Source organism: Streptomyces sp. TLI_053 (genome assembly GCF_900105395.1).
Lineage (GTDB): Bacteria > Actinomycetota > Actinomycetes > Streptomycetales > Streptomycetaceae > Kitasatospora.
In genome coordinates this window covers 2,860,918-2,918,588 of the sequence record NZ_LT629775.1, presented here as the reverse complement: position 1 = coordinate 2,918,588, position 57,671 = coordinate 2,860,918, and the positions used below count along the sequence as shown (strand labels likewise).

Sequence of the window (57,671 nt, the reverse complement as noted above, 5' to 3'; positions counted from 1 at the left end):
CTCGCCGTCGACGCCTTCGCCGGGGTCGGCCTGCGCACCCTGCACCTGGACCCCGGGGCGATGGCCGTCTACGCGCCCGCCGCCAAGTACCTGACCTCCCGGCTGGTGCTGGACGGGTTCGAGGACCTGCGCTCGGTGCTCGGCGCCGCCGGCTACCTGCGCGAGGGCCCGTACGCGATCTTCCAGAAGATGGCCAGGGACATCGCCCCCGCCGCGTTCGCCCACGTCTCGCGGGCCGCCTGCCTGGTGATGATCCTGCCCCAGCTGCCCCGGCTGGCCCGCCGCTCCTGGCTGGTCGACGGCGCCGCCGCCAAGGAGGTCTTCGACCTCGGCGGGCCGCTGCCCGACCTGCCCTTCGACCGGCTCGCGGCCGGACTGCCGCGCGGCGACGGCCTGATCGGCGTGATCACCGAGGCCGCCGCGCAGCCGCAGCCGGGCCCGGTGGGCCGCTTCGCCGCCCGCCTGGAGGCCGAGCTGCGCGACCTGCGCGAGCGCTGCGCCGCCCTCGGCCCGGCCGGGATCACCATCGACGCCCCGCCGCAGGCCTTCGCCCTGGCGGACCGCTACACCGTGCTGCTTGCCGCCGCGTCCGCGCTCGCGGTGTGGGACCAGGGCGGCGAGCAGTACCCGCCGGAGGCCCTGCTGGGCGTCCTGGACCGGCTCACCGGCCGCCTCGGCGGCGAGTCCGTCCTCACGCCGGCCGAACGCGAGGACGTCGAGCAGCGGCTCTTCGACCTGGCCGTCCGGCGCTGCCGGGAGCACCGTCTCCTCGATCTGACCGCCCGCCCGATCGCGGGCCGAGAAGGGAACCACCGATGACCGATGCGGAACTGACGCAGTCCGTGCGCACGCCCGAGGAGATCGGGGCCTGGCTGACCGACCGGGTCTCGCACTTCCTGCAGATCCCGGCCGGCGAGATCGACCCCGACGCCTCCCTCGCCGGGTACGGCCTCGACTCGGTCTACGTCTTCGCCCTCTGCGGCGAGATCACCGACGACCTGGGTCTGCCCATCGAGCCCACGCTGCTCTGGGACATCGACACGCTGTCCGCGCTCACCGCCCACCTCGTGGGCCTCGCTGCCGAATAGGGGATGACGGGAATGGCTGCGCCTCAGGCGGAATCGCACGAGCTGATGTCCGGTCAGCTCGGGATCTGGTACGCCCAGCAACTGGCACCCGAGGACCCGGCGTACAACATCGCCGAGTACCTCGACCTCCGTGGCGACGTGCGGGTGGACCTGCTGGTGGCGGCGACCCGCCGGGCCCTGGAGGAAGCGGAGGCCTACCGGCTGCGCTTCCGCCTGGAGGGGCAGTCGCCGCGGCAGTACGTCGGCGCCGCGGACGAGCACCGGGTGGACGTCGTCGACCTGCGGGGCGAGGACGACCCGTTCACGGCCGCCCGGGCCTGGATGGCGGAGGACCTCTCCCGCCCGGTCGCGCTGACCGGCGGCCCGCTCGCCGCCCACGCGGTGCTCGTCCTCGGCGAGGACCGGTGCCTGTGGTACCAGCGGATCCACCACGCCGTTCTGGACGGCTCCAGCCTGACCTCCTTCGCCGCCCGGGTCGCCGCGCTCTACACCGCCGCCCTGCGCGGCGCGGAGCCCGAGGGCGCCGCGCTCGGCCCGCTGAAGGTCCTGCTGGACGCCGACCGCGCCTACCGCGCCTCGGACGAGCCGGAGGCCGACCGGCGGTTCTGGGCCGAGGCGCTGGCCGGCCTCCCGCCGACCGGCGAGGCGCACGGCCGGCGGCTCTCCGGCCACCCGGTGGTCCACGCCCGGGACGTGGCCCCCGAGGACGCCGCCGCACTGCGCGCGGCTGCCCGCGGCCTGCGGACCGGCTTCGCCACCCTGGCGATCGCCGCCGCCGCCGTGTACCACCACCGGGTCACCGGCCTGCGGGACTTCGCCGTCGGCGTCCCGGTCGCCGGCCGCACCGCCATGGCCGAGCTCGGCGTCCCCGGCATGACCTCCAACGTGCTGCCGGTCCGCTTCACGATCGGCCACCGCACCACCGTCGCCGACCTGCTGGGCGCCACCGCCCAGGCGCTGCGCGCGGGCCTGCGCCACCAGCGCCACCAGCTGCGCGACCTCCTGGCCGAGCGCCGGCTGGTCGGCCACGGCTCGCTCTGGGGCCTGAGCGTCAACGTCATGACGGTCGACCGCCCGCTGCGCTTCGGCGACTGCGAGGCCGTCCGGACCGGCCTGTCCAGCGGCCCCGCCGAGGAACTCAAGATCGACCTGATCGGCACCGCCGACGGCGCCGGCCTGCAGACCCTGGTCCAGCTCAACGCCGAGCGCCACGACCCCGCCGCCGGCCCGGGCATCGGCGACCGCTACCACCGCGTCCTGCGCGCGCTGGCAGCCGCCCGGCCCGCCGACGCCGTCGCCGGTCTCGAGGCGCTGGACGCCGCCGAGCGCGCCCGGGTGGTGCGCGACTGGAACGACACGGCGGTGGCCGTGCCGCAGGCGTCCGTGCCGGAGCTGTTCGCGGCGCAGGCGGCGCGCACGCCCGACGCGCCGGCCGTGGTGTGCGAGGGAACCGCGCTGAGCTACGCCGAACTGGACGCCCGGTCGGACCGTCTGGCGGCCTGGCTGCGCGGCGCCGGCGTCGGTGCCGAATCGGTGGTGGCGCTCTGCCTGCCGCGCGGCACCGAGATGATCACGGCCCTGCTGGGCGTCTGGAAGGCCGGCGCCGGCTACGCCCCGCTCGACGCCGAACACCCGCCGGAGCGGCTGGAGTTCGTGCTGGCCGACAGCGGCGCCCGGCTGCTGCTGGGTCACCGCGAGCTGGTCGCGGGCCTCAGTGCCGAGCGCGTGGTCCACCTGGACGACCCGGCGGTCGCGGCCGAGATCGACGCCGCCGGGAGCCCGGCCCCGGCGGCGGTGCTGCCGGGCCAACTGGCCTATGTGATCCACACCTCCGGCTCCACCGGCCGCCCCAAGGGCGTCGCCGTCACCCACGGGGGCCTGGCCAACTACACGGCCACCGTCCCCGCCCGGGTCGGCCTCGGTGCGCCCGGCGACCGCTACGCGCTGCTCCAGGCGCAGACCACCGACCTCGGCAACACGGTGCTCTTCGCCGCCCTGACCACCGGCGGCACCGTCCACGTCCTGGGCGCCGACGCCGCCACCGACCCCGACCGGCTCACCACCTACCTCGCCGAGCACCGGATCGACCACCTCAAGGCCGTTCCCTCGCACCTGGCCGCCCTCGGCTCGGCCGCCGGCCCGGCCGGCCTCGTCCCCGCCAAGTCCCTGGTGCTCGGCGGCGAGGCCGCCACGCCCGCCTGGGCCGGACAACTGCTGGCCGCTGCCGGCGAGCGCGCCGTCTACAACCACTACGGGCCCACCGAGGCCACCATCGGCGTGGTCACCGGGCGGCTGGACGCCCGCACCGCCGTCGCCGGCGCCGTCCCGCTCGGCACCCCCGTCGGCAACGTGCGGACGTACGTCCTGGACGACGCGCTGCGCCCGGTGCCGGTCGGCACGGTCGGCGAGCTCTACCTCGCCGGCGCGCAGCTGGCCCGCGGCTACGTGGGCCGCCCCGGACTGACGGCGGAACGTTTCGTCGCCAACCCGTTCGACTCCGGCGAGCGCCTCTACCGCACCGGCGACCGGGCCCGCTGGACCGCCGACGGACAGCTGTGCTTCGCCGGCCGCACCGACGACCAGGTCAAGATCCGCGGCTTCCGCGTCGAGCCCGGCGAGGTCCGCGCCGTCCTCGCCGAACACCCGGAGGTCGCCCAGGCGGCCGTCGTCGTCCGCGAGGACGTCCCCGGCGACCCGCGGCTCACCGCCTACCTGGTCCCCGTCGGCGACAACGCCGAACTCGCCGACACCGTAAGCCGGTTCACCGCCGAACGACTGCCCGGCCACCTCGTCCCCGCGGCCTTCGTCCTGCTCGACGCGCTGCCGCTGACCGCCAACGGCAAGCTCGACCGTGCGGCCCTGCCCGCCCCCGGCCCCGCCGCCGGCGGCGGCCGTGCCCCGGCGGACGCCCGCGAGGAACTGATCTGCCGCGCCTTCGCCGACGTCCTCGGCCTGTCCGCGGTCGGCGTCGACGACGACTTCTTCGCCCTCGGCGGCCACTCCCTGCTCGCCGTCACTCTGGTCGCCCGGCTGCGCGAGCAGCAGGTGCCGGTCTCCGTCCCCGCCCTGTTCCAGGCACCGACCCCGGCCGCCCTCGCCGCGGCCTCCGCCCCGGAGCCGATCGCCGTCCCGGCCAACCTCATCCCTGCAGGCGCCACCACGATCACCCCCGCCATGCTGCCGCTGGTCGAGCTCACCAGCACCGAGATCGCCACCATCGCCGCCGCGGTCCCCGGCGGCGCGGCGAACATCGCCGACGTCTACCCGCTCGCCCCGCTCCAGGAAGGCATCTTCTTCCACCACCTGGCCCGCGCCGAGGGCGAGGCCGACCCGTACATGAGCTGGGCGGTGCTCGAATTCGACACCCGGGCCCGGTTGGACGGCTTCCTGGCCGGACTCCAGCGGGTCGTCGACCGCCACGACATCTACCGCACCGCGATCGCCTGGGAAGGCCTGCGCGAGCCCGTCCAGGTCGTCCTGCGCGAGGCCGCCCTGCCCGTCCAGGACCTCACCCTGGACCCGGCCGGCGCCGAACCGGCCGAGCAGCTGCTCACCGCCGCCGGCCGCTGGATGGCCCTCGGCCGCGCCCCGCTGATGGGCGTCCACCACGCTCCCAGGCCGGACGGCGACGGCCACCTCGCCCTGCTGCGCATCCACCACCTGGTGCGCGACCGCACCTCCATGGACGTGCTGCTCGGCGAGGTCCGCGCCTTCCTCGCCGACCGGGTTGACGAACTGCCCGAACCGCTGCCCTTCCGCGACTTCGTCGCCCAGGCCCGCCTCGGCATCTCCCGCGAGGAGCACCAGCGCCACTTCGCCGGCCTGCTCGGCGACGTCACCGAGACCACCGCCCCCTTCGGCCAGCTGGACGTGCGCCGCGTCGGCACCGACCTCGGCCGGGCCCAGGCCGAGGTCGACGACCGGCTGGCCGCCCGGGTCCGCGAACTGGCCCGCACCCTCGGCGTCAGCCCGGCGGCGGTCTTCCACCTCGCCTGGGCCCGCGCCCTGGCCGCGCTCTCGGGCCGCGACGACGTCGTCTTCGGCACCGTGCTGCTCGGCCGGATGAATGCCGGCGCCGGCGCCGACCGCGTCCCCGGCCCCTTCCTCAACACCCTGCCGGTCCGCGTCCGCCTCGACGGCACCACCGTCGACGACGCCCTCACAGCACTGCGCCGGCAGCTCGCCGACCTGCTCGAACACGAGCACGCGCCGCTCGCCGTCGCCCAGGCGGCCAGCGGGGTGCCCGGCGGCCGCCCGCTGTTCACCTCGATCTTCAACTACCGGCACGGGCAGACCGTCCACGAGTCCGGCATCGACCTCGACGGCATCGGCGTCCTGGTCAGCCGCGAGTACACCAACTACCCGCTGAACGTCTCGGTCAGCGACTCCGGCACCGGATTCGTCATCAACGTCAGCGCGCTCGCCCCCGCCGACCCCGACCGCGTCCACGCGCTGCTCACCACCGGCCTCGCCAACCTGGTCGAGGCGCTCACCGACGCGCCGCGCACCCCGCTCGCCGCGATCGAGGTCCTCGACGACACCCAGCGCGCGCTGCTCCTCCAGGAGTGGAGCGGCGCCGGCGCCGTCCCCGCGGCCGCCCCCGCCACCGCCCCGGAGCTGTTCCGCCGGCAGGCGGGCGCCACCCCGGAGGCGACCGCCCTGGTCGACGGTGGCGAGCGCCACAGCTACCGCGCGCTCGACGATTGGTCCGACCGGTTCGCCGGCCACCTCAACCGGCTCGGCGTCGGCCCGGAGAGCGTCGTCGCCCTCCACCTGCCGCGCGGGCTGCGGATGACCGCCGCGATCCTCGGCGTCTGGAAGGCCGGCGCCGCCTACCTGCCGATCGACCCCGGCTACCCCGCCGAGCGGGTCGCCCACATGGTCGCCGACAGCCGCGCCGCCGTCGTCGTCGGCCTCGAGGACGACCTGGACGAACTGCCGCTGCGCCGCGTCCTGACGGTCGCCCTCGACGACCCGGCCACCGAGGCCAAGCTCGCCGCCCAGGCCCCCGCCCCGGCCCGCGAGCACCTCCCCGGCCAGACCGCCTACATCATCTACACCTCCGGCTCCACCGGCCGCCCCAAGGGCGTCGCCGTCACCCACGGCGGCCTGGCCGCCTACCTCGCGGCCGTCCCCGCCCGGGTCGGCCTCGGCGAACCCGGCACCCGGTACGCGCTGCTCCAGGCCCAGGCCACCGACCTCGGCAACACCACGGTCTTCGGCAGCCTGACCACCGGCGGCGAACTGCACATCCTCGACGCCCGGGCCGCCGTCGACCCGGCCGCGGTCGCCCGCTACCTGGCCGAGCACCGCATCGACCACCTCAAGGCGGTGCCCTCCCACCTCGCCGCGCTCGGCGGCGAGAGCGGCGCGGACGTCCTGCCGGCCCGCTCCCTGGTCCTCGGCGGCGAGTCCGCCCCCCTCGACTGGGCCCGCCGACTCGTCGCGCAGGCCGGCGAGCGGACCGTGCACAACCACTACGGCCCCACTGAGACCACCATCGGCGTGGTCACCGCCCGGCTCGACGAGGCCGCGCTCGCCGACGGCACCCTGCCGATCGGCACCCCGGTGCCCGGCACCCGGGTGTACGTCCTCGACGACGCGCTGCGCCCCGCCCCGGTCGGCGTCGCCGGCGAGCTGTACATCGCGGGCGCCCAGCTGGCCCGCGGCTACGTCGGCCGCGCCGCGCTGACGGCCGAACGTTTCGTCGCCGACCCGTTCGGCTCCGGCGGGCGCCTGTACCGCACCGGCGACCGGGTGCGGTGGACCCCCGAGGGGCGGCTGGTCTTCTCCGGCCGCGCCGACGACCAGGTGAAGATCCGCGGCTACCGGGTCGAGCCCGGTGAGGTGGCCTCCGTGCTGGCCGGCTACGGCCGCGTCGAGCGGGCGGTCGTCGTCGCCCGGACCGAGGGCACCGGCGAGCCGAGGCTGGTCGGCTACGTCGTCCCGGTCGACGAGGAGGACGCCGAGGACGCCGGATTCGCCGACCTGGTCCGCAAGTTCGCCGCCGGCCGGCTGCCCGAGCACATGGTCCCCTCCGCCGTCGTCGTCCTCGGCGCCCTGCCGCTGACCGCCAACGGCAAGCTCGACCGCGCGGCCCTGCCCGCCCCCGAGCGCGCCGGCGCGGCGCAGGCCCGCCGGGAGCCGGCCGACGAGCGCGAGCGCGTCCTGTGCGCGGCCTTCGCCGAGGTCCTCGGACTCCCGGCGGTCGGCGTCGAGGACGACTTCTTCACCCTGGGAGGCCACTCCCTGCTGGCGACCCGCCTGGTCAGCCGCGTCCGCGTCCTGCTGGACGAGGAGCTGCCGATCCAGGAGCTGTTCGCCGACCCCACCCCCGCCGGCCTCGCGGCCTGGCTCGCCGACAACGCCCACCACGCACAGAACGCCCGGCCGGCCCTGCGGCCGCGTCCGAGGGAGGAATAAAGCGATGATCCCCATGTCTTTCGCCCAGCGGCGGATGTGGCTCCAGTGGCGCGTGGAGGGAGCGAGCTCCACCTACAACAGCGCCACCGTCGTTCGCCTCACCGGACGGCTCGACCAGCAGGCCCTGGGCGCCGCCCTGCGTGACCTGATCGGCCGCCACGAGGCGCTGCGGACCGTCTTCCCCGAGGTGGACGGTGAGCCCGGCCAGCGGATCCTGGATCCCGCCGACCTGCCGTGGGAACTCGCCGTGGTGCGGGTGCTCGGGGCGGAAGACACGGGGCGGGCGCACCCCGGCCTGCCCGCGCTGCACGACCTCGCCTGGGACCGGGCGGTGCTGGACCTGCCCGCCGTCGAGGTGGCCGAAGCGCCGCCCGGCGCCGAGATCACCGCGGCGGAGCTCACCGGCGCCGTCGCCCGGGCCGCCCGGCACCCGTTCGACCTCGCCACCGAAGTGCCCGTCAGGGCCTGGCTGTTCGAGCTGACCGAGGACGAGCACGTCCTCGTCCTGGTACTGCATCACATCGCCACCGACGGCTGGTCGGGCGGCCCGCTCGCCCGCGACCTGTCCGCCGCCTACGCGGCCAGGTGCGCGGGGCGGGCCCCGCAGTGGGAGCCGCTGCCGATCCAGTACGCCGACTACGCGTACTGGCAGCGCGACCTGCTGGGCGACCCGCGCGACCCGGCCGCGCTGGGGTCGCGCCAGGTCGAGTACTGGCGCGACGCCCTGGCGGACGTCCCGGAGGAACTCGCCCTGCCCGCCGACCGCCCGCGCCCCGCGGAGGTCTCCCACCGGGGCCACGCGGTCGGCGTGAGCCTGTCGGCCGACACCCACCGCGCCCTCGCCGCCGTGGCCCGGGAGCGCCGCGCCACCCTGTTCATGGTGCTCCAGGCGGCCGTCGCCGTGACCCTCTCCCGGCTGGGCGCGGGCACCGACATCCCGATCGGCTCGCCCATCGCCGGGCGCACCGACGAGGCGCTGAACGACCTGATCGGCTGCTTCGTCAACACCCTCGTCGTGCGCACCGACCTGTCCGGCGACCCGACCTTCGCCGAGGTCGTGGACCGGGTGCGCGGCACCACCGTGGGCGCGTACGGCCACCAGGACGTGCCGTTCGAGCGCCTGGTGGAGGAGCTGGCCCCGTCCCGCTCGCTGGCCCGGCACCCGCTGTTCCAGGTCTTCCTCGCCCCGCTGGACATCGGCTCGTCCGTCGATCTGCCCGGTCTGCGCGGCGAGGCCCTGGTGCTCGGCCGCTCCGGCGCCAAGTTCGACCTGGAGGTCACGGTCGGCGAGGTCTTCGACGCCGACGGCGCGCCGGCCGGTATGCGCGGTGTGCTGATGGGCTCGGCCGACCTGTTCGACCACGACACGCTCCGTCGGCTTGCCGGGCGCCTGGTGCGGGTGCTGGAGGCGCTCGCCGCCGACCCCGCGCTGCGCCTGTCGGCGGTGGAGGTGGTGGATGCGGCGGAGCGTGCCTTGGTGGTGGGTGAGTGGAATGCCACGGCTGCTGTGCTGTCGGAGTTGTCGGTGTCGGAGGTGTTCGCGGCGCGGGTGGCGGAGTCGCCGGATGCGGTGGCTGTTGTCGGCGGTGATGTTGCCTGGTCGTACCGTGAGTTGGACGGGCGGGTCGGCCGTTTGGCGTCGGTGTTGGTGGAGTGCGGTGTCGGTGTGGAGTCGCCGGTTGCCGTGGTGATGGAGCGTTCGGCGGAGTTGGTGGTTGTGCTGCTGGCGGTGCTGAGGGCCGGTGGGGCGTTCGTGCCGGTGGATGTGGCGTGGCCGTCGGCGCGGGTGGAGGCCGTGTTGGCGGACGCTGCTCCGGTGTGTGTGGTGACGACGCGGGACCGGGTGTCGGAGCTTCCGGCCGGTGTTCCGGTGGTGCTCGCGGACGCGGTGCCGGACGGTGCGGTCAAGTCCGTTGTGCCGCTTGCCGGTTCGATCGACCGGGCGGCGTATGTGATGTATACGTCCGGTTCGACGGGTGTGCCGAAGGGTGTCGTGACGACGCAGCGGGATCTTGTCGCGCTGGCGTTGGACCGGTGCTGGGGTGCGTCGGCGGACATGCGGGTGCTGTTCCACGCGCCGCACGCCTTCGACGCTTCGTCCTACGAACTGTGGGTGCCGTTGCTGTCCGGTGGGACGGTCGTGGTGGCCGAGCCGGTCGCGCTGGACGCCGCCGCGCTGGCCGCCCTCGTGGCCCGCCGGGGGCTGACGCACGTGCATGTGACGGCGGGTCTGCTGCGGGTGCTGGCGGACCAGGATCCGGGGTGTTTCAAGGGTGTCCGTGAGGTCCTGACCGGTGGTGATGTCGTTCCGGCGGCGTCCGTGCGGCGCCTGCTGGAGCACAACGAAGGTCTTGTCGTCCGGCACCTGTACGGGCCGACCGAGGTGACGTTGTGCGCCACCCAGCACGAGGTCCGCGACGGCGTCGGCGACGTACTGCCGATCGGCCGTCCGCTGGACAACACCCGTACTTACGTGCTGGACGACGCGCTCGTTCCGGTTCCGGTCGGGGTGACGGGGGAGCTGTACGTGGCGGGCGTGGGTCTGGCGCGCGGGTATGCCCACCAGTCGGTTCTGACGGCGGAGCGTTTTGTTGCGGATCCGTTCGGTTCGGGGGAGCGTCTGTACCGCACGGGTGACCGTGTCCGCTGGACCGCCGAGGGGCGGCTCGTTTTCGCGGGGCGTGCGGATGCGCAGGTGAAGATCCGTGGCTTCCGGGTGGAGCCGGGTGAGGTGGAGGCGGTCGTCGCCGGTCACCCGCGGGTCGCCCAGGCGGCCGTGGTGGTCCGTGAGGACAGCCCGGGGGACAAGCGCCTGGTCGCCTATGTCGTCCCCGCCGAAGGCCTGGACCTGGACGCCCTGCGCGCCCACGTCTCCGAGCGCCTGCCCGCCTACATGGTCCCCTCCGCGTTCGTGCTGCTGGAGACGCTGCCGCTGACCGTCAACGGCAAACTGGACCGCAAGGCCCTGCCCGCGCCCAGCTACGAGGCGGGCGCCGGCCGGGCTCCGGCGGACGTGCGTGAGGAGCTGATTTGCCAGGCGTTCGCGGAGGTGCTGGGCCTGCCGCTGGTCGGCGTGGACGACGACTTCTTCGCCCTGGGCGGCCACTCCCTGCTCGCCGTCTCCCTGGTCGAGCGCCTGCGCTCGCGCGGCGTCACCGTCGCCGTGCGCGCCCTGTTCGCCACCCCGACCCCGGCGAGCCTGGCCCACGCCACCGGCGGGGAGCACCTGGCCGTCCCGGCCAACCTGATCCCGGCGGGCGCCACCGCGCTGACCCCGGCGATGCTGCCGCTGGTCGACCTCACCGACGCCGAACTCGCCACCGTCGTCGCCGCCGTCCCGGGCGGCGCGGCGAACATCGCGGACGTCTACCCGCTCGCCCCCCTCCAGGAAGGTATCTTCTTCGATCACCTGATGGCCGACCGGGAGGCCGGTGGCGACGCCTACCTGCTGCCCGTCTCGCTCGCCTTCGACTCCCGCCGGCGGCTGGACGCCTTCACCGAGGTGCTGCGCCGGGTGCTGGCCCGGCACGACGTCTACCGCACGGCGATCCTCTGGGAGGGCCTGCGCGAGCCCGTGCAGGTCGTGCTCCGCGAGGCCGCGCTGCCGGTCACCGAGGTCGCCCTCGACGCCGGGTGTGCGGACCCGGCGGAGGAGTTGCTGGCCGCGGCCGGCGGCTGGCTGGAGCTGGACCGGGCACCGCTGCTGAGCATGCACACCGCGGCGGAGCCGGGCACGGACCGGTGGCTGGCCGTCCTGCGCATCCACCACCTCGTCCAGGACCACACCGCACGTGACGTGCTGCTCGACGAGGTGCGGGCGTTCCTGTCCGGCCGCGCCGACGAGCTTCCGGAGCCGCTGCCGTACCGCGAGTTCGTTGCCCGGGCGCGCCTCGGGATGCCGCGCGAGGAGCACGAGCGTTACTTCGCCGAACTGCTCGGCGACGTCACCGAGACCACCACCCCGTTCGGCCTGACCGACCTGCTCGGCGACAACGCCGAGACGGAGCGCGGCCGGGTGCCGGTGGAGGAGGGGACCGCCCGCCGGACCCGTGAGACGGCCCGGTCGCTGGGCGTCAGCCCGGCCACTCTGTTCCACCTCGCCTGGGCCCGGGTGCTCGGGGCCGTCTCGGGCCGCGACGACGTCGTGTTCGGCACCGTGCTGTTCGGCCGTATGAGCGCCGGCGCCGGGGCGGACCGGGTGCCCGGCCTGTTCATCAACACCCTGCCGGTCCGGGTCCGCCTGGACGGGTTCTCGGTGGCGGAGGCGCTGGACGGGCTGCGCGGCCACCTGGCCGACCTGATGGTGCACGAGCACGCCCCGCTCGCCGTCGCCCAGGCGGCCAGCGGCCTGCCGGCCGGCGGCGGCGCGCTGTTCAGCTCGCTGTTCAACTACCGGCATGCCGGCCCCGCCGTCCAGGGGCCCGACACCCTGCTCGACGGCGTCACCGTCACCCAGACCCGGGAGGGCGCCGGCTTCCCGCTGAGCGCGGCCGTCGACGACGACGGCTCCCGCTTCGCCATCACGGTGCGCGCGCCCGGTCGGGTCGGCCCGCACCGGGTCGCCGCCATGCTGCACACGGCGCTCGACAACCTGCTGCGCGCCCTGACGGAGGCCCCGGACAGCCGGTTCACGACCGTGGACGTGCTGGACGACGCGGCCCGGCGCCAGGTGCTGGAGCAGTGGAACGAGACCGCGGTCGAGGTGCCGGACACGACGCTGCCGGAGCTGCTGGCCGCCCAGGCCGCGCGGACGCCGGACGCGACGGCCCTGCTGGTCGAGCGCGCCGACCCGTCCTCCGCCGCCCCGTCCTACGAGGAGCTGTCCTACGCGGAGCTGTGGACGCGGGTGAACCGCCTGGCCCGGCTGCTGGCCGGCCGCGGCGTCGGCCCGGAGTCGGCCGTCGCCGTCATGCTGGAGCGCTCCGTCGACCTGGTGGTGGCCGTGCTCGCCGTGGCCACCGCCGGCGGCGCCTACGTGGCGGTCGACCCGGAGCACCCGGCGGAGCGGGTGGCCGGCATGCTCGCCGACAGCGCGCCCGTCGCCGTCCTGACGTCCCGGCCGCTCGCCGCCGGCGTGCCGGCGTCCGCCGGGGTCCCGGTGCTGGCGCTGGACCACCCGGCGCTCGTCGAGGAGCTGGCCGCCCTGGACGGCTCGCCGCTGACCGACGCCGACCGGGTGTCTCCGCTGCTTCCGGACCACCCCGCCTACGTGCTGTTCACCTCGGGCTCGACGGGGCGGCCCAAGGGCGTGGCGACCGCGCACCGCGCGATCGTCAACCGCCTGCTGGGCATGCAGGACGCGTACGGCCTGACCACCGCCGACCGGCTGGTGCAGAAGACGCCGTTCGGCTTCGACGTCTCGGTCTGGGAGATCTTCTGGCCGCTGACGCAGGGCGCCTCCCTGGTGGTGGCCCGCCCGGGCGGCCACCGTGACCCGGCCTACCTGGCGGAGCTGGTGCGGGAGACCGGCGTCACCGTCGTGCACTTCGTGCCGTCGATGCTGGAGCTGTTCCTCCGCGAGCCGGGGGCGGCCGGCTGCACCGGCCTGCGGATCGTCTTCTCCGGCGGCGAGGGCCTGTCGGCGGCGCTGCGGGACCGCTTCCTGGCGGCGCTCGACGTGCCGCTGTACAACCAGTACGGCCCGACGGAGGCGGCGATCGACGTCACCGCGACGCGCTGCTCCGCCGAGGACGGCGCCCGGGTGACCATCGGCGCGCCGGTGACCAACACCCGGCTGTTCGTCCTGGACGGCCGGCTGCGCCCGGTCGCGCCCGGCGTGACGGGAGAGCTCTACCTGGCGGGCGCGCAGCTGGCCCGCGGCTACGTGGGCCGGGCCGCGCTGACGGCCGAGCGGTTCGTCGCCGACCCGTTCGGGCCGGTCGGCGAGCGGCTCTACCGCACCGGCGACCTGGTGCGGTGGACGGCGGACGGCGAGGTGGAGTACCTCGGACGCGGTGACGACCAGGTCAAGATCCGCGGGCAGCGGGTGGAGTTGGGCGAGATCGAGTCCGTGCTGGCCGCCCACGCGGCCGGCGCCCGGGTCGCCGTCACGGTCCACCAGGCCGCCCCGGGTGACGGCCGGCTGGTGGCCTACCTGGCCCCGGCCGAGGGCGGTACGGCCGCGGACGTCGATGTGGACGCGGTGCGCACGGACGCCGCGGAGCGGCTCCCCGCGCACATGGTGCCGTCGGTGTTCGTGGTGCTGGACGCGCTGCCGCTGACGGTGAACGGCAAGCTGGACCGCCGGGCGCTGCCCGCCCCGGACCTCGGCGCCGAGGCCGGCGGCGGCCGGGCGCCGGCCACCGTCCAGGAGGAGCTGGTCTGCCAGGGTTTCGCCGAGGTCCTCGGCCTGCCCTCGGTCGGCGTCGACGACAGCTTCTTCCTGCTCGGCGGCCACTCGCTGCTGGCCATCACCCTGGTGCAGTGGCTGCGGGCGCGCGGCATGACGGTTTCGGTGCGCACGCTGTTCGACGCGCCGACCCCGGCCGCGCTGGCCGTGGCGACCGGCCCGGCGGAACTCGTGGTGCCGCCGAACCTGATCCCCGCCGGCGCCACCGCGCTGACCCCGGCGATGCTGCCGCTGGTCGAGCTGACCGAGGCCGAGCTGGCGACCGTGGTCGCCGCCGTGCCGGGAGGTGCGGCGAACGTGGCGGACGTGTACCCGCTGGCGCCGTTGCAGGAGGGCATGTACTTCCACCACCTGCTGGCGGACCAGGACGGCGGCGACGTCTACCTGAAGCCCTCGGTGGTCGAACTCGACTCCCGCGAGCGGCTGGACGGATTCCTGCGGGCGCTCCAGTGGATGGTCGACCGGCACGACGTCTACCGCACCGCGATCATCTCCGAGGGCCTGCGCGAGCCGGTCCAGGTGGTCGTCCGCCGCGCTGAACTGCCGGTCACCGAGGTCGCGCTGGACCCGGCCGGCGCGGAGCCGGTCGAGCAGCTGCTCACCGCGGCCGGCGGCCGGCTGGACATGGACCGGGCGCCGCTGATGCGGGTGCACATCGCACCGCACGCGGACGGCCGGCGCTGGCTGGCGCTGTTGTCGATGCACCACATCGTCCGCGACCACACGACGATGGACACCCTGCTCGCCGAGGCGCGGGCCTTCCTGACGGACCGGACGGCGGAGCTGCCCGAGCCGTTGCCGTTCCGCGAGTTCGTCGCCCGGGCCCGCCTCGGCGTGCCGCGCGAGGAGCACCAGCGGTACTTCGCCGGGCTGCTCGGCGACGTCACCGAGCCCACCGCCCCGTACGGGATGCTGGACGTCCACGGCGACGGCAGCCGGGTCGCCCAGGCCAAGCTGCCCGTCGACGGCGAACTCGCCCGCCGTACCCGGGAGACGGCGCGGTCCCTGGGCGTCAGCCCGGCGACCGTCTTCCACCTGGTGTGGGCGCGGGTCCTCGGCGCGCTGGCCGGCCGCGACGACGTGGTCTTCGGCAGCGTCCTGTTCGGCCGGATGAACGCGGGCGCCGGCGCCGACCGGGTGCCCGGCCTGTTCATCAACACCCTGCCGGTGCGCGTTCGCCTCGCCGACCGGGGCGTCCGGGAGGCGGTCGACGGCCTGCGCGGCCAGCTCGCCGAACTGATGGTCCACGAGCACGCGCCGCTGACCCTGGCCCAGACGGCCAGCGGCCTGGCCGGCGGGACCCCGCTGTTCACCTCGCTCCTCAACTACCGGCACGTCCGGCCGGCCACCGGGACCGGCGAGAGGCTCGAAGGCATCACCAAGCTCTACTACGAGGACCGCACCAACTTCCCGCTGGACGTGGCCGTCGACGACGACGGCACCGGCTTCGCCGTGGTCGTCGAGGCCGTCGACCCGGCCGACCCCGAGTACGTCTGCGCCCTGGTGCACGCCTGCCTCGACGGGTTGGTCACGGCGCTGGAGCACGACCCTGCTTCGCGGGTGGGGTCGGTGGATGTGTTGGGTGAGGTTGAGCGTCGTCGGTTGTTGGTGGAGTGGAATGCCACGGGGGTGGCGGAGTCGGGTGGTCTGGTTCCGGGGTTGTTCTCGGAGCAGGCGGGGCGGACTCCGGATGCCGAGGCGGTGGTGTGTGGTGAGGTGGTGTTGTCGTACCGGGAGTTGGACGAGCGGTCGTCGCGGTTGGCGCGTCGTCTTGTGGGGCTCGGTGTGGGTCCGGAGTCGGTGGTGGCTCTGGTGTTGGGGCGTTCGCCCGAGTTGTTTGTGGCGATTTTGGGTGTGTTGAAGGCGGGGGGTGCGTATCTGCCGGTGGATCCGGAGTATCCGGGGGAGCGGATCGGGTTCACGTTGGCTGATGCGGGTCCGGTGCTGGTGGTGGCGGAGTCGTCGACGGTGGGTGTGGTGCCGGCTGGTGTTGGGGTGCCGGTGTTGGTGTTGGACGATCCTGCGGTGGTCGCCGAGGTGGGGGCTCTGGACGGGTCTCCGGTTTCGGACGGGGATCGGGTGGGGGGTCTTCTGGCGGGTCATCCGGCGTATGTGATTTATACGTCGGGTTCGACGGGTCGGCCGAAGGGTGTGGTGGTTTCGCATCGTGGGTTTGTGAATCTGTCGTTGTCGCACGGGCGTTTTGGTGTGGGTGCGGGTTCGCGGGTTGCGCAGTTCGCGTCGATGGGTTTCGACATGTTCTGTGAGGAGTGGTTGTTGGGGTTGTTGTCGGGTGCGGCGTTGGTGGTGGTTCCGGTGGATCGGCGTTTGGGTGCTGATTTCGCGGAGTTCTTGGTGGGTGCGGGGGTGACGCATGCGACGTTGCCGCCGGCGGTGGTGGCGACGGTGCCGGAGGGTGCGTTGCCGGTGGGGTTTGTGCTGGATGTGGGTGGTGAGGCGTTGCCGGGTGAGGTGGTGGCGCGGTGGTCGTCGGGTGGGCGGGTGATGTTCAACAGTTATGGGCCGACGGAGACGACGGTGAATGCGGCGGTGTGGCGTTGCCGGCCGGGGTTGGGGTCGGGGGGTGTGGTGCCGATCGGTTCGCCGATTGTGAATACGCGGGTGTATGTGTTGGATGATGCGCTTGTTCCGGTGCCGGTGGGTGTGACGGGTGAGTTGTATGTGTCGGGTGTGGGGTTGGCGCGGGGGTATTTGGGTCGTCAGGGTTTGACGGCGGAGCGTTTTGTGGCGTGTCCGTTCGAGTCCGGTGAGCGGATGTATCGGACGGGGGACCGGGTTTCGTGGGATGCGGAGGGGAATCTGGCGTTTGCGGGGCGTGTGGATGATCAGGTGAAGATCCGCGGGTTCCGGGTGGAGCTGGGTGAGGTCGAGGCTGTTCTGTTGGCGCAGGCTGCTGTTGCGCAGGTGGCGGTGGTGGTGCGTGAGGACGTGCCGGGGGACAGGCGTCTGGTGGCGTACGTGGTCGCGGACGGCGATGTCGATGTCGATGTGGAGGGGTTGCGTGCGGTGGCGGGGCAGCGTCTGCCCGCCTACATGGTGCCGTCGGCGTTCGTCGTCCTGGACGTGCTGCCGTTGACGGTGAACGGCAAGCTGGACCGTAGGGCGCTGCCTGCGCCCAGCTACGAGGCGGGCGGGGGCCGGGCTCCGGCGGACGCTCGTGAGGAGTTGGTCTGCCGGGCGTTCGCGGAGGTGCTGGGCCTGCCGGTGGTGGGTGTGGACGACGACTTCTTCGCTCTCGGCGGCCACTCCCTGCTGGTCGTGTCGCTCGCCGAGTGGCTGCGCTCGCGTGGTCTCGCGGTGCCGGTCCGGGCGCTGTTCCAGAACCCGACCCCGGCCTCCCTGGCACGCGTCGCCGGTACCGGACAGGTGGTCGTCCCGCCGAACCCGATCCCGGTCGGTGGTGTGGACGAGCTGACGCCGGAGCTGCTGCCGCTGGTCGACCTGACGGAGGCCGAGATCGCCCGCGTCGTGGCGGCCGTGCCGGGAGGTGCGGCGAACGTGGCGGACGTGTACCCGCTGGCGCCGTTGCAGGAGGGCATGTTCTTCCACCACCTGATGGCGGACCGTGAGGGCACCGACGTCTACGTCACGCCCACGCTGCTGGAGTTCGAGTCGCGCGAGCGTCTCGACGCCTTCCTCGACGCCCTGCGCTGGGTGGTCGGCCGCCACGACGTCTACCGGACCGCCATCGTCTGGGACGGACTGCGCGAGCCCGTCCAGGTCGTGCTCCGCGAGGTGGAACTGCCCGTCGAGGAGGTGCGCCTGGCCTCGGCCGACGGTGACGTCCTCGACCAGTTCCTCGCCGCCGGCGGTTCGTGGATGGACCTCGACCGGGCACCGCTGATGAACGTGCGGATCGCCCCCGAGCCGGGCGGGAACGGCTGGCTGGCGCTGCTGCGCGTCCACCACCTGATCCAGGACCACACGGCCCTGGAGGTGCTGGTCGACGAGGTGGAGGCCTACCTGGCGGACCGGACGGGAGAGCTGCCCGAGCCGCTGCCGTTCCGCGAGTTCGTCGCGCAGGCCCGCCTCGGCGTCTCCCGCGAGGAGCACGAGCGCTACTTCGCCGGCCTGCTCGGCGACGTCGAGGAGACCACCGCGCCGTACGGGATGCTGGACGTCCACAGCGACGGCACCCAGGTCACCAAGCAGCGCGTGGTCGTGGCCGAGGAGCTGTCCGAGCGCGTCCGCAAGGTCGCGCGGACGGTCGGTGTGAGTCCCGCGACGGTGTTCCACCTGGTGTGGGCGCGGGTCCTCGGCACGCTCTCCGGCCGCGACGACGTGGTCTTCGGCACCATCCTGTTCGGCCGGATGGACGCCGGCGCCGGTGCGGACCGGGTGCCCGGCCTGTTCATCAACACCCTGCCGGTCCGGGTCCGTCTGGCCGACGGGACGGTGGGGGAGGCGCTGGAGTCCATGCGCGGCCAGCTCGCCGAGCTGATGGTGCACGAGCACGCCCCGCTCGCGGCGGCGCAGGCGGCCAGCGGACTGCCGGGCGGCAGCCCGCTGTTCACCTCGATCTTCAACTACCGGTACGGCCGCTCCGAGCCGCGCAGCACCAGCCCGGCGCTGAGCGGCATCCAGGTGCGCTCCTTCCGCGACCTGACCAACTACCCGCTGGTGGCGTCGGTCGACGTCGAGGGGACGGGTTTCGCGATCACGGTGGACGCGGTCGCCCCCGTCGACCCGGCCCAGGTGACCACTCTCGTGCACACCTGCCTGGACGCGCTGGTCACCGCGATGGAGCAGGACTCCGGTACCCGCCTGTCGGCGGTGGAGGTGGTGGATGCGGCGGAGCGTGCCTTGGTGGTGGGTGAGTGGAATGCCACGGCTGCTGTGCTGTCGGAGTTGTCGGTGTCGGAGGTGTTCGCGGCGCGGGTGGCGGAGTCGCCGGATGCGGTGGCTGTTGTCTGCGGTGATGTTGCCTGGTCGTACCGTGAGTTGGACGGGCGGGTCGGCCGTTTGGCGTCGGTGTTGGTGGAGTGCGGTGTCGGTGTGGAGTCGCCGGTTGCCGTGGTGATGGAGCGTTCGGCGGAGTTGGTGGTCGTGCTGCTGGCGGTGCTGAGGGCCGGTGGGGCGTTCGTGCCGGTGGATGTGGCGTGGCCGTCGGCGCGGGTCGAGGCTGTGCTCGCGGACGCTGCTCCGGTGTGTGTGGTGACGACGCGGGACCGGGTGTCGGAGCTTCCGGCCGGTGTTCCGGTGGTGTTGGCGGATGCGGTGCCGGACGGTCATGGTGAGGTTCCGTCGGTCGTTGGGTTGTTGGACCGGGCGGCGTATGTGATGTACACGTCCGGTTCGACGGGTGTGCCGAAGGGTGTCGTGACGACGCAGCGGGATCTTGTCGCGCTGGCGTTGGACCGGTGCTGGGGTGCGTCGGCGGACATGCGGGTGCTGTTCCACGCGCCGCACGCCTTCGACGCTTCGTCCTACGAACTGTGGGTGCCGTTGCTGTCCGGTGGGACGGTCGTGGTGGCCGAGCCGGTCGCGGTGGACGCCGCCGCGCTGGCCGCCCTCGTGGCCCGCCGGGGGCTGACGCACGTGCATGTGACGGCGGGTCTGCTGCGGGTCCTGGCGGACCAGGATCCGGGGTGTTTCAAGGGTGTCCGTGAGGTCCTGACCGGTGGTGATGTCGTTCCGGCGGCGTCCGTGCGTCGTCTGCTGGAGCACAACGAAGGTCTTGTCGTCCGGCACCTGTACGGGCCGACCGAGGTGACGTTGTGCGCCACCCAGCACGAGGTCCGCGACGGCGTCGGCGACGTACTGCCGATCGGCCGTCCGCTGGACAACACCCGTACTTACGTGCTGGACGACGCGCTCGTTCCGGTTCCGGTCGGGGTGACGGGGGAGCTGTACGTGGCGGGCGTGGGTCTGGCGCGCGGGTATGCCCACCAGTCGGTTCTGACGGCGGAGCGTTTTGTTGCGGATCCGTTCGGTTCGGGGGAGCGTCTGTACCGCACGGGTGACCGTGTCCGTTGGACCGCCGAGGGGCGGCTCGTTTTCGCGGGGCGTGCGGATGCGCAGGTGAAGATCCGGGGTTTCCGGGTGGAGCCGGGTGAGGTGGAGGCGGTCGTCGCCGGTCACCCGCGGGTCGCGCAGGCGGCCGTGGTGGTCCGTGAGGACAGCCCGGGGGACAAGCGCCTGGTCGCCTATGTCGTCCCCGCCGAAGGCCTGGACCTGGACGCCCTGCGCGCCCATGTCTCCGAGCGCCTGCCCGCCTACATGGTCCCCTCCGCGTTCGTGCTGCTGGAGGTGCTGCCGCTGACCGTCAACGGCAAGCTCGACCGGCGCGCGCTGCCGGCGCCGGAGTACGTCTCCGGCGCGGGTCGCGCCCCGGCCGGCGTGCGTGAGGAGCTGATCTGCCAGGTCTTCGCGGAGGTGCTGGGCCTGCCGCTGGTCGGCGTGGACGACGACTTCTTCGCGCTCGGCGGTCACTCGCTGCTGGCCACGCGCCTGGTGAGCCGGGTGCGGTCGGTGCTCGGGGTGGAGCTGTCCATCCGGGCACTGTTCGACGCCCCGACCCCGGCCGGGCTGGCCGCGTTGCTGGTCCGCGCCGAACCCGGTCGGGCGAAGCTGACCGAGGGCGTCCGCCCGGAGCGGGTGCCGCTCTCCTTCGCGCAGCAGCGCCTCTGGTTCCTCGGTCAGTTGGAGGGGCCGAGCGCCTCGTACAACATCCCGGTGGCGCTGCGCCTCTCGGGCGGGCTGGACCGGGAGGCGTTGGACGCGGCGCTGCGGGACGTGGTCGGCCGGCACGAGGTGCTGCGCACTGTCTTCCCGATGGCCGACGGCCGCCCGTTCCAGCGGGTGCTGTCCCTCGAGGAGTCCGGCTTCGCGCTGACGGTCGCCGAGGTGGCGCCGGAGCGGCTGGAGGCGGAGGTGGCCCGCGCGGCCGGCCACGCCTTCGACTTCGCCGTCGAGGTGCCGGTCCGGGCCTGGCTGTTCACCGAGGCGCCGCAGGAGCACGTCCTCGTCCTGGTCGTCCACCACATCGCCACCGACGGCTGGTCGATGGGCCCGCTGGCTCGGGATCTGTCCCTCGCCTATGCGGCCCGGCTGGCCGGCCGGGCGCCGGAGTGGACCGCGCTGCCCGTGCAGTACGCGGACTACGCGCTCTGGCAGCGGGAGCTGCTGGGCTCGGAGGAGGACAGCGAGAGTTTGATCGCGCGCCAGGTGGAGTACTGGCGGGCGAGCCTGGAGGGGGCGCCGGAGGAGCTGGCGCTGCCGCTCGACCACGCGCGTCCGGCGGTCGCCTCGCACCGTGGCCACGTCGTCCCGCTGCGGCTGCCGGCCGACCTCCACGGCGACCTGCTGCGCGTGGCCAAGGCGCAGGGCGTCACCCTCTACATGGCGGTTCAGACCGCCCTGACGGTCGCGCTGGCCAAGCTGGGCGCGGGTACCGACATCCCGGTCGGCACGGCGGTTGCCGGTCGCACGGACCAGGCGTTGGACGAGCTGGTCGGCTTCTTCGTGAACACGCTGGTGCTGCGTACCGACCTGTCCGGGAACCCGACGCTGGCCGACCTGCTCGGCCGCGTCCGGGAGACCAGCCTGGAGGCCTTCGCCCACCAGGACGTCCCGTTCGACCGGCTGGTGGAGGAGCTCTCTCCGTCCCGCTCGCTGGCCCGGCACCCGCTGTTCCAGGTCATGCTCACCGTGCAGAACACGGCGGCGGCGCCCGGCAGCGGTTCGTCGCCCGCCGAGCTGCGGGGTCTGCGGACCGAGCTGATGCCGCTCGGCGTCGGCGCGGCCAACTTCGACCTGGACATGAGCCTGGGCGAGGCCTTCGATCCGGAGGGCGCCCCGGCCGGCCTGCGAGGCTCGCTGACCGTGGCGGCGGACCTGTTCGACCCGGCGACGGCCGAGCGGATCGCGCGGAGTCTCCAGTCCGCCCTGCGGATCCTGGCCGACGCACCCGACACCCGCCTGTCGGCGGTGGAGGTGGTGGATGCGGCGGAGCGTGCCTTGGTGGTGGGCGGGTGGAATGCCACGGCTGCTGTGCTGTCGGAGTTGTCGGTGTCGGAGGTGTTCGCGGCGCGGGTGGCGGAGTCGCCGGATGCGGTGGCTGTTGTCGGCGGTGATGTTGCCTGGTCGTACCGTGAGTTGGACGGGCGGGTCGGCCGTTTGGCGTCGGTGTTGGTGGAGTGCGGTGTCGGTGTGGAGTCGCCGGTTGCCGTGGTGATGGAGCGTTCGGCGGAGCTGGTGGTCGTGCTGCTGGCGGTGCTGAGGGCCGGTGGGGCGTTCGTGCCGGTGGATGTGGCGTGGCCGTCGGCGCGGGTCGAGGCCGTGTTGGCGGATGCCCGACCGGTGTGTGTGGTGACGACGCGGGACCGGGTGTCGGAGCTTCCGGCCGGTGTTCCGGTGGTGCTCGCGGACGCGGTGCCGGACGGTGCGGTCAAGTCCGTTGTGCCGCTTGCCGGTTCGATCGACCGGGCGGCGTATGTGATGTATACGTCCGGTTCGACGGGTGTGCCGAAGGGTGTCGTGACGACGCAGCGGGATCTTGTCGCGCTGGCGTTGGACCGGTGCTGGGGTGCGTCGGCGGACATGCGGGTGCTGTTCCACGCGCCGCACGCCTTCGACGCTTCGTCCTACGAACTGTGGGTGCCGCTGCTGTCCGGCGGGACCGTCGTCGTGGCCGAGCCGGTGGCGGTGGATGCTGCGGTGCTGCGGGAGTCGGTCGCCCGTTACGGGCTGACGCACGTGCATGTGACGGCGGGTCTGCTGCGGGTGCTGGCCGACCAGGATCCGGGGTGTTTCAAGGGTGTCCGTGAGGTCCTGACCGGTGGTGATGTCGTTCCGGCGGCGTCCGTGCGGCGCCTGCTGGAGCACAATTCGGGTCTTGTCGTCCGGCACCTGTACGGGCCGACCGAGGTGACGTTGTGCGCCACCCAGCACGAGGTCCGCGACGGCGTCGGTGAGGTGCTGCCGATCGGCCGTCCGCTGGACAACACCCGTACTTACGTGCTGGACGACGCGCTCGTTCCGGTTCCGGTCGGGGTGACGGGCGAGCTGTACGTCGCCGGTACCGGGTTGGCCCGCGGCTACGCAGGCCGTCCCGCCCTCACGGCGGAACGTTTCATCGCTGATCCGTTCGGTTCGGGGGAGCGTCTGTACCGCACGGGTGACCGTGTCCGCTGGACCGCCGAGGGGCGGCTCGTTTTCGCGGGGCGTGCGGATGCGCAGGTGAAGATCCGTGGCTTCCGGGTGGAGCCGGGTGAGGTGGAGGCGGTCGTCGCCGGTCACCCGCGGGTCGCCCAGGCGGCCGTGGTGGTCCGTGAGGACAGCCCGGGGGACAAGCGTCTGGTCGCCTACCTCGTCCCCGGCGACGGCCTGGAGGTGGACGCGGTGCGCGCCCATGTCTCCGAGCGCCTGCCCGCGTACATGGTCCCCTCCGCGTTCGTGCTGCTGGACGTGCTGCCGCTGACCGTCAACGGCAAGCTCGACCGGCGCGCGCTGCCGGCGCCGGAGTACGTCTCCGGCGCGGGCCGGGCTCCGGCCGGCGTGCGCGAGGAGCTGATCTGCCAGGCGTTCGCCGAGGTCCTCGGACTCGCGGCGGTCGGCGTGGACGACGACTTCTTTGCCCTGGGCGGCCACTCCCTGCTCGCGGTCTCCCTGGTCGAGCGCCTGCGCTCGCGCAACGTCGGTGTCTCGGTGCGGGCGCTGTTCGCCACCCCGACCCCCGCCGGCCTGGCGGCGGTCGCGGGACCGGCGCAGGTCGTCGTGCCCCCGAACGCCATCCCGGCGGGCGCGACCGCGCTGACCCCGGCGATGCTGCCGCTGGTCGACCTCACCGACGCCGAACTCGCCACCGTCGTCGCCGCCGTCCCGGGCGGCGCGGCGAACATCGCGGACGTCTACCCGCTCGCCCCCCTCCAGGAAGGCTTGTTCTTCCACCACCTGATGGCCGACCGGGACGCCGGGGACACCTATGTCCTGCCGACGACCCTGGCGTTCGACGACCGGGAGCGGCTCGACGCCTTCCTCGCGGCGCTCCAGCGCGTGGTGGCCCGGCACGACATCTACCGCACGGCGATCCTCTGGGACGGTCTGCGCGAGCCCGTCCAGGTCGTGCTCCGCGAGGCCGCCCTGCCGGTCACCGAGGTCGTGCCGGACCCAGCCGGCTCGCCGGTGGCCGAGCAGTTGCAGGCCGCGGCCGGCGGCTGGCTGGAGCTGGACCGGGCGCCGCTGATGACGGCCCATGTCGCGGCGGAGCCGGGCACGGACCGGTGGCTGGCGCTGCTGCGCATCCACCACCTCGTCCAGGACCACACCGCTCTGGAGATCCTGCTCGACGAGCTGCGGGCGTTCCTCTCCGGGCGCGCCGACGAGCTGCCCGACCCGCTGCCGTTCCGCGAGTTCGTCGCCCAGGCCCGCCTCGGCGTGCCGCGCGAGGAGCACGAGCGCCACTTCGCCGAACTGCTCGGCGACGTCACCGAGACCACCGCCGCGTTCGGCCTGACCGACGTGCACGGCGACAACGCCGGCACCGAGCGCAGCCGGATGCCGGTGGACGAGGGGACGGCCCGCCGGACCCGTGAGACGGCGCGGTCGCTGGGCGTCAGCCCGGCCACCGTCTTCCACCTCGCCTGGGCCCGGGTGCTGGCGGCCGTCTCGGATCGCGACGACGTCGTGTTCGGCACCGTGCTGTTCGGCCGGATGAACGCCGGCGCCGGCGCGGACCGGGTGCCGGGGCTCTTCCTCAACACCCTGCCGGTCCGGGTCCGCTTCGACGGCGGGACCGTGGCCGGGGCGCTGGCCGGGCTGCGCGAGCAGCTGGCCGACCTGCTGGTGCACGAGCACGCCCCGCTCGCCGTCGCCCAGACGGCCAGCGGCCTGCCGGGCGGCAGCCCGCTGTTCAGCGCGCTGTTCAACTACCGCTACTCGGCGCCGTCGTCGTCGGCGCCGGAGCACGCGGACGCGCTGGCCGGCGTGCGGGTGCTGCGCACCAAGGAGGGCACCAACTACCCGGTGAGCGTGTCCGTAGACGACGACGGGACCGGGTTCGCCATCACGGCGGACGCGCCCGCCGCGGTCGGCGCGGACCGGGTCCGCGCCCTGCTGGAAACGGCGCTGGACAACCTGGCGGACGCGCTGGAGCGGACGCCGGACGCCCCGCCGACGGCGGTGGAGGTGCTGCGGCCCGCCGAGCGGCTGCGGCTGCTGGAGGCGTTCTCCGCCGAGGCGCAGGCCCGGCCGCAGACCCTGGCGGCGCTGCGCGAGCGGTACGGCGTCGAGCCGGCCGGCGCGTACGTGCTCGACGGCGGCCTGCGGCTGGTGCCGGCGGGTGCGACGGGCGAGCTGTACCTGGCGGGCGTGGCCGGGCCGGAGGGCGGGCGGAACCTCGCCGACCCGTTCAACCCGGGCGGGGCGATGCTGCGCACCGGTGACCGGGTCCGCTGGAGCGCGGACGGCCGACTGGAGTTCCCGGCCGCGACGGCCGAGGCGGCCGGGCCCGCCGCGCCGGAGGACGGCGCGGCGTCCACCGGCGCCGGCCGCCGGCCGTCCGGTCCGCGCGAGGAACTGCTCTGCCAGGTCTTCGCCGAGATCCTCGGCCTGCCGTCGGTCGGTGTCGACGACAACTACTTCCTGCTCGGCGGGCAGTCGCTGATGGCGACCCGGCTGGTCGGCCGGCTCCGGGCGGTGCTCGGTGTCGAGGTGCCGATCCGGGCGCTGTTCGAGAACCCGACCCCGGCAGGTCTGGCCGCCGGGCTGGCGCAGGCCGCGCCGGGACGCGCCGCGCTGGTCGCCCGGCCGCGCCCGGAGCGGGTGCCGCTCTCCTTCGCCCAGCAGCGGCTCTGGTTCCTCGGCCAGCTGGAGGCTTCCAGCGCCACCTACACCAACACCACCGCGCTGCGGCTCTCCGGTTCGCTGGACCGGGAGGCGCTCGGCTCGGCGCTGCGGGACCTGGTCGGGCGTCACGAGATCCTGCGCACGGTGCTCCCCGTCGAGGACGGCGAGCCCTACCAGCGGATCCTCCCGGCGGACGAGGCCGGCATCGAGCTGACCGTCGTCGAGGTGGCGCCGGGCGGCCTGGCCGCCCGGCTGGCGCAGGTGGGCGAGTACCCGTTCGACCTCGCCACCGAGATCCCCATCCGGGCCTGGCTCCTCGCGGAGGCGCCCGAGGAGCACGTCCTGGTGCTGGCGGTCCACCACAGCGCCACCGACGGCTGGTCGATGGGCCCGCTGGCCCGCGACCTGACCACCGCCTACACCGCCCGGCTGCGGGGGGAGGCCCCGTCCTGGGCGCCGCTGCCCGTCCAGTACGCGGACTACGCGATCTGGCAGCGCGAGCTGCTGGGCGGCGGGAGCGACCCGGACAGCGTGCTGGCCGGGCAGATGGCCCACTGGCGCGAGGCGCTGGCCGGGCTGCCGGAGGAGATCGCGCTGCCGGAGACCCGCCCCCGCCCGGCCGTCCCCACCCACCGGGCGGGCGACCTGCCGGTGCGGATCGGCCCGGAGCTGCACCGCGGCATCCTGGAGCTGGCCAAGGCCGAGGGCGCGACCGTCTTCATGGTGGTGCAGGCGGCGCTGGCCGCCCTTCTCAGCGGGCTCGGGGCCGGCGAGGACGTGCCGATCGGCGCCGCGGTCGCGGGCCGGGTGGACGACGCGCTGGACGACCTGATCGGCTTCTTCGTCAACATGCTGGTGCTGCGCACCGACGTGTCGGGCGATCCGACCTTCGGCGAGCTGCTGCGACGCGTGCGCGGCGCCGACCTGGCCGCGTACGCCAACCAGGACGTGCCGTTCGACTACGTGGTGGAGCAGCTGACCCCCGAGCGCTCGACGGCCCGCCAGCCGCTGTTCCAGGTCGCGCTGGTGGTGCAGAACACCCCCAGGAGCGAGCTGCGGATGCCCGGCCTGGCCATCGCCTCGGAGCCGGTCGCGGTCGGCGGGGCGCGCTCGGACCTGATGCTGAGCCTCGCCGAGCGGGTGGACGAGGACGGCGCCCCTGCCGGCCTCGGTGGCGCGCTGCAGTTCAGCGCCGACCTGCTGGACCGGGGGACCGCGCGCGAGCTGGCCGACCGCCTGGTGCGGCTGCTGGAGCACGTGGTCGCCGACCCCGGGCAGCCGCTGAGCCGGATCCCGCTGGTGACCGACGGCGAGCGCCGGGCGCTGCTGGACCTGGGCGCCGGTACCGCGCACCAGGTGCACGGCGCGGGCGGCGCGACCCTGCCGGAGCTGTTCGCGGCCCAGGTCGCGCGGAACCCGCGGGCCGTCGCGCTGGTCCAGGGCGATCAGGAACTCTCCTACGGGGAGCTGGACCAGCGGGCCGAGCGCCTCGCCCGGCTGCTGGCCGCCCGCGGCATCGGGCCGGAGTCGGTCGTGGCGGTGGCCATGGGGCACTGCGTCGAGCTGGTCGTCGCCTTCCTGGCGATCGCCAAGGCCGGGGCCGTCTACCTGCCGGTGGACCCGGCGCACCCGGCCGACCGGATCGGGTACATGGTCGCCGACGCCCGCCCGGTCCACGCGCTGACCACCGAGGCCGACCGGGCGGCACTGCCCCCGTCGGCCGGCCTCCCGGTCACGGTGCTCGGCACCGCCGAGGCCGAGGCGGAACTCGCGGCCTCCCACGCCTGCGGGTCCGCCGCCGCCCCGCTGCCGGCGCCGCGCCCCGAGCAGGCCGCGTACGTCATCTACACCTCGGGCTCCACCGGCCGCCCCAAGGGCGTCGTGGTCTCGCACACCGGTCTCGCGAACCTGGTCGCCGCCCAGGTCGAGCGGCTCGGGGTGACGGACGCTTCCCGGGTGCTGCAGTTCGCCTCGGTCGGCTTCGACGCGGCCGTCTGGGAGCTGGTGATGGCGCTGTGCACCGGTGCCCGCCTGGTGGTGGCCCCGTCCGGGGACCTGCTCCCCGGCGCCGGGCTCGCCGAGGTGATCGCCCGCCACCGGGTCACCCACGCGACGCTGCCGCCGGCCGTGCTGGCGCTGCTGTCGCCGGAGGACCTGGCCTCCGTCACCGCCCTGGTGTCGGCCGGCGAGGCGCTCGGCGAGGACCTGCCCGCCCGCTGGGCGCCAGGACGGCGGTTCATCGACGCCTACGGGCCCACCGAGACCACCGTCTGCGCCACCATGTCGGACCCGCTGGTGCCGGGCGAGCCGGTGACCATCGGCGGGGCCGTCACCGGCACCACCGTCCTGCTGCTCGACGACGCGCTGCGCCCGGTCCCGGCCGGCGTGCTCGGCGAGCTGTACGTGGCCGGGCCCGCGCTGGCCCGCGGCTACCAGGGCCGGTCGGACCTGACGGCGGAGCGCTTCGTCGCCGACCCGTACGGCTCCGGACGGCGGATGTACCGCACCGGCGACCGCGCCCGCTGGGACGAGCAGGGCCGGCTGCTGTACGCCGGACGGGCCGACGACCAGGTGAAGATCCGCGGCTTCCGGGTGGAACCGCGCGAGGTGGAGGCGGTGCTCACCGGGCACCCGGACGTCGCGCGGGCCGTGGTGACTGTTCAAGTGCAGTCGGGTGAGCAGCGGTTGATCGCCTATCTCGTGGCGGCCGACCGTGGTTATGGTGAGCGCGCCCTCGGCGATCACGGCACCGGTGACCTGACGGCAGCGGTGCGCGGCTACGCCGCGGAGCGGCTGCCCCGGTACATGCTGCCCGCCGCGATCGTGGAGTTGTCGGCGTTGCCGCTGACGGTGAACGGCAAGCTCGACCACCGGGCGCTGCCGGCACCGGACCTCGGCGCCGCCGCCGGCACCGGCCGGGCGCCGGCCACGGCCGAGGAGAAGGCGGTGTGCTCGGTGTTCGCCGAGATCCTCGGGCTGCCCGAGGTCGGTGCGGACGACGACTTCTTCGCCATGGGCGGGCACTCCCTGCTGGCGACCCGGCTGCTCAGCCGGGTGCGTTCGGTGACGGGGGCCGACGTGCCGGTCCGTGTGCTGTTCGAGAACCCGACGCCCGCGGCCCTCGCCGTCTGGATCACCGCCCAGGCAGGCACCAGGAGCAAGAGGAAGAGCCGGCCGGCACTGCGGCCGATGCGCAAGCAGGAGGAGAACTGATGTTTCCGTTGTCGTTCGCGCAGCGGCGGTTGTGGTTCCTGGGCCGGCTGGAGGGCCCGAGCGCGGCCCACAACATCCCTGTGGTCCTGCGGCTCTCCGGGACGCTCGACCGTGCGGCCTTCGGCGCAGCCCTGCGCGATGTGATCGGCCGTCACGAGGTGCTGCGCACCGTCTACCCGGCGGTCGACGGGACGCCGCAGCAGCAGATCCTCCCGCTGGACGAGGCCGGATTCCAGCTGGTCACCGCCGAGGTGGCGCCGGCGGAGCTGGCGGGCGAGGTGGCCCGGGCGACCGGTCACGCCTTCGACTTCGCGGTGGAGATCCCGGTCCGGGCCTGGCTGTTCAGCGAGGCCCCGGACGAGCACGTGCTGGTCTTCGTGGTGCACCACATCGCCGCCGACGGCTGGTCGATGGGCCCGCTGATGCGCGACCTGTCGGCGGCCTACCGGGCCCGGCTGGCCGGGCGGGCGCCGGGCTGGGAGCCGCTGCCGGTCCAGTACGCGGACTACGCGCTCTGGCAGCGCGAGCTGCTCGGCGAGGAGGACGACCCGGAGAGCCTGCTCAACGAGCAGGTGGGCTACTGGCGGGACACCCTCGCCGGCGTGCCCGAGGAACTGACCCTGCCGACCGACCGGCCGCGCCCGGCGACCGCCTCCTACCGGGGCGTCACCGCGACCTTCGACGTCCCGGCCGCCGCTCACGGGCGGCTGCTGGACGTGGTCAGGGAGAACGGCTCCACCCTCTTCATGGGCCTGCACGCCGCCCTGGCGATCCTGCTGTCCCGGCTCGGCGCGGGCACCGATCTGCCGATCGGCACGGTCGTCGCCGGCCGCAACGACGAGGGCCTGGACGACCTGGTCGGTTGCTTCGTCAACAACCTGGTGATCCGCTCCGACGTGTCCGGCGCCCCGACCTTCGCCGAGGTGCTGCGCCGGGTGCGGGAGTCCGTCCTGGACGCGTTCGCCCACCAGGACGTTCCGTTCGAGAAGCTGGTCGAAGACCTCGCCCCGGCCCGCTCGATGGCCCGCCACCCGCTCTTCCAGGTGATGGCCACCGTGCAGAGCGCCGACCTCGTCTCCAAGCGCGGCGCCGGCCGCTCGCTGGACCTGCCCGGACTGCGGGTCGGCCCGCTGACCGGGACCCACGAGATGGGCGAGTTCGACCTCGACATCGTCCTCATGGAGCGCTTCGACGAGTCCGGCCGCCCGGCCGGCCTCACCGGCACCGTCATCGGCGCGGCCGACCTCTTCGACGCCGCCACCGTCGAGCGGACGGCCGCCCAACTGGCCCGCGTCCTGGAGGCCGTGGCCCTGGACCCCGGTGTCCGGGTGGGGTCGGTGGATGTGTTGGGTGAGGTTGAGCGTCGTCGGTTGTTGGTGGAGTGGAATGCCACGGGGGTGGCGGAGTCGGGTGGTCTGGTTCCGGGGTTGTTCTCGGAGCAGGCGGGGCGGACTCCGGATGCCGAGGCGGTGGTGTGTGGTGAGGTGGTGTTGTCGTACCGGGAGTTGGACGAGCGGTCGTCGCGGTTGGCGCGTCGTCTTGTGGGGCTCGGTGTGGGTCCGGAGTCGGTGGTGGCTCTGGTGTTGGGGCGTTCGCCCGAGTTGTTTGTGGCGATTTTGGGTGTGTTGAAGGCGGGGGGTGCGTATCTGCCGGTGGATCCGGAGTATCCGGGGGAGCGGATCGGGTTCACGTTGGCTGATGCGGGTCCGGTGCTGGTGGTGGCGGAGTCGTCGACGGTGGGTGTGGTGCCGGCTGGTGTTGGGGTGCCGGTGTTGGTGTTGGACGATCCTGCGGTGGTCGCCGAGGTGGGGGCTCTGGACGGGTCTCCGGTTTCGGACGGGGATCGGGTGGGGGGTCTTCTGGCGGGTCATCCGGCGTATGTGATTTATACGTCGGGTTCGACGGGTCGGCCGAAGGGTGTGGTGGTTTCGCATCGTGGGTTTGTGAATCTGTCGTTGTCGCACGGGCGTTTTGGTGTGGGTGCGGGTTCGCGGGTTGCGCAGTTCGCGTCGATGGGTTTCGACATGTTCTGTGAGGAGTGGTTGTTGGGGTTGTTGTCGGGTGCGGCGTTGGTGGTGGTTCCGGTGGATCGGCGTTTGGGTGCTGATTTCGCGGAGTTCTTGGTGGGTGCGGGGGTGACGCATGCGACGTTGCCGCCGGCGGTGGTGGCGACGGTGCCGGAGGGTGCGTTGCCGGTGGGGTTTGTGCTGGATGTGGGTGGTGAGGCGTTGCCGGGTGAGGTGGTGGCGCGGTGGTCGTCGGGTGGGCGGGTGATGTTCAACAGTTATGGGCCGACGGAGACGACGGTGAATGCGGCGGTGTGGCGTTGCCGGCCGGGGTTGGGGTCGGGGGGTGTGGTGCCGATCGGTTCGCCGATTGTGAATACGCGGGTGTATGTGTTGGATGATGCGCTTGTTCCGGTGCCGGTGGGTGTGACGGGTGAGTTGTATGTGTCGGGTGTGGGGTTGGCGCGGGGGTATTTGGGTCGTCAGGGTTTGACGGCGGAGCGTTTTGTGGCGTGTCCGTTCGAGTCCGGTGAGCGGATGTATCGGACGGGGGACCGGGTTTCGTGGGATGCGGAGGGGAATCTGGCGTTTGCGGGGCGTGTGGATGATCAGGTGAAGATCCGCGGGTTCCGGGTGGAGCTGGGTGAGGTCGAGGCTGTTCTGTTGGCGCAGGCTGCTGTTGCGCAGGTGGCGGTGGTGGTGCGTGAGGACGTGCCGGGGGACAGGCGTCTGGTGGCGTACGTGGTCGCGGACGGCGATGTCGATGTCGATGTGGAGGGGTTGCGTGCGGTGGCGGGGCAGCGTCTGCCCGCCTACATGGTGCCGTCGGCGTTCGTCGTCCTGGACGTGCTGCCGTTGACGGTGAACGGCAAGCTGGACCGTAGGGCGCTGCCTGCGCCCAGCTACGAGGCGGGCGGGGGCCGGGCTCCGGCGGACGCTCGTGAGGAGTTGGTCTGCCGGGCGTTCGCGGAGGTGCTGGGCCTGCCGGTGGTGGGTGTGGACGACGACTTCTTCGCTCTCGGCGGCCACTCCCTGCTGGTCGTGTCGCTGGTGGAGCGGCTCCGTGCCCACGGCCTGTCCGTCCCCGTCCGCGCACTGTTCGCGACACCCACGCCCGCCGGGCTCGCCGCCGAAGCGGGCGCGGCCCGCATCGTGGTGCCGCCGAACCCGATCCCGGTCGGTGGTGTGGACGAGCTGACGCCGGAGCTGCTGCCGCTGGTCGACCTGACCGAGGCCGAGATCGCCCGCGTCGTGGCGGCCGTGCCGGGAGGTGCGGCGAACGTGGCGGACGTGTACCCGCTGGCGCCGTTGCAGGAGGGCATGTTCTTCCACCACCTGATGGCGGACCGCGAGGGCACCGACGTCTACGTCACGCCCACGCTGCTGGAGTTCGAGTCGCGCGAGCGTCTCGACGCCTTCCTCGACGCCCTGCGCTGGGTGGTCGGCCGCCACGACGTCTACCGGACCGCCATCGTCTGGGACGGACTGCGCGAGCCCGTCCAGGTCGTGCTCCGCGAGGTGGAACTGCCGGTTACCGAGGTCGAAGCGGACGCGTCCGGCGCGCCGGTGGGCGAGCAGTTGGAGGCCGTCGCCGGTTCCTGGATGGACCTCGACCGGGCACCGCTGATGAGCGCGCACATCGCCGCCGAGCCGGGGGCGGACCGCTGGCTGGCGCTGCTGCGCATCCACCACCTCGTCCAGGACCACACCGCCCTGGAGATCCTGCTCGACGAGATCCGGGCGTTCCTCTCCGGCCGCGCCGACGAGATGCCCGACCCGCTCCCGTTCCGCGAGTTCGTCGCCCAGGCCCGCCTCGGCGTGCCGCGCGAGGAGCACGAGCGCCACTTCGCCGAACTGCTCGGGGACATTGACGAGACCACCGCGCCGTACGGGATCCTCGACGTGCACGGCGACGGCACCCGGGTCGCCCAGGCCCACCTGCGGGTCGACGGGGACCTCGCGGACCGCGTCAAGGACGTGGCGCGGGCGAAGGGCGTCAGCCCGGCCACCCTCTTCCACCTCGCCTGGGCCCGGGTCCTCGGCATGCTGTCCGGCCGCGACGACGTGGTCTTCGGCACCGTCCTGTTCGGCCGGATGGACGCCGGCGCCGGTGCGGACCGGGTGCCCGGCCTGTTCATCAACACCCTGCCCGTGCGCGCCCGGCTGAACGGGCCGCTGGTCGGCGAGGCGCTGGAGTCGATGCGCGGACAGCTCGCCGCGCTGCTGGTGCACGAGCACGCCCCGCTCGCGCTGGCGCAGCAGGTCAGTGGACTTCCGGGCGGCAGCCCGCTGTTCACCTCGCTCTTCAACTACCGCTACAACCAGACGGTTCCGCGCGAGTCGGGCTCGGCGCTGAGCGGCATCCGGCTGCGCTCGGTGCGCGATGTGACCAACTACCCGCTGGTGGTGTCGGTCGACGTCGACGGCACCGGCTTCGCGACCACGGTGGACGCGGTCTCGCCCGCCGACCCGGCCCAGGTGGCCGGTCTGCTGCACACCTGCCTGGACGCGCTGGTCACCGCCCTCCGGGAGGACACCGGTGCCCGCCTGTCGGCCCTGGACCTCCTGGAGCCGGCCGAGCGCCACCGGGTGGTGCACGAGTGGAACGACACCGCTGCCGCGCTGCCCGAGCTGTCGCTGCCGGAGGTGTTCGCGGCGCAGGTGGCCCGTACGCCGGAGGCCGTGGCGCTGGTGGGTGGTGAACTGTCGCTTTCGTACCGTGAGTTGGACGGTCGGGTCGGCCTTTTGGCGTCGGTGCTGGTGGAGTGCGGTGTCGGTGTGGAGTCGCCGGTTGCCGTGGTGATGGAGCGTTCGGCGGAGCTGGTGGTCGTGCTGCTGGCGGTGCTGAGGGCCGGTGGGGCGTTCGTGCCGGTGGATGTGGCGTGGCCGTCGGCGCGGGTGGAGGCCGTGTTGGCGGACGCTGCTCCGGTGTGTGTGGTGACGACGCGGGACCGGGTGTCGGAGCTTCCGGCCGGTGTTCCGGTGGTGTTGGCGGATGCGGTGCCGGACGGTCATGGTGAGGTTCCGTCGGTCGTTGGGTTGTTGGACCGGGCGGCGTATGTGATGTACACGTCCGGTTCGACGGGTGTGCCGAAGGGTGTCGTGACGACGCAGCGGGATCTTGTCGCGCTGGCGTTGGACCGGTGCTGGGGTGCGTCGGCGGACATGCGGGTGCTGTTCCACGCGCCGCACGCCTTCGACGCTTCGTCCTACGAACTGTGGGTGCCGCTGCTGTCCGGCGGGACCGTCGTCGTGGCCGAGCCGGTCGCGCTGGACGCCGCCGCGCTGGCCGCCCTCGTCGCCCGCCACGGGCTGACGCACGTCCACGTGACGGCCGGTCTGCTGCATGCTCTCGCCGAGCAGGCCCCGGCGTGCTTCAACGGCCTCCGTGAGGTCCTGACCGGCGGTGATGTTGTTCCGGCGGCGTCCGTGCGTCGTCTGCTGGAGCACAACGAAGGCCTCGTCGTCCGGCACCTGTACGGGCCGACCGAGGTGACGTTGTGCGCGACCCAGCACGAGGTCCGCGACGGCGTCGGTGAGGTGCTGCCGATCGGCCGTCCGCTGGGCAACACCCGCGCCTACGTCCTGGACGACTCCCTCACCCCGGTCCCCGCTGGTGTGACCGGCGAGCTGTACGTCGCCGGTACCGGGTTGGCCCGCGGCTACGCAGGCCAACCCGCCCTCACGGCGGAACGTTTCATCGCCGACCCCTTCGGCTCCGGCGAGCGCCTGTACCGCACCGGCGACCGTGTCCGCTGGACCGCCGAGGGGCAGCTCGTCTTCGCCGGCCGCGCCGACGCCCAGCTGAAGATCCACGGCCTGCGCGCCGAGCCCGGCGAGATCGAGGCCGTCCTGCTCGCCCACCCCGGGGTCGCCCAGGCCGCCGTGCTGCTCCGCGAGGACACCCCGGACGACAGGCGTCTGGTCGCCTATGTCGTCCCCGCCGACGGCCTGGACCTGGACGCCGTCCGCGCCCACGCCGCCGGCCACCTGCCTGCCGCCGTGGTCCCGTCCGTGTTCGTGACGCTGGACGCGTTGCCGCTGACCGTCAACGGCAAGCTCGACCACGCCGCGCTGCCCGCCCCGGCGGACGGCGCGCCCGCCGACCGCCGTCCCGCCGGCGCGCGCGAGGAACTGCTCTGCGCCGAGTTCGCGAGCATCCTCGGTGTCGAGCAGGTCAAGCCGGACGACAACTACTTCCTGCTCGGCGGCCACTCGCTGCTGGCGACCCGCCTGGTGAGCCGGCTGCGGACCGTCCTCGGCGTGGAGATGCCGATCCGGGCGCTGTTCGAGCACCCGACCCCGGCCGCCCTGGCCGACTGGCTCGCCGAGGGCGAGGCCGAGGCCGAGCCGAGCCGCGCCGGTCTGGTCGCCCGGCCGCGCCCGGAGCGGGTGCCGCTCTCCTTCGCGCAGCAGCGCCTCTGGTTCCTCGGTCAGTTGGAGGGTCCGAGCGCCACCTACAACACGCCCATGGCCCTGCGCCTCTCGGGCGGGCTGGACCGGGACGCGCTGGGCGCCGCCCTGCGGGACGTGGTCGGCCGGCACGAGGTGCTGCGCACTGTCTTCCCGATGGCCGACGGCCGCCCGTTCCAGCGGGTGCTGTCCCTCGAGGAGTCCGGCTTCGCGCTGACGGTCGCCGAGGTGGCGCCGGAGCGGCTGGAGGCGGAGGTGGCCCGCGTGGCCGGCCACGCCTTCGACTTCGCCGTCGAGGTGCCGGTCCGGGCCTGGCTGTTCACCGAGGCGCCGCAGGAGAACGTCCTCGTCCTGGTCGTCCACCACATCGCCACCGACGGCTGGTCGACCGGCACCCTCGCCCGTGACGTCGCCCTGGCCTACACCGCCCGGACCAGGGGCGAGGCCCCGTCCTGGGCGCCGCTGTCCGTCCAGTACGCGGACTACGCGCTCTGGCAGCGCGAACTGCTGGGCGAGGAGAGCGACCCGGGCAGCGTGCTGTCCCGGCAACTCGCCTACTGGCGGCAGACCCTGGCCGGTGCGCCGGAGGAGCTGGAGCTGCCCGCCGACCGGCCGCGGCCGGCGGTCGCCGGCCATCGCGGCCACCTGGCGGAGTTCAACGTCCCGGCCGAGGTGCACGCGCGGCTGGTGGCGCTGGCGCAGAGCGAGGGCGTGACGCTGTTCATGGCCGTCCAGGCCGCCCTCGCCGTGCTGCTCTCCAAGCTCGGCGCGGGCACCGACGTCCCGATCGGCACCACCATCGCCGGGCGCACCGACCAGGCGCTGGACGAGCTGGTCGGCTTCTTCGTCAACACCCTGGTGATGCGTACCGACCTGTCCGGCGACCCGACCTTCGGCGAGCTGCTGGCCCGGGTGCGGGAGGCCGGCCTGGGCGCCTTCGCCCACCAGGACGTGCCGTTCGAGCGGCTGGTCGAGGAGCTGGCCCCCGCCCGTTCCACGGCGCGCCACCCGCTGTTCCAGGTGATGCTAGCCCTCCAGAACAACGCCACGGCCTCCTTCGAGCTGCCCGGTGTGCGGGTCGGCGGTGTGCACGCCGCCGGTACCGCGGCCAAGTTCGACCTGGACGTGGACGTCCGCGAGGTGCTGGACGCCGAGGGCCGTCCGGGCGGCCTGCGCGGCGCGGTGATCGCCTCGGCGGACCTGTTCGACCCGCGGTCGGCGGAGCGGATCTCGCGGCTGCTGACCACGGTGCTCACGGTGCTGGTCGAGGACACGGGCCGACGGCTGAGCACGGTGTCGCTGCTGGACGACGCCGAGCGGCGGACGGTGCTGACCGAGTGGAACGAGCCGCCGGTCGACGTCCCGGCCGCGACCATCCCCGAGCTGTTCGAGGCCCGGGCCGCCCGGACGCCGGACGCCGTCGCCCTCACCGGCGAGGGCGTGCGGCTGACGTACGCGGAACTCGACGCGCGGGCCGACCGCCTGGCGCGGCGCCTGGCCGGCGCGGGCGTGGGCCCCGAGTCGCTGGTCGGCGTGGCGATGGAGCGCTCCGTCGAGCTGGTGGTGGCCCTGCTGGCCGTGCTCAAGGCCGGCGGCGCCTACCTGCCGGTCGACCCGGACTACCCGGCCGAGCGGATCGCGTTCATCCTGGCGGATGCGGCCGCGTCCTGCGTGCTCACCACGACCGCCGGCGCCGCCGTGGTGCCGGACGGCGTGCCCGTCCTGCTGGTGGACGGCCCGCAGCAGGCCGAGGAGCCGGCCGAGTGCCCGGCCCCGGCGCTCACCCCGGACCACCCCGCCTACGTGATCTACACCTCGGGTTCCACCGGCCGCCCCAAGGGCGTCGTGGTGCCGCACCGCAACGTGGCGGCGCTGCTCGCCGCGACGGGGGAGCGGTTCGGCTTCGACGAGCGGGACGTCTGGACCTGGTTCCACTCCTTCGCGTTCGACTTCTCGGTCTGGGAGATCTGGGCCGCCCTGCTCACCGGTGGGCGGGTGGTGGTCGTCCCCTTCGCGGTGTCGCGCTCCCCGGAGGAGTTCCTGGAGCTGCTGGACCGCGAGCGGGTCACCGTCCTCAACCAGACCCCGTCGGCGTTCTACCAGCTGATGGCGGCCGAGGAGCGCCGGCCCGGGGCGGGCGCGGCGCTGCGGACCGTGGTGTTCGGCGGCGAGGCGCTCGACCCGGCCCGGCTGGCCGAGTGGTGGGCCCGTCGGCCGGAGGGCGGGCCGCGGCTGGTCAACATGTACGGGATCACCGAGACCACCGTGCACGTCACCTACCAGGCGCTGGACGCGGACGACTGCGCCGACGGCAGCGTGATCGGGCGCGGCGTCCCCGGCCTGCGGGTGTACGTCCTGGACGAGTGGCTGAACCCGGTGCCCGCCGGGGTGGCCGGTGAGATGTACGTGGCCGGCGAGCAGTTGGCGCGCGGCTACCTGGGCCGTCCGGGCCTGTCGGCGGAGCGCTTCGTCGCCAACCCGTTCGGGTCGGGCGGCGAGCGGGTGTACCGCACCGGTGACCGGGCGCGCTGGGACGCCCAGGGCCGGCTGGTCTTCGTGGGCCGCTCGGACGCGCAGGTGAAGATCCGTGGCTTCCGGGTGGAGCCGGGCGAGGTGGAGGCGGTCGTCGCCGGTCACCCGCAGGTGGCGCAGGCGGCCGTGGTGGTCCGTGAGGACACCCCGGGGGACAAGCGCCTGGTGGCGTACCTCGTCCCCGGCGACGGCCTGGACGTGGACGCGGTGCGCCCGTACGCGGCCGGGCACCTGCCGCAGCACATGGTGCCGTCGGCGTTCGTGGTGCTGGAGGCGCTGCCGCTGACGGTGAACGGCAAGCTGGACCGCAAGGCGCTGCCCGCGCCCAGCTACGAGGCGGGCGCGGGCCGGGCTCCGGCGGACGTGCGCGAGGAGCTGATCTGCCAGGCGTTCGCCGAGGTCCTCGGACTCGCGGCGGTCGGCGTGGACGACGACTTCTTCGCGCTCGGCGGCCACTCCCTGCTGGTGGTCTCCCTCGTGGAGTGGCTGCGCTCGCGCGGCGTCGGCGTCTCGGTGCGGGCGCTGTTCGCGACTCCGACCCCGGCGGGCCTGGCGGCCGTGGCGGGCCCGGCGGAGGTCGTGGTGCCGCCGAACGGCATCCCCGAGGGCGCGACCGCGCTGACCCCGGCGATGCTGCCGCTGGTCGACCTGACCGAGGAGGAGCTGGCCGCCGTCGTGGCGGCCGTTCCGGGCGGTGCGGCGAACATCGCGGACGTCTACCCGCTGGCCCCTCTCCAGGAGGGCCTGTTCTTCCACCACCTGATGGCCGGCCAGGACGCCGGTGACGCCTATGTGCTGCCGATGGTGCTCGGCTTCGACGACCGGGAGCGCCTGGACGCGTTCCTGGACGGGCTGCGCTGGGTGACGGGCCGGCACGACGTCTACCGCACGGCGATCCTCTGGGAGGGCCTGCGCGAGCCCGTCCAGGTGGTCGCCCGGCACGCCGAACTGCCGGTCACCGAGGTCGTGCTGGACCCGGCCGGCGCCGAGCCCGCCGAGCAGTTGCTGGCCGCCGCCGGCTCCCGGATCGCCCTGGACCGGGCGCCGCTGCTGAGCGTGCACACCGCGGCCGAGGCCGAGGGCGGGCGCTGGCTGGCCCTGGTGCGCATCCACCACCTGGTGCAGGACCACACGACACTGGAGGTGCTGCTCGGCGAACTGCGGGCGTACCTGGCGGGCCGGACGGCGGAGCTGCCGGCGCCGCTGCCGTTCCGCGAGTTCGTCGCGCAGGCCCGCCTCGGCGTGCCGCGCGAGGAGCACGAGCGCCACTTCGCCGAGCTGCTCGGCGACGTCGACGAGACCACCGCCCCGTACGGGCTGACGGATGTGCACGGCGACGGCGCGAACGGCGTCCAGGCGCACCTGGCGGTGGACGAGGAGCTGTCCGGCCGGGTGCGGGAGGCCGCGCGGTCGCTGGGCGTCAGCCCGGCCACCGTGTTCCACCTGGCCTGGGCCCGGGTCCTCGGCATGCTGTCCGGCCGTGACGACGTGGTCTTCGGCACCGTGCTGTTCGGCCGGATGAGCGCCGGCACCGGCGCCGACCGGGTGCCCGGCCTGTTCATCAACACCCTGCCGGTCCGTGTGCGGCTCGGCGACGGCACGGTGGCCGGGGCGCTGGAGTCGATGCGCGGACAGCTCGCCGAGCTGCTGGTGCACGAGCACGCCCCGCTCTCGCTCGCCCAGGCCGCCAGCGGCGTGCCGGGCGGCAGCCCGCTGTTCAGCTCGCTGTTCAACTTCCGGCACAACCAGGCCGCTCCCGCCTCAGGTGAGGGCATCCAGGGCATCCGGACGATGTTCTCCCGCGAGCACACCAACTACCCGCTGGACGTCGCCGTCGACGTCGACGGCCCCCGCTTCGTGATCTCCGTGGACGCGGTGGCGCCGGCCGACCCGGAGCGGGTCTGCCGGATGGTGCGGACCTGCCTGGAGGGCCTGGTCGAGGCCCTGGAGCTGGCCCCGCAGACCCCGATCGGCGCGGTCGGGGTGCTGGACGACGCCGAGCGAGCCCTGGTGGTGCGCGAAAGCGACGGCGCGGTCGTCCCCGAGCTCTCGGTGCCCGAGCAGTTCGCGGCCCAGGCGGCCCGGACGCCCGACGCGGTGGCGGTGGTGTGCGACGGGACCGAGCTCTCGTACGCGCAGCTGGACGCGTGGTCGGACCGCCTGGCGGGCCGGCTGCGCGAGGCCGGGGCCGGCGCCGAGTCGGTGGTGGCGCTCTGCCTGCCGCGCGGTGTGGAACTGGTCGCCGCCGTGCTGGGCGTCTGGAAGGCCGGCGCGGCCTACGTCCCGCTCGACGCCGAGTACCCGGTGGAGCGGTTGGGCTTCGTGCTGGCCGACAGCGGCGCCCGCGTGCTGCTGGGCCACCGCGATCTGGTGGCGGGCCTGAGCGCCGAGCGGGTGGTCCACCTGGACGACCCGGCGGTGGCGGCCGCGATCGAGGCCGCGCCGCGCGTGGCCCCGGCCCCGGTGCTGCCGGAGCAGCTGGCGTACGTCATCTACACCTCCGGTTCCACCGGCCGCCCCAAGGGCGTGGCCGGCACCCACGGCGCCCTCGCGGCCATGAACGCCGCGATCACCCCGGTGATGGCCGTCGGCCCGGACGTCCCGGTGCTCCAGTTCGCCTCGTTCAGCTTCGACGCCTCGGTGCTGGACCTCGCGGTCACCCTCACCTCCGGCGCCACCCTGGTGGTCGCCGCCCCCGAGGAGCGCACCGACGGCGAACTGCTGACGCGGCTGGTCCGGGACCGCGCGGTGACCGCCACCAGCGTGGTGCCCTCCCTGCTGGCGACGCTGGACCCGGCCGGCATGACCGGCGTCTCCACCGTGCTGGTGGGCGCTGAGCCGATCAGCGCCCGGCAGGTCGAGGAATGGGCTCCCAGCCGCCGACTGGTGAACACCTACGGTCCGACCGAGGCCACCGTCATGGTGACCACCGGCCTGATCGGGCCGGGCGGCCACGAGATCCCGATGGGCGCGCCCAACCCGGGCACCCGCGCGTTCGTCCTGGACGACGCGCTGCGCCCGGTCCCGGTGGGCGTGGCCGGCGAGCTGTACCTCGCGGGGGCGCAGCTGGCCCGCGGCTACCTGGGCCGTCCGGGCCTGTCGGCGGAGCGGTTCGTCGCCAACCCGCTCGGGTCGGCCGGTGAGCGGATGTACCGCACCGGCGACCGGGCCCGCTGGACCGCCGAGGGGCAGCTCGTCTTCGCCGGCCGGGCGGATGCGCAGGTGAAGATCCGTGGTTTCCGGGTGGAGCCGGGTGAGGTGGAGGCGGTCGTCGCCGGTCACCCGCAGGTGGCGCAGGCGGCCGTGGTGGTCCGTGAGGACACCCCGGGGGACAAGCGCCTGGTGGCGTACCTCGTCCCCGGCGACGGCCTGGAGGTGGACGCCCTGCGCGCCCACGTCTCCGAGCGCCTGCCCGCCTACATGGTCCCCTCCGCGTTCATGCTCCTGGAGGCCCTCCCGCTCACCGTCAACGGCAAGCTCGACCACAAGGCCCTGCCCGCGCCCAGCTACGAGGCCGGGGCGGGCCGGGGCTCGGCCACCGCCCAGGAGGAGCTGCTCTGCGGCGTCTTCGCCGATGTCCTCGGCCACCCGGCCGTCGGCATGGACGACAACTTCTTCCTGCTCGGCGGCCACTCCCTGCTGGCGACCCGCTTGGTGAGCCGGCTGCGGACCGTCCTCGGCGTGGAGATGCCGATCCGGGCGCTGTTCGAGAACCCGACCCCGGCCGGCCTGGCCGGCTGGCTCGCCGAGGCCGCGCCCGGGCGTACCGCCCTGACCCCGCGCCCCCGCCCCGAGCGGGTGCCGCTCTCCTTCGCCCAGCAGCGCCTCTGGTTCCTCGGCCGGCTGGAGGGGCCGAGCGCCACCTACAACATCCCGGTCGCCCTGCGGATCGAGGGCGGGCTGGACCGGGCGGCGCTGGACGCCGCCCTGCGGGACGTGGTCGGCCGGCACGAGGTGCTGCGCACCGTCTACCCGGCGGCCGACGGCCGTCCGTACCAGCGGGTGCTGCCCCTGGAGGAGTCCGGCTTCGAGCTGACCGTCGCCGAGGTGGTGGCGGAGGACCTGGCGGCGGAGGTGGCCCGCGCGGCCGGCCACGCCTTCGACTTCGCCGTCGAGGCGCCGGCCCGGGCCTGGCTGTTCGCGGTCTCGCCGCAGGAGCACGTCCTGGTCCTGGTGGTGCACCACATCGCCACCGACGGCTGGTCGATGGGCCCGCTCGCCCGCGACCTGACCACCGCCTACACCGCCCGGCAGAGCGGCCGGGCCCCGCGGTGGGAGCCGCTGCCCGTCCAGTACGCGGACTACGCGCTCTGGCAGCGCGAACTGCTCGGCTCCGAGGACGACCCGGAGAGCCTGATCGCGCGCCAGGCCGGCCACTGGCGCCGGGCCCTCGCCGGAGCACCGGAGGAACTGGTGCTCCCCGCCGACCACGCACGGCCGGCCGTCGCCTCGCACCGCGGCCACGTCGTGCCGCTGGAGATCCCGGCGGACCTGCACCGCGAGCTCCAGGAGATGGCCCGCCGGCGCGGACTGACGCTGTTCATGACCGTTCAGGCCGCCCTCGCCGTCCTGCTCTCCAGGCTCGGCGCGGGCACCGACATCCCGATCGGCACCACCATCGCCGGGCGCACCGACCAGGCCGTGGAGGACCTCGTCGGGTTCTTCGTCAACACCCTGGTGATGCGCACCGACCTGTCCGGCGACCCGACCCTGGCCGAGGTCCTGGACCGGGTCCGCCGCAGCGTCCTGGAGGCCTACGCCCACCAGGACGTGCCGTTCGAGCGGCTGGTCGAGGAGCTGTCCCCGGCCCGCTCGCTGGCCCGGCACCCGCTGTTCCAGGTCATGCTGACGGTGCACAACACCGCCCCGGCGGGCGACACCCGGCCGCTCGGACTGCCCGGGCTGCGCACCGCCCCGCTGGCCGCCGGCGGTACGGCCGCGAAGTTCGACCTCGACGTGAGCCTCGGCGAGACCTTCGACGGCCACGGCGCCCCGGCCGGGCTGCTGGGCTCGATCGTCGCCGCCTCGGACCTCTTCGACCCGGCTACCACCCGGCGGATCGCGGACGCCCTGATGCGGGTGCTGCGCGCCGTCGTCACCGAGCAGTCCCTGCCGGTCGGGCGGGTGGACGTGATGGGCGCCGAGGAGCGCCGGCTGCTCCTGGAGGAGTGGAACGACACCGCCGCCGCCCCCGGACCGCTGCTGCCCGCCCTGATCGAGGCCCGGGCCGCGCTGACGCCCGACGCCGTGGCGGTGCTGGGCGCCGGGACGGAACTGTCGTACGCCGAGCTGAACGCCCGGGCCAACCGCCTGGCGCGCCTGCTGACGGCCCGCGGCGCCGGCCCGGAGTCGCTGGTCGCGGTCTGCCTCGACCGCTCCACCGAGCTCCCGGTCGCCCTGCTGGCCGTCCTCAAGACCGGCGCTGCCTACCTGCCGCTCGACCCGGGCTACCCGGCCGAGCGCATCGGCTACATGCTGGACGACGCCCGCCCCGCCCTGGTGCTGACCGCCGCCCCGGTGCTGGCCCGGACGGCCGGTCTGCCGGCCGGGGGCCCGGCCGTCCTGGTGCTGGACGACGCCGGCACCGCCGCCGAACTCGCGGCGGCCGACGGCGCCGACCTGGCCGACGCCGAGCGCCACGGCCCGCTGCTGCCCGCGCACCCCGCCTACGTCATCTACACCTCCGGCTCCACCGGCCGCCCCAAGGGCGTCGTGGTGCCGCACGGCGGCGTGGCGAACTTCCTGGCCGCGATGGACCGCAGGACCGGGTTCGGTCCCGCGGACCGCCTGCTCGCGGTCACCACCGTGGCCTTCGACATCCACGTCCTGGAGCTGTACCTCCCGCTGGTCGCCGGCGCCTCCGTGGTGATCGCCGGGGACGCTGTGACCCGTGACCCGGGCGCGGTGGCCGAGCTGGTCACGCGCCACGGCGTGACGGCCGTGCAGGCCACCCCGGCGCTGTGGCAGGGGCTGCTGCGCGAGCACGCCGACGCCGTCCGCGGCCTGCGCATGCTGGTCGGCGGCGAGGCGCTCCCCGCGGTGCTCGCCGCCCGGATGACGGCGGCCGGCGCCTCGGTGACCAACCTCTACGGGCCGACCGAGGCGACCGTCTGGACCGCCGTGGCCGACCTGGACCGCGAGCGCACCGGCCCGGTGCCGATCGGCCGCCCGCTGGACAACACCGGGGCATTCGTCCTGGACGAGGGGCTGCGCCCGGTGCCGCTCGGCGTCGCCGGCGAGCTGTACCTGGCCGGCGCCCAGCTGGCCCGCGGCTACCAGGGCCGCCCGGACCTCACCGCGGAGCGCTTCGTCGCCGACCCCTTCGGGCACGGCGAGCGCCTGTACCGCACCGGCGACGTGGTGCGCCGGCGGGCCGACGGCGACCTGGAGTTCCTCGGCCGCGCCGACGACCAGGTGAAGCTGCGCGGCTTCCGGATCGAGCTCGGCGAGATCGAGGCCGTCCTGGCCGCCCGCGCCGAGGTCGCCCAGGCGGCCGCGGTGGTCCGCGAGGACGTGCCCGGGGACAAGCGCCTGGTGGCCTACCTGGTTCCCGGCGGGGACCTGGACGCCGACGCGGTGCGCGCCGCCGCCGCGCAGCGGCTGCCCGCCTACATGGTGCCCTCGGCCTTCGTCGTCCTGGAGGCCCTGCCGCTGACCGCCAACGGCAAGCTGGACCGCAAGGCGCTGCCCGCGCCCAGCTACGAGGCGGGCGGTGGCCGGGCTCCGGCGGACGCCCGTGAGGAGCTGATCTGCCAGGCCTTCGCCGAGGTCCTCGGCCTGCCGCTGGTCGGCGTGGAGGACGACTTCTTCGCCCTCGGCGGCCACTCCCTGCTGGCAGTCGCGCTGGTCGACCGGCTGCGCGAGTACGGCGTGTCGGTGTCCGTGCGGGCGCTGTTCACCACGGCCACCCCGGCCGGCCTGGCCGCCGCCGCGGGAACGGGGCCCGTCGCGGTCCCGGCCAACGCGATCCCCGCCGGGGGCGCGAGCGAACTGACCCCGGCGATGCTGCCGCTGGTCGACCTGACGGAGGACGAGCTGGCCGCCGTCGTGGCCGCCGTCCCCGGCGGTGCGGCGAACATCGCGGACGTCTACCCGCTGGCGCCGTTGCAGGAGGGCCTGTTCTTCCACCACCTGATGGCGGACCGGGAGGGCGGCGACGCCTATGTGCTGCCGAACCTCCTCGGGTTCGACGACCGGGCACGACTCGACGGGTTCCTCGACGCGCTGCGCTGGGCGGTGGCCCGGCACGACGTCTACCGGACCGCGATCGTGGGGGACGGTCTGCGCGAGCCCGTGCAGGTCGTCCTGCGAACAGCCGAACTGCCGGTCGCCGAGGTCGTATTGGACCCGGCCGGCCCGTCGGCGGGCGAGCAGTTGGAGGCCGCCGCCGGCGCCTGGCTGCCGCTGGACCGGGCGCCGCTGCTGAGCGTCCACATCGCGGCCGAGCCCGGCGGCGACCGCTGGTCCGCCCTGCTGCGGATCCACCACCTGGTCCAGGACCACACCGCCCTGGAGGTGCTGCTCGACGAGCTGCGGGCGTTCCTGTCCGGGCGCGCCGACGAGCTGCCCGAGCCGCTGCCGTTCCGCGAGTTCGTCGCCCAGGCCCGCCTCGGCGTCTCCCGTGAGGAGCACGAGCGCCACTTCGCCGCCCTGCTCGCCGGCGTCGAGGAGACCACCGCGCCGTACGGCCTGCTCGACGTCCACGGCGACGGCGCGAGGGTCGAGCAGGCACGGCTCTGGGCGGACGACGCGCTGGCCGCGCGGCTGCGCGAGGTGGCGCGGACGCTGGGCGTCAGCCCGGCCACCGTCTTCCACCTGGCGTGGGCGAGGGTGCTCGGAGCCGTCTCCGGCCGCCAGGACGTGGTGTTCGGCACCGTGCTGCTCGGCCGGATGAGCGCCGGCAGCGGCGCGGGCCGGGTGATGGGCCCGTTCCTCAACACCCTGCCGGTCCGGGTGGACCTCGCCGGGCAGGCGGTCGGCGAGGCCGTCGACGGCCTGCGCCGGCAGCTCGCCGAGCTGCTGGCGCACGAGCACGCCCCGCTCGCGCTCGCCCAGCAGGCCGCCGGGCTGCCGGGCGGCACCCCGCTGTTCACCTCGATCCTCAACTACCGGCACAGCGGCCCCGCCGGCCCGCGCACCGAGGACGCACCCGCCGAGGACGCGTTCGGCGGCATCCGCCGCGTGATGTCCCGCGAGCGGACCAACTACCCGGTGACGGTGTCCGTCGACGACTTCGGCGACCGCTTCCTGATCACCGCCGACGTCTCGGCGCCGGCCGACCCCGGCCGGCTCGGCGACCTGCTGCACACCGCCGTGGAAGGCCTGGTCACCGCCCTGGAGCGGAACCCCGGCAGCCGGCTCACCGCGGTGGACGTGCTCACCCCGGCCGAACGCCGGGCCCTGCTGACGGACCGCAACCGGACCGGTCGCGGCCTCGCGCCGGCCACCCTGCCGGACCTGTTCGCCGCCCAGGCGATCCGCACCCCGGGCGCGCCCGCGCTGGCCGGCGCCGGCACCACACTCGGCTACGCCGAACTGGACGCCCGGGCCAACCGGCTGGCCCGGCTGCTCATCGGCCGGGGCGTCGGCCCGGAGTCGGTGGTCGCGGTGCTGATGGACCGCTCCCCGGAGCTGGTCGTCGCCCTGCTGGCCGTCACCAAGGCCGGCGGCGCCTACCTGCCGCTGGACCCGGCCCACCCCGCCGAACGGCTCGCCCTGATGCTCGACGACGCCCGGCCGGTCCACCTGCTGACCTCGGCCGCGCACACCGCCGCCGTCCCCGGGGCGGCGGGCCTGCCGGTCACCGTGCTGGACGCGCCCGGCACCGCCGCCGAACTGGCCGGCCACGACGGGCGGCCCGTCACCGACGCCGAGCGCACCGCCCGGCTGAGCCCGGCCCATCCGGCGTACGTCGTCTACACCTCCGGCTCGACCGGGCGCCCGAAGGGCACCGTGGTCCCGCACCGGGCCGTCGACCGCCTGGTCCGCGAGGCCGGCTTCCTCGACCTCGGCACCGAGGACGTGGTCGCCCAGCTCGCCTCCGTCTCCTTCGACGCGGCGACCCTGGAGATCTGGGGGGCCCTGCTGAACGGCGCCACCCTGGCCGTCGCCCCGGCCGGCCCGCTGCCGGTCGCCGAGCTGAGCCGCTTCCTCACCGGGCACCGGGTCACCGTGCTCTGGCTGACCGCCGGCCTCTTCCACGAGGTCGTGGACACCGACCTCGACGCGCTCGCGGGCCTGCGGGTGCTGCTCGCCGGCGGCGACGTGCTCTCCCCGGCGCACTGCCGGGCCGTCCTGGAGCGGCTGCCCTCGGTCCGCCTGCTCAACGGGTACGGACCCACCGAGAACACCACCTTCACCACCGTGCACGCCGTCACGGCCGCCGACCTGGCGGACGGTGGCAGCGTGCCGATCGGCGCCCCGATCGCGGACACCCGGGTGTACGTCCTCGACGACGCGCTCGCCCCGGTGCCCGTCGGCGCCGTCGGCGAGCTGTACGTGGCGGGCGTGGGTCTGGCGCGCGGGTATGCCGGGCGTGCCGTCCTGACGGCGGAGCGTTTTGTTGCGGATCCGTTCGGTTCGGGGGAGCGTCTGTACCGCACGGGTGACCGTGTCCGTTGGACCGCCGAGGGGCGGCTCGTTTTCGCGGGGCGTGCGGATGCGCAGGTGAAGATCCGGGGTTTCCGGGTGGAGCCGGGTGAGGTGGAGGCGGTCGTCGCCGGTCACCCGCGGGTCGCGCAGGCGGCCGTGGTGGTCCGTGAGGACAGCCCGGGGGACAAGCGCCTGGTCGCCTATGTCGTCCCCGGCGACGGCCTGGACCTGGACGCCCTGCGCGCCCATGTCTCCGAGCGCCTGCCCGCGTACATGGTCCCCTCCGCGTTCGTGCTGCTGGAGGTGCTGCCGCTGACCGTCAACGGCAAGCTCGACCGGCGCGCGCTGCCGGCGCCGGAGTACGTCTCCGGCGTGGGCCGCGCCCCGGCCGGCGTGCGTGAGGAGCTGATCTGCCAGGCGTTCGCGGAGGTGCTGGGCCTGCCGCTGGTCGGCGTGGACGACGACTTCTTCGCGCTCGGCGGTCACTCGCTGCTGGCCACGCGCCTGGTGAGCCGGGTGCGGTCGGTGCTCGGGGCGGAGCTGTCCATCCGGGCACTGTTCGACGCCCCGACCCCGGCCGGGGTCGCCGCCCATCTGCTGAAGGCCGACCGGGGCCGGGCCGGCCTCGTCGCCCGGCCGCGCCCGGAGCGGGTGCCGCTCTCCTTCGCGCAGCAGCGCCTCTGGTTCCTCGGTCAGTTGGAGGGGCCGAGCGCCTCGTACAACATCCCGGTGGCGCTGCGCCTCTCGGGCGGGCTGGACCGGGAGGCGTTGGACGCGGCGCTGCGGGACGTGGTCGGCCGGCACGAGGTGCTGCGCACTGTCTTCCCGATGGCCGACGGCCGCCCGTTCCAGCGGGTGCTGTCCCTCGAGGAGTCCGGCTTCGCGCTGACGGTCGCCGAGGTGGCGCCGGAGCGGCTGGAGGCGGAGGTGGCCCGCGCGGCAGGTCACGCCTTCGACCTCGCCGTCGAAGCCCCCATCCGGGCCGAGCTGTTCGCAGTGTCGGCGCAGGAGCACGTGCTGGTCCTGGTGGTGCACCACATCGCCACCGACGGCTGGTCGATGGGCCCGCTGGCTCGGGATCTGTCCCTCGCCTATGCGGCCCGGCTGGCCGGCCGGGCGCCGGAGTGGACCGCGCTGCCCGTGCAGTACGCGGACTACGCGCTCTGGCAGCGGGAGCTGCTGGGCTCGGAGGAGGACAGCGAGAGTTTGATCGCGCGCCAGGTGGAGTACTGGCGGGCGAGCCTGGAGGGGGCGCCGGAGGAGCTGGCGCTGCCGCTCGACCACGCGCGTCCGGCGGTCGCCTCGCACCGCGGCCACGTCGTCCCGGTGGAGATCCCGGCGGACCTCCACCGGGGCCTCCAGGAGACCGCCCGGCAGCGTGGGCTGACGCTGTTCATGACCGTCCAGACCGCGCTCGCCGTCCTGCTCTCCAAGCTGGGCGCGGGTACCGACATCCCGGTCGGCACGGCGGTTGCCGGTCGCACGGACCAGGCGTTGGACGAGCTGGTCGGCTTCTTCGTGAACACGCTGGTGCTGCGTACCGACCTGTCCGGGAACCCGACGCTGGCCGACCTGCTCGGCCGCGTCCGGGAGACCAGCCTGGAGGCCTTCGCCCACCAGGACGTCCCGTTCGACCGGCTGGTGGAGGAGCTCTCTCCGTCCCGCTCGCTGGCCCGGCACCCGCTGTTCCAGGTCATGCTCACCGTGCAGAACACCGCCTCGGCCGCCGACGTGCCGACCGGAGGCATGCCCGGGCTGCACGCCGCCCCGCTGGCGGCGGGCGGCATGGCGGCCAAGTTCGACCTCGACGTGACGCTCGGCGAGACCTTCGACGGCCAGGGCGCCCCGGCCGGCCTCAGCGGCTCGCTGACCGTGGCGGCGGATCTCTTCGACCGGGCGACGGCCGAGCGGTTCGTGGAGCGTCTGGTACTGGTCATGCGGTCGATCACCGAGACCCCCGACACCCGCCTGTCGGCCCTGGACCTCCTGGAGCCGGCCGAGCGCCACCGGGTGGTGGGCGAGTGGAATGCCACGGCCGCTGTGCTGCCGGAGTTGTCGGTGTCGGAGGTGTTCGCGGCGCAGGTGGCCCGCACGCCGGAGGCCGTGGCGCTGGTGGGTGGTGAACTGTCGCTTTCGTACCGTGAGTTGGACGGGCGGGTCGGCCGTTTGGCGTCGGTGTTGGTGGAGTGCGGTGTCGGTGTGGAGTCGCCGGTTGCCGTGGTGATGGAGCGTTCGGCGGAGTTGGTGGTTGTGCTGCTGGCGGTGCTGAGGGCCGGTGGGGCGTTCGTGCCGGTGGATGTGGCGTGGCCGTCGGCGCGGGTCGAGGCTGTGCTCGCGGATGCCCGACCGGTGTGTGTGGTGACGACGCGGGACCGGGTGTCGGAGCTTCCGGCCGGTGTTCCGGTGGTGCTCGCGGACGCGGTGCCGGACGGTGCGGTCAAGTCCGTTGTGCCGCTTGCCGGTTCGATCGACCGGGCGGCGTATGTGATGTATACGTCCGGTTCGACGGGTGTGCCGAAGGGTGTCGTGACGACGCAGCGGGATCTTGTCGCGCTGGCGTTGGACCGGTGCTGGGGTGCGTCGGCGGACATGCGGGTGCTGTTCCACGCGCCGCACGCCTTCGACGCTTCGTCCTACGAACTGTGGGTGCCGTTGCTGTCCGGTGGGACGGTCGTGGTGGCCGAGCCGGTCGCGCTGGACGCCGCCGCGCTGGCCGCCCTCGTGGCCCGCCGGGGGCTGACGCACGTGCATGTGACGGCGGGTCTGCTGCGGGTGCTGGCGGACCAGGATCCGGGGTGTTTCAAGGGTGTCCGTGAGGTCCTGACCGGTGGTGATGTCGTTCCGGCGGCGTCCGTGCGGCGCCTGCTGGAGCACAATTCGGGTCTTGTCGTCCGGCACCTGTACGGGCCGACCGAGGTGACGTTGTGCGCCACCCAGCACGAGGTCCGCGACGGCGTCGGCGACGTACTGCCGATCGGCCGTCCGCTGGACAACACCCGTACTTACGTGCTGGACGACGCGCTCGTTCCGGTTCCGGTCGGGGTGACGGGGGAGCTGTACGTGGCGGGCGTGGGTCTGGCGCGCGGGTATGCCCACCAGTCGGTTCTGACGGCGGAGCGTTTTGTTGCGGATCCGTTCGGTTCGGGGGAGCGTCTGTACCGCACGGGTGACCGTGTCCGCTGGACCGCCGAGGGGCGGCTCGTTTTCGCGGGGCGTGCGGATGCGCAGGTGAAGATCCGTGGCTTCCGGGTGGAGCCGGGTGAGGTGGAGGCGGTCGTCGCCGGTCACCCGCGGGTCGCCCAGGCGGCCGTGGTGGTCCGTGAGGACAGCCCGGGGGACAAGCGCCTGGTCGCCTATGTCGTCCCCGCCGAAGGCCTGGACCTGGACGCCCTGCGCGCCCACGTCTCCGAGCGCCTGCCCGCCTACATGGTCCCCTCCGCGTTCGTGCTGCTGGAGACGCTGCCGCTGACCGTCAACGGCAAACTGGACCGCAAGGCCCTGCCCGCGCCCAGCTACGAGGCGGGCGCCGGCCGGGCTCCGGCGGACGTGCGTGAGGAGCTGATTTGCCAGGCGTTCGCGGAGGTGCTGGGCCTGCCGCTGGTCGGCGTGGACGACGACTTCTTCGCCCTGGGCGGCCACTCCCTGCTCGCCGTCTCCCTGGTCGAGCGCCTGCGCTCGCGCAACGTCGGTGTCTCGGTGCGGGCGCTGTTCGCCACCCCGACCCCCGCCGGCCTGGCGGCGGTCGCGGGACCGGCGCAGGTCGTCGTGCCCCCGAACGCCATCCCGGCGGGCGCCACCGCGCTGACCCCGGCGATGCTGCCGCTGGTCGACCTGACCGACGCCGAACTCGCCACCGTCGTCGCCGCCGTCCCGGGCGGCGCGGCGAACATCGCGGACGTCTACCCGCTCGCCCCCCTCCAGGAAGGCCTGTTCTTCCACCACCTGATGGCCGACCGGGACGGCGGCGACTTCTACGTGCTGCCGACCGTCCTGGACTTCGACGACCGGGAGCGGCTGGACGAGTTCCTGGACGCGCTGCGCTGGGTGGTCGCCCGGCACGACGTCTACCGCACGGCGATCCTCTGGGAGGGCCTGCGCGAGCCCGTGCAGGTCGTCCTCCGTGAGGCTGAACTGCCGATCACCGAGGTCGAGCTGGACGGACCGGAGGGCCACCTCCCGGACCAGCTGATGGCCGCGGCCGGCGGCTGGCTGGAGCTGGACCGGGCGCCGCTGATGACGGCCCATGTCGCGGCGGAGCCGGGCACGGACCGGTGGCTGGCGCTGCTGCGCATCCACCACCTCGTCCAGGACCACACCGCTCTGGAGATCCTGCTCGACGAGCTGCGGGCGTTCCTCTCCGGGCGCGCCGACGAGCTGCCCGAGCCGCTGCCGTTCCGCGAGTTCGTCGCCCAGGCCCGCCTCGGCGTGCCGCGCGAGGAGCACGAGCGCCACTTCGCCGAACTGCTCGGCGACGTCGACGAGACCACCGCCCCGTACGGGCTGATGGACGTGCACGGCGACGGCACGGCGGGGGCGCGGGCGCACCTGCCAGTGGACGACGCGCTCTCGGCGCGGGTCACGGAGGCGGCGCGAGCCCAGGGGGTCAGCCCCGCCACGCTGTTCCACCTGGTGTGGGCGCGGGTACTGGGGGCGCTGTCCGGCCGGGACGACGTGGTCTTCGGCACCATCCTGTTCGGCCGGATGAACGCCGGTACGGGCGCCGACCGGGTCCTCGGCCCGTTCATCAACACGCTGCCGGTCCGGGTCCGCCTGGACGACGGCACCGTGGCCGGGGCGCTGTCCGGGCTGCGCGAGCAGCTGGCCGACCTGATGGTGCACGAGCACGCGCCGCTCACCCTGGCCCAGGCGGTCAGCGGGGTGCCCGGCGGCAGCCCGCTGTTCACCTCGCTCTTCAACTACCGGCACAACCAGGCGGCCCCCGCCCCGTCCCCGTCCCCGTCCTCCGAGGACGGCCCGGCGGCACCTGCGGCGGCCATGACGGGGGTCAGGACGGTCTTCCGCAGCGAGCACACCAACTTCCCGCTGGACATCGCCATCGACTCCGACGGCGCGCGGTTCGGGATCTCGGTGGACGCGGTGGCGCCGGCCGATCCGGAGCGGGTCTGCCGGATGGTGCGGGCCTGCCTGGAGGGGCTGGTCGAGGCGTTGGAGCTGGCCCCGCAGACCCCGCTGGGCGCGGTCGGGGTGCTGGACGCGGCCGAGCGCGCCCTGGTGGTGCGCGAGAGCGCCGACGCCGTGGTGCCGGAGCTGTCGGTGCCCGAGCTGTTCGCGGCCCAGGCGGCCCGGACGCCCGACGCGCCCGCGGTGGTCTGCGACGGGACCGAGCTGTCGTACGCGCAGCTGGACGCGTGGTCGGACCGCCTGGCCGGCTGGTTGAGGGAAGGCGGCGTCGGCCCGGAGTCGGTCGTCGGGCTCTGCCTGCCGCGCGGCGTGGAGATGGTCGCCGCCGTGCTGGGCGTCTGGAAGGCCGGCGCCGGCTACGTCCCGCTCGACCCGGAGTACCCGGTGGAGCGGCTGGAGTTCGTGCTGGCCGACAGCGGGGCGCGCCTGGTGCTGGGCCACCGCGAGCTGCTGGCCGGTCTGAGCGCCGAGCGGGTGGTCCACCTGGACGACCCGACGGTGGTGGCCGCGATCGAGGCGGCGCCGCGCGTGGCCCCGGCGCCGGTGCTGCCGGGACAGCTGGCCTACGTCATCTACACCTCGGGCTCCACCGGCCGCCCCAAGGGCGTCGCCCTCACCCACGACGGCCTGACCGGCCTGATCGCGGCGATGACCCCGGTGGCGGCCACCGGCCCCGGCCAACGGGTGATGCAGTTCACCGCGTTCAGCTTCGATGCCTCGGTGCTCGACATGGCGGTGACGCTGACCTCGGGCGCCGCCCTGGTGGTGGCCACCGCGGAGCAGCGCACCGACCCCGCCCGACTGATGCGGATGATGCGCGAGCAGGAGGTGACCACGACCATCGTCGTCCCGACGCTGCTGTCCGCACTGGATCCGGCGGAGCTGACCGGGCTGTCCAACCTGCTGGTCGGTGCCGAGCCGATCAGCGCCCGGCAGGTCGAGGACTGGGCGCCGGGCCGCCGACTGGTGAACACCTACGGTCCGACCGAGGCCACCGTCATGGTGACCACCGGCCCGATCGGTCCCGACGGCGAGGACATCCCGATGGGCGCGCCCAACCCGGGCACCCGCGCGTTCGTCCTGGACGACGCGCTGCGCCCGGTCCCGGTGGGCGTGGCCGGCGAGCTGTACCTCGCGGGGGCGCAGCTGGCCCGCGGCTACGTGGGCCGGGCGGACCTGACAGCGGAGCGCTTCGTCGCCGACCCGTTCGGCTCCGGCGGGCGGATGTACCGTACCGGCGACCGGGCCCGCTGGACCGCCGACGGGCAGCTCGTCTTCGCCGGCCGGGCGGACGCGCAGGTGAAGATCCGTGGCTTCCGGGTGGAGCCGGGCGAGGTTGAGGCGGTCGTCGCCGGTCACCCGCGGGTGGCCCAGGCGGCCGTGGTGGTCCGTGAGGACACCCCGGGGGACAAGCGCCTGGTCGCCTACCTGGTCCCCGGTGAAGGCGGCCCGACCGTTGCCGAGGTCCGCGCCCACGCAGCCGAGCGGCTCCCGGCGTACATGGTCCCGTCCGCGTTCGTGCTGCTGGACGTGCTGCCGCTGACCGTCAACGGCAAGCTCGACCGGCGGGCGCTGCCGGTGCCGGAGTACGCCACCGGCACGGACCGCGCGGCCCGTGGGTCGGTGGGCGTGCTGGAGGAGCTGATGTGCGAGGCCTTCGCCGAGGTGCTGGGCCTGGCCACGGTCGGTGTGCACGACGACTTCTTCGCCCTGGGCGGCCACTCGCTGCTGGTGGTCGCGCTGGTGGAGAAGTTGCGCTCGCGCGGCGTCTCGGTCGCGGTCCGGGACGTGATGGGCAGCCCGACGGTGTCCGGACTGATGAACACCCTCAGCCTGTCGTCGGTCCAGGACTCGCTGGGTACGCTGTTCCCGATCCGGACCGGCGGTGAGCGTCCGCCGATCTTCTGCGTGCACCCCGGCGGCGGCCTGAGCTGGTGCTATCTGCCGCTGGCCCGGTACCTGCCCGAGGAGTACCCGCTGTACGGCCTCCAGGCCCGCGGCCTGGACGGGGTGACGCCGCTGGCGTCCTCGGTCCGGGAGATGGCGGCGGACTACATCGCGCAGATGCGCGCGGTGCAGCCCACCGGCCCGTACCACCTGCTGGGCTTCTCCTTCGGGGGCGTGCCGGCGCACGAGATCGCCGTCCAGCTCCAGGAGGAGGGCGAGGAGGTGGGGTCGCTGATCCTGCTGGACGCCTACCCGCCGGAGCCGGGCCCCGAGGAGGAGCTCGACGAGGCGGAGGCCGAGGCGGCGGCGCAGGCCGGGCCGGGACTCTGGGCGGAGATCATCAAGGCCGAGTTCGGGCACGTGCTCAGCGGGTTCTCGGACGAGGAGATCGCGATCCTCACCAGGCTGTTCCAGAACAACCTGGACATCCGGGACGAGCACGCGCTCGGCCGGTTCGAGGGTGACGCGCTGCTGGTCGTCGCGACCGAGGGCAAGCCCGAGGGCGTCTCCAACTCCGCGCGCTGGGAGAGCTACGTGTCCGGGGAGGTCGCCGAGGCACCCGTCCCGTCCGCGCACTCCGCGCTGGTCGCACCGGACACCCTGCGCCTGGTCGCGGAGGCCGTGGTGGCCTGGCTGAACGCCCGGGGCCACTGACCGCCGCCCGGCCGCGGCCGGGCGCGGGAGATTCCGGCGGCCCTTCCCGTACCCCCCTCGGGAAGGGCCGCCGGTGTTCCGGCGGGCACGCTTGCCGGGCCGCCGCGGAATTCCCTACCGTGAATGACCGTCACATTTTTCGCCGTTCGGCCCTCCGGACGGCTCCACAGATTCCCGAGGGGATTTCATCTTGCTGATCGACGACCTCACCGAAACGGTCCCCGCCCGGGCTTCCCGGAATGTCCGGACCATGACTCCGAAGCGCCTGCTGATGTGCCCGCCGAGCCATTTCGACGTCAACTACTCGATCAATCCGTGGATGGTCCCGGAGAAGCCCACCAGCCGGGACCTGGCGGTCGCCCAGTGGGAGCAGCTGCGCGACCTGTACGTCGGCCTCGGCCACACCGTCGAGGTCATCGCGCCCGAACAGGGCCTGCCCGACATGGTGTTCGCGGCCAACGGCGCGACCGTGGTCGACGGCCGGGTGCTGGGCGCGCGGTTCCGGCACCGGGAGCGCACCGCCGAGGGGCCGGCCTATCTGCGCTGGTTCGAGGAGAACGGCTTCGATTCCGTCCACTGGCCCGAGTACATCAACGAGGGCGAGGGGGACTACCTGCTCGCCGGGCGGACGATCCTGGCGGGTTCGGGATTCCGGACCGACCGCCGTTCGCACGCCGAGGCGCAGGATTTCTTCGGACTCCCGGTGGTCTCGCTGACCCTGGTCAACCCCCGGCACTACCACCTGGACACCGCGCTCAGCGTGCTTTCGGACGACGAGATCATGTATTACCCGGAGGCGTTCTCGGATTCCAGTCGGCGGGTCCTGGAGACGCTGTTCCCCGACGCGGTCCGGGCGAGCGCCGAGGACGCCGCGGTGTTCGGCCTGAACGCGTTCTCCGACGGGCGGCACGTGTTGCTGCCGCAGTCGGCGGTGGGGCTGATGGCCCAGCTGCGGGAGCGCGGTTTCGAGCCGATCGGCGTGGACCTGACGGAGCTGCTGAAGGCCGGCGGAAGCGTCAAGTGCTGCACCCTGGAGCTCCGCACCGCCTGACCGCCTGACCGCCCGCCCTCCGGACGGCGCGGTCACGTTCGACTGCGCCGTCGCTGCAGTTGAACGCCGGTCGCACAGAGGGTAGTTGATCGGCTCCGGTGCCCGCGATACCTTCGATGGGCGCCAGGCCGCGGTACTTCTTCCTGCGGCCAACGGAGCCGCCGGCCACCCACACGGGCCGGCCCCTCGTCCGGACCGCCGCTCCACCGGGGCCGGGTCCTCCACCTCCACCGCCCCGCCCGTGGCACCCGGCAGGGCACCGGGCGGACGACGCGCGCATCCGCCGTCCTCCCGCCACTCACGGCGCCTTCACGGATACCTCCCACACCTTCTGGAGAGTCATGGCCATCACCGACGTCGACGTCCACCCCACCGACGGCGCCCGCCCGCTGCCGGCGCCCGGAGACGTCGCGCCCGGAGACGTCGCGCCCGGGGCGGTGAAGGACGTGGTCGGCAGCGACGACCCGAGGGCCGTCATCTGGGAGGTGATCCGCGGCCAGTGGCGGTTCTCCGCGCTGTACGCGTTCGTCGACCTCGACCTGGCGCGCCGGCTGAACGAGCGGCCGATGGGCGTGGCCGAGCTCGCCGGCCTCTGCGCGGTGGACGAGGGCGCGCTGGCCCGGTTGCTGCGCACCAACGCGACCCTCGGCGTGGTGCGCTCGGTCCCGGACGGCGAGGGCGGCACGCGGTACGCGCTGACCGACGCCGGCCGGACGCTGGACGCGGGCGACGAGCGCTCGATGCGCTCGGTGGTCATACCCCAGGGCGCGCCCGACTTCATTGACGCGATGGGCTCGCTCGCGGACGCCGTGCGGACCGGGAAGTCCCCGTTCGGGGCGAAGTTCGGCTCCTTCTACGCCTACCTCGAGAGCCACCCCGAGGCCCGGGAGCACTTCGACGCCCACATGGTGACGCGCTCGCGGGCGATCGCCGCGGCGGTCGTCGAGCGCTACGACTTCGCCGGGACCGGCACCCTCGCCGACATCGGCGGCGGGTCGGGCACCATCCTGGCCACGGTGCTCCGGGCCAACCCGGGGCTGCGCGGGGTGCTCTTCGAGCTGGCGTCCGTCCTGGCCGGCGCGCGCGGGTTCCTGGCCGGCGAGCAGGTCGTCGACCGGTGCGAGCTGGTGGCAGGGGACTTCTTCGAGGCGGTCCCGCCGGCCGACGCCTACCTGCTGTCCAACATCGTCCACAACTGGGCCGACGACACCGCCGTCACCATTCTGCGCAACGTCCGCGCGGCGATGCCGGACGACGGCCGGGTGCTGCTGCTGGACATGCTGCTGCCCGACGACGACCGCCCCCACCTCGGCAAGGAACTGGACATGCGGATGCTGGCCCTGCACCAGGGCGGCCGGGAGCGCACCGAGGCGGAGTACTTCGGCCTGCTGCGCCGAGCCGGCCTGACCGTGCGCCGGGTGGTGGAGCTGCCGTTCGCGCTCAGCCTGATCGAG

7 protein-coding genes (2 of these 7 only partly in view) are annotated in these 57,671 nt (G+C 74.1%); all 7 read left to right on the top strand.

Features of this window, described 5'->3' with window-relative positions; translation table 11 throughout:
* Positions 1-819, top strand: partial view of an acyl-CoA dehydrogenase family protein gene (locus BLU95_RS11325; protein WP_093859909.1) — the final stretch only. Its footprint begins 918 nt before the window's first position; only the last 819 of its 1,737 coding nucleotides appear in the window; its start codon lies off the left edge, out of view; it ends in the stop codon at positions 817-819.
* A complete protein-coding gene (locus BLU95_RS11320; RefSeq protein ID WP_093859908.1) occupies positions 816-1,088 on the top strand; it encodes an acyl carrier protein in 273 nt (90 codons plus the stop codon). Before BLU95_RS11325 ends, BLU95_RS11320 begins: the two co-directional genes overlap by 4 nt.
* A gap of 12 nt (positions 1,089-1,100) precedes the next feature.
* Positions 1,101-7,511 carry a non-ribosomal peptide synthetase gene (locus BLU95_RS11315; protein ID WP_159424858.1) on the top strand — a complete coding sequence of 2,137 codons (6,411 nt, stop codon included), beginning with the start codon at positions 1,101-1,103 and terminating at the stop codon, positions 7,509-7,511.
* Between the two features lie 4 nt (positions 7,512-7,515).
* Positions 7,516-28,881, top strand: a complete 21,366-nt coding sequence (locus BLU95_RS11310; RefSeq protein WP_093859906.1) for a non-ribosomal peptide synthetase — start codon at positions 7,516-7,518, stop codon at positions 28,879-28,881.
* A complete protein-coding gene (locus BLU95_RS45060) occupies positions 28,881-55,166 on the top strand; it encodes a non-ribosomal peptide synthase/polyketide synthase (protein WP_093859905.1) in 26,286 nt (8,761 codons plus the stop codon). The genes BLU95_RS11310 and BLU95_RS45060 overlap by 1 nt, the downstream gene beginning before the upstream one ends.
* Positions 55,167-55,359: 193 nt before the next feature.
* Positions 55,360-56,217 (top strand): dimethylargininase, encoded by an 858-nt coding sequence (ddaH, locus tag BLU95_RS11300; RefSeq protein WP_353653580.1) that lies wholly within the window; start codon positions 55,360-55,362, stop codon positions 56,215-56,217.
* Between the two features lie 341 nt (positions 56,218-56,558).
* Positions 56,559-57,671 carry the 5' portion of a methyltransferase gene (locus tag BLU95_RS11295; protein ID WP_107452520.1) on the top strand. The gene runs 15 nt beyond the window's last position, so 1,113 of the gene's 1,128 nt are visible here — the first part of the coding sequence; its start codon is at positions 56,559-56,561; the stop codon falls past the right edge of the window.

What these genes read in the sequence shown, in the direction of transcription:
- BLU95_RS11310 (WP_093859906.1), top strand. Translation starts at nt 7,516, where the DNA reads ATGATCCCCATGTCTTTCGCCCAGCGGCGGATGTGGCTCCAGTGGCGC.
- BLU95_RS45060 (WP_093859905.1), top strand. Translation starts at nt 28,881, where the DNA reads ATGTTTCCGTTGTCGTTCGCGCAGCGGCGGTTGTGGTTCCTGGGCCGG.
- BLU95_RS11315 (WP_159424858.1), top strand. Translation starts at nt 1,101, where the DNA reads ATGGCTGCGCCTCAGGCGGAATCGCACGAGCTGATGTCCGGTCAGCTC.
- BLU95_RS11320 (WP_093859908.1), top strand. Translation starts at nt 816, where the DNA reads ATGACCGATGCGGAACTGACGCAGTCCGTGCGCACGCCCGAGGAGATC.